This is a genomic window from Pedobacter sp. (assembly GCF_040513095.1).
Classification (GTDB): domain Bacteria; phylum Bacteroidota; class Bacteroidia; order Sphingobacteriales; family Sphingobacteriaceae; genus Pedobacter.
Map to the genome: position 1 here is coordinate 1 of NZ_JBEVDX010000142.1, position 40,489 is coordinate 40,489.

30 protein-coding genes are annotated in these 40,489 nt (G+C 42.8%); 11 read left to right on the plus strand and 19 right to left on the minus strand.

The window, feature by feature from the left end:
• A partial coding sequence (locus tag ABWY16_RS15825) for a DbpA RNA binding domain-containing protein (RefSeq protein WP_353905622.1) occupies positions 1-903 on the plus strand: 903 nt, incomplete at its 5' end.
• 56 nt (positions 904-959) lie between these two features.
• On the opposite strand, the gene ggt is transcribed toward ABWY16_RS15825, so the two are convergent.
• The 5 genes from ggt to ABWY16_RS15850 all read right to left on the minus strand — a co-directional run bounded on the left by ggt (position 960) and on the right by ABWY16_RS15850 (position 7,029).
• Entirely contained in the window at positions 960-2,654 is a 1,695-nt protein-coding gene (gene ggt / locus ABWY16_RS15830; protein ID WP_353905623.1) for a gamma-glutamyltransferase, read from the minus strand.
• A 121-nt stretch (positions 2,655-2,775) separates the two neighbouring features.
• Complete coding sequence (locus ABWY16_RS15835) at positions 2,776-3,090, minus strand: hypothetical protein (protein ID WP_353905624.1); 315 nt, start codon at positions 3,088-3,090, stop codon at positions 2,776-2,778.
• A gap of 44 nt (positions 3,091-3,134) precedes the next feature.
• Positions 3,135-4,133: an NAD(P)H-dependent glycerol-3-phosphate dehydrogenase gene (locus ABWY16_RS15840; RefSeq protein ID WP_353905625.1), complete on the minus strand. Its 999-nt coding sequence runs from the start codon at positions 4,131-4,133 to the stop codon at positions 3,135-3,137.
• A gap of 73 nt (positions 4,134-4,206) precedes the next feature.
• On the minus strand, positions 4,207-5,559 hold the full coding sequence (locus tag ABWY16_RS15845; RefSeq protein ID WP_353905626.1) for an efflux RND transporter periplasmic adaptor subunit: 1,353 nt from the start codon (positions 5,557-5,559) through the stop codon (positions 4,207-4,209).
• Positions 5,560-5,685: 126 nt separating this feature from the next.
• The gene (locus ABWY16_RS15850) at positions 5,686-7,029 is read right to left on the minus strand and encodes a TolC family protein (RefSeq protein ID WP_353905627.1); all 1,344 of its coding nucleotides are present in this window, start codon (positions 7,027-7,029) and stop codon (positions 5,686-5,688) included.
• A 115-nt stretch (positions 7,030-7,144) separates the two neighbouring features.
• Here ABWY16_RS15850 and ABWY16_RS15855 point away from each other — a divergent pair, with 115 nt between their 5' ends.
• Both ABWY16_RS15855 and ABWY16_RS15860 read left to right on the plus strand, forming a co-directional pair.
• Positions 7,145-7,762, plus strand: a complete 618-nt coding sequence (locus ABWY16_RS15855; RefSeq protein ID WP_353905628.1) for a polysaccharide deacetylase family protein — start codon at positions 7,145-7,147, stop codon at positions 7,760-7,762.
• Positions 7,763-8,047: 285 nt separating this feature from the next.
• Positions 8,048-10,315: an aconitate hydratase gene (locus ABWY16_RS15860; RefSeq protein WP_353905629.1), complete on the plus strand. Its 2,268-nt coding sequence runs from the start codon at positions 8,048-8,050 to the stop codon at positions 10,313-10,315.
• 50 nt (positions 10,316-10,365) lie between these two features.
• Here ABWY16_RS15860 and ABWY16_RS15865 read toward each other — a convergent pair whose 3' ends face one another.
• On the minus strand, positions 10,366-11,703 hold the full coding sequence (locus ABWY16_RS15865; protein WP_353905630.1) for a GH1 family beta-glucosidase: 1,338 nt from the start codon (positions 11,701-11,703) through the stop codon (positions 10,366-10,368).
• A 66-nt stretch (positions 11,704-11,769) separates the two neighbouring features.
• On the minus strand, positions 11,770-13,599 hold the full coding sequence (locus ABWY16_RS15870) for a MutS-related protein (protein WP_353905631.1): 1,830 nt from the start codon (positions 13,597-13,599) through the stop codon (positions 11,770-11,772).
• A gap of 146 nt (positions 13,600-13,745) precedes the next feature.
• On the opposite strand from ABWY16_RS15870, the gene rlmH reads away from it, so the two are divergent.
• On the plus strand, positions 13,746-14,219 hold the full coding sequence (rlmH, locus tag ABWY16_RS15875; protein ID WP_353905632.1) for a 23S rRNA (pseudouridine(1915)-N(3))-methyltransferase RlmH: 474 nt from the start codon (positions 13,746-13,748) through the stop codon (positions 14,217-14,219).
• A 247-nt stretch (positions 14,220-14,466) separates the two neighbouring features.
• On the opposite strand, the gene ABWY16_RS15880 is transcribed toward rlmH, so the two are convergent.
• On the minus strand, positions 14,467-15,006 hold the full coding sequence (locus tag ABWY16_RS15880; protein WP_353905633.1) for a DUF5606 family protein: 540 nt from the start codon (positions 15,004-15,006) through the stop codon (positions 14,467-14,469).
• Positions 15,007-15,010: 4 nt separating this feature from the next.
• On the minus strand, positions 15,011-15,472 hold the full coding sequence (locus tag ABWY16_RS15885) for a peptidylprolyl isomerase (protein ID WP_353905634.1): 462 nt from the start codon (positions 15,470-15,472) through the stop codon (positions 15,011-15,013).
• A 93-nt stretch (positions 15,473-15,565) separates the two neighbouring features.
• On the opposite strand from ABWY16_RS15885, the gene ABWY16_RS15890 reads away from it, so the two are divergent.
• Positions 15,566-16,822 (plus strand): asparagine synthetase B, encoded by a 1,257-nt coding sequence (locus tag ABWY16_RS15890; protein WP_353905635.1) that lies wholly within the window; start codon positions 15,566-15,568, stop codon positions 16,820-16,822.
• Positions 16,823-16,827: 5 nt separating this feature from the next.
• On the opposite strand, the gene ABWY16_RS15895 is transcribed toward ABWY16_RS15890, so the two are convergent.
• The 3 genes from ABWY16_RS15895 to lpxK are packed head-to-tail and all read right to left on the minus strand — an operon-like array spanning position 16,828 to position 20,685.
• The gene (locus tag ABWY16_RS15895; protein WP_353905636.1) at positions 16,828-18,840 is read right to left on the minus strand and encodes a putative porin; all 2,013 of its coding nucleotides are present in this window, start codon (positions 18,838-18,840) and stop codon (positions 16,828-16,830) included.
• Positions 18,840-19,655: a purine-nucleoside phosphorylase gene (locus tag ABWY16_RS15900; RefSeq protein WP_353905637.1), complete on the minus strand. Its 816-nt coding sequence runs from the start codon at positions 19,653-19,655 to the stop codon at positions 18,840-18,842. Before ABWY16_RS15900 ends, ABWY16_RS15895 begins: the two co-directional genes overlap by 1 nt.
• The gene (lpxK, locus tag ABWY16_RS15905) at positions 19,603-20,685 is read right to left on the minus strand and encodes a tetraacyldisaccharide 4'-kinase (RefSeq protein WP_353905638.1); all 1,083 of its coding nucleotides are present in this window, start codon (positions 20,683-20,685) and stop codon (positions 19,603-19,605) included. Before lpxK ends, ABWY16_RS15900 begins: the two co-directional genes overlap by 53 nt.
• A 143-nt stretch (positions 20,686-20,828) precedes the next feature.
• Between lpxK and pruA the strand changes: the two genes are divergently transcribed.
• On the plus strand, positions 20,829-22,457 hold the full coding sequence (gene pruA, locus ABWY16_RS15910; protein WP_353905639.1) for an L-glutamate gamma-semialdehyde dehydrogenase: 1,629 nt from the start codon (positions 20,829-20,831) through the stop codon (positions 22,455-22,457).
• A gap of 193 nt (positions 22,458-22,650) precedes the next feature.
• A complete protein-coding gene (locus ABWY16_RS15915) occupies positions 22,651-23,910 on the plus strand; it encodes an MFS transporter (RefSeq protein WP_353905640.1) in 1,260 nt (419 codons plus the stop codon).
• A 20-nt stretch (positions 23,911-23,930) separates the two neighbouring features.
• On the opposite strand, the gene ABWY16_RS15920 is transcribed toward ABWY16_RS15915, so the two are convergent.
• Together ABWY16_RS15920 and ABWY16_RS15925 are read right to left on the minus strand one after the other, a co-directional pair.
• The gene (locus ABWY16_RS15920; protein WP_353905641.1) at positions 23,931-25,532 is read right to left on the minus strand and encodes a SulP family inorganic anion transporter; all 1,602 of its coding nucleotides are present in this window, start codon (positions 25,530-25,532) and stop codon (positions 23,931-23,933) included.
• Between the two features lie 55 nt (positions 25,533-25,587).
• Positions 25,588-25,938, minus strand: coding sequence for a hypothetical protein (locus ABWY16_RS15925; protein ID WP_353905642.1), 351 nt, complete (start codon positions 25,936-25,938; stop codon positions 25,588-25,590).
• 186 nt (positions 25,939-26,124) lie between these two features.
• On the opposite strand from ABWY16_RS15925, the gene ABWY16_RS15930 reads away from it, so the two are divergent.
• The 4 genes from ABWY16_RS15930 to ABWY16_RS15945 all read left to right on the plus strand — a co-directional run bounded on the left by ABWY16_RS15930 (position 26,125) and on the right by ABWY16_RS15945 (position 31,106).
• Entirely contained in the window at positions 26,125-27,348 is a 1,224-nt protein-coding gene (locus ABWY16_RS15930) for a putative porin (RefSeq protein WP_353905643.1), read from the plus strand.
• A 27-nt stretch (positions 27,349-27,375) separates the two neighbouring features.
• Positions 27,376-28,920, plus strand: coding sequence for an acyl-CoA carboxylase subunit beta (locus ABWY16_RS15935; RefSeq protein WP_353905644.1), 1,545 nt, complete (start codon positions 27,376-27,378; stop codon positions 28,918-28,920).
• Positions 28,921-28,986: 66 nt separating this feature from the next.
• A complete protein-coding gene (locus ABWY16_RS15940) occupies positions 28,987-30,102 on the plus strand; it encodes a M42 family metallopeptidase (protein ID WP_353905645.1) in 1,116 nt (371 codons plus the stop codon).
• Between the two features lie 104 nt (positions 30,103-30,206).
• Positions 30,207-31,106 carry a nucleotidyltransferase family protein gene (locus ABWY16_RS15945; RefSeq protein WP_353905646.1) on the plus strand — a complete coding sequence of 300 codons (900 nt, stop codon included), beginning with the start codon at positions 30,207-30,209 and terminating at the stop codon, positions 31,104-31,106.
• Between the two features lie 109 nt (positions 31,107-31,215).
• Here ABWY16_RS15945 and ABWY16_RS15950 read toward each other — a convergent pair whose 3' ends face one another.
• The 5 genes from ABWY16_RS15950 to rplQ all read right to left on the minus strand — a co-directional run bounded on the left by ABWY16_RS15950 (position 31,216) and on the right by rplQ (position 40,327).
• Complete coding sequence (locus tag ABWY16_RS15950; RefSeq protein WP_353905647.1) at positions 31,216-32,712, minus strand: RagB/SusD family nutrient uptake outer membrane protein; 1,497 nt, start codon at positions 32,710-32,712, stop codon at positions 31,216-31,218.
• Between the two features lie 13 nt (positions 32,713-32,725).
• Positions 32,726-35,983, minus strand: coding sequence for a SusC/RagA family TonB-linked outer membrane protein (locus ABWY16_RS15955; RefSeq protein ID WP_353905648.1), 3,258 nt, complete (start codon positions 35,981-35,983; stop codon positions 32,726-32,728).
• 415 nt (positions 35,984-36,398) lie between these two features.
• Positions 36,399-38,312, minus strand: coding sequence for a molecular chaperone DnaK (gene dnaK / locus ABWY16_RS15960; protein WP_353905649.1), 1,914 nt, complete (start codon positions 38,310-38,312; stop codon positions 36,399-36,401).
• A 183-nt stretch (positions 38,313-38,495) separates the two neighbouring features.
• Positions 38,496-39,680: a class I SAM-dependent methyltransferase gene (locus tag ABWY16_RS15965; RefSeq protein WP_353905650.1), complete on the minus strand. Its 1,185-nt coding sequence runs from the start codon at positions 39,678-39,680 to the stop codon at positions 38,496-38,498.
• Between the two features lie 86 nt (positions 39,681-39,766).
• Positions 39,767-40,327, minus strand: a complete 561-nt coding sequence (rplQ, locus tag ABWY16_RS15970; RefSeq protein WP_353905651.1) for a 50S ribosomal protein L17 — start codon at positions 40,325-40,327, stop codon at positions 39,767-39,769.
• Positions 40,328-40,489 lie beyond the last annotated feature (162 nt).

Sequence of the window (40,489 nt, forward strand, 5' to 3'; positions counted from 1 at the left end):
CACCGTAGCGGACGTACAGGAAGAGCCGGTAAAACTGGTATCTCAATCTGTATCATCAATTCTAAAGAACTGGGCAAAATCCGTCAGATTGAAAGAATCATCGGTAAATCATTTACTAAGGCTGAATTGCCAACAGGATTTGATGTTTGCGAAAAACAATTGTTCTCTTTGGTTCACAAAGTTCACAATGTTGAAGTTAACGAAAGCCAGATCGATCAGTACATTCCAAGGATCATGGACGAATTTGCTGAATTGAGCAAAGAAGACGTGATCAAACGTTTCGCATCTTTAGAGTTTAATCGCTTTTTAGAATACTACAAAAATGCGCCTGACTTAAATGCAGCTGCATTGGATGAACGCGGCGAGCGCGGAGAACGTGGTGCAAGAGGTGCAAGAAACAGTGATTACACCCGTTTATTTATCAACTTAGGTTCTGTAGATGAATTTACAAGAGGTGACTTGTTATCTTTTGTGTGTAACAACGGTAAGATCAGTGGTAAAAACATTGGTAAAATCGACCTTAAAGGTGTTTATTCATTCTTTGAAGTTGAAAATGCAAGTGTAGATACTTTGTTTGCCAACTTTAACGATATCCAGTTTAACAACCGTGGTGTAAGAATCGAAAAATCTGGTGATGCACCTGAAGGTGGCGGTAGCAGAGGTGGCGAAAGAAGACCATACAGCGGTGGTGGTGAACGTAAAAGTTACGGTGGTGGCGAAAGAAAAAGCTATGGCGGCGGAAGCGGCGACAGAAGAAGTTCTGGCGGTGGTGGAAGACGTGAAGGTGCTAGCGCTGGTGGCGGTTTCAGGGACTTCTCTGGTAAACCACGTGAAGGCGGAAATGCCGGTGGAAGCGGAAGACGCGAAAGCAGCGGAAGCGGAGACAGAAGACGCAGATCTTAATACTCAGAATTCATAAAAAAAGTCCCGGATAATCATCCGGGACTTTTTTGTTTTATTTAATATCCCAATCCGGTATCATTCCCCCGTGGATCCGCGCCGGTTTCCAGTTCCCCGTCTGGTCTGACCAGAATGGCATCTACCCTGCCGATAGAACCCCGGTCCTTAAACGAATATCCTTTAGCTTCCAGGTAGCTTCTGGTAGTAGGGGCAATCGCCCCTTTTTCCACAGCGATTTCATCCGGCAACCACTGGTGGTGAAACCTTGGGGCAGTTACAGCAGCCTGCATCCCCTGTCCGAAAGCAAGCACATTCAATACGGTCTGAAATACCGAGGTGATGATCGTGGAGCCCCCGGGCGTTCCAATAACCATCAGTAACTTCCCGTCTTTTTCTATGATCGTTGGGGTCATTGAACTCAACATGCGCTTGCCTGCGTGGATAGAATTTGCTTCCCCCCCGATCAGACCGTACATATTCGGGGATCCGGGTTTCACAGAAAAGTCGTCCATCTCATTGTTAAGGATAAACCCTCCTCCTTCCACTACAACCAGTGAACCATAAGATCCATTTAAAGTAGTTGTAGCAGACACAGCATTACCTTCAGCATCAATAATGGAGTAATGTGTAGTTTGCTCACTTTCATATCCTGACAGTACGCCCGGTTTGATCTCAGTACTTGGCGTTGCCCTGGAAAAACTTAGTCCTTTAATGCGTGACTGTATATAGTTTGCATCAAGCAGCGCTGTTTGCGGTACTTTAAAGAAATCAGGGTCACCGAGATAACTTGCCCTGTCGGCATAAGCCCGGCGTTCTACCTCAACCATCAGCTGCACGGTAGAATCCTGCTGGAAACCCCATTTGGGCAAAGGATAATTGCCAACCTGTTTGAGCATAGTTAACAAAGCAATACCACCGCTTGAGGGTGGTGGCATAGAAATTATAGTATAGTCCTTGTAAGTACCTGACACCGGCTTTCTCCAGACAGACTTATATGCCTTCAGGTCTTCGGCAGTGATGATTCCCTGTGTATGTGACATCGAAGCAACTATTGCCGCTGCCACGGGTCCTTCATAGAATCCTGCACGGCCCTTATCCCTGATTAATTTTAACGTAGCTGCCAGTTGTGGCTGTTTTAACAAATCTCCTTCCTTCCATATTGCTTCCTTTACAAAGGCAACGGGATGGTTGTTATATTTTACAAAGTCGGCCTTATGCCTGTTCAGCTCAGCCGCCTGCTGTGCAGTAACAGCAAATCCTTTTTCGGCGAGATCAATAGCTGGCTGGATATCTTTTTTCCATTTCAGCTTTCCGTATTTATTGTGCGCCTTTACCATTCCGTCAACAGAGCCGGGCACGCCGGCGGCCAGTGCACCAAGTAAACTTTTACTTGTAACCGGACTGCCTTTCTCATCAAGGTACATATCACGTGATGCCTTTCCCGGAGCTGTCTCGCGGTAATCCAGGGCATCTGATTCTCCGGATTTACTTCTGTAGACCATAAAACCTCCGCCGCCGATATTCCCGGCATTGGGATAAACCACAGCCAGGGCAAACTGTACTGCAATGGCAGCATCTACGGCGTTACCGCCATCTTTCATTACAGCCACACCCACTTTGGACGCTGCAGGATGTGCACAGACTACAGCAGCGTGTTTATACTTCTGCACTTCCTGGCCAGCAGCACCCTGAAATGTACTCAGTTCAACGCAGATGATAAACACAAGAGAGGCTAAGGAGATAGTTCTGGTCATTGTCAGGATTGTTTAGGTCTTTAAAAATAACGCTTTAAAAACAGTTTCAGCAATCAGGGCAAAAAAAAATCCGAATCAAATGATCCGGATCTGGTAATAATAGGTAATAGTTAAACTTTAATTAATGCGCTGGTTTGTCTGAAATCTGAGAAGCTTTCAGATAAACTTTTCCGCCTTTTTTGTTAACGTAATATTTACGGTTTTTGCCATCAATATATACATCTGTTCCATCAGGTGCCATTTTACCTTTATATGTTTTGTCACCGACTTTTGAAGTCCCTTTAACAGCTACTTCAGCAGTTTTATGTCCAACAGTAGTTGCAGTTTTATCGATCGTCTGACCAACAGTTTTCTTTTTTTCCTGTGCTTGAGCAGATAAGGAAATGGTACCGGCAATTGCAAGGGTTAGTAAACCCGATAAAAATTTCTTGTTCATCGTTATAGATTTTAGCTATATAACAGAACAATATATTTATTGTTTTAATTTAACTGCTCCGTGAGCAGCTGCATTTCAGCAGCGGGAGCATAACTTTCATAGAGAATATGGTACACAGCCAGGCAGATGGGCATTTCTACCTTATATTTTTTATTTACATAATGCATACATTTGGCAGCATAGTATCCTTCTGCAATCATATTCATCTCCAGCTGGGCAGACTTGACAGTATATCCTTTGCCCACCATATTGCCAAAGGTACGGTTGCGGCTAAACTGAGAATAAGCAGTAACCAGTAAATCTCCCAAATAAGCAGACTCTTTGATATCTCTTGAAATCGGATGGACAGCGTCCACAAACCTTTCCATCTCCCGTACGGCATTAGAGATCAGCACTGCCTGGAAGTTATCACCATAACCGAGACCGTGGCAGATGCCACTTGCTACAGCGTATATATTCTTCAGTACTGCACCGTACTCTGTCCCAAAAATATCATCAGAAATTACCGTTTTAAGATACCTGGTATTCAACAGTTGTGAGAAATTTCTGGCTGCTGCCACATCTATCGAAGCTATGGTAAGGTAAGATAATTTTTCCAGCGCCACTTCCTCCGCATGGCAGGGACCACTGATGACAAGTATATCTTCAAGGGATACGCTGAAGTGTTCATGCATAAATTCGCCGATGATCTGGTTTTCGTCGGGCACTACGCCCTTGATTGCAGAAACGATTTTTTTTCCCTGCAACAGCTCCGGTTTTACATCTTTCAGTGTTTCCTTCAGAAAGGCGGCAGGAACATTTAAAATAATATAATCCGCGGCACTGATTACCTCAGTGATATCAGCGGAAATATTGTCTGCAGGAATATCAAGCTGTACTGCACTCAGGTATTTAGGATTATGCTTATATTTTTTCAGGTAGGCGATGGATTCGGCATCCCGCAGCCACCAGTAAATTTCTTTTTCAGTAAGGTTATCGGCGAGCATTTTTATGACAGCAGTTGCCCAGCTACCGCCACCAATCATTGCAACTTTTGGTCTCATTGTGTATAAATAAAAAATCCCGGCTCAATATTTAAGCCGGGACAAATTACTTATTTTATTTTTAAAGCGTCTTTTACTTTTTATCAGGGGAAGCAAAGAGCTGATCTTTAGTAGTTTTCTCTACTTTCATACCGTCTTTCAATTTGTTCTGAATGGCCGAATACGGACCGCTTACCACTTCAGTACCCTCCTTCAATCCTTTTTTGATCTGGATGTACTGGTCATTCTGAATACCTGTAGTTACCTCAACCTGTTTTACAGTACCGTTGGTATAAGTATAAACATATTGTTTAATCGTTTTATCATTCAGCTTTGCTTTTTGCTTATCCGCTGTAGCACCAGGATTTTTATCAGCAGCCTCATCTTTGCCGCCTTTGGTAAAGACTGACTGGATAGGAACTGAGAGACTGGTGACAGATGAACTCTCAATGTCAACTGTTGCAGACAGTCCTGGTCTGAAAGGTGAAGGAAGACCTTTAGCACCACCTTTTACACCAGAATATGAATCTGCTGCAATGCGGACTTTAACCACAAAATTAGTTACCTGATCAGTACTGGCAGTTGCTGTAGTGGTACCAACATCTTTCGATGAGCTTGCAATCTCCGTGACAACCCCTTTAAACTTTTTATCTTCGAAAGCATCCACCTCGATCACCGCACTGTCGCCTACATTCACGCGGTTGATGTCGTTCTCGTTCACATCCACGTTAACCTCCATTGATGTAAGATTGGAAATCCGCATGATCTCTGTACCGGCAAATTGTGCCGTACCCAGGATCCTGTCACCCAGTTCGACTGACAATTTTGAAATCACCCCGTCAACAGGGGCAAAAATGGTAGCTTTGGCCAGGTTGGCACTCGCCTCCTGAACATTTGCACCAGAGGTCTCCAGATTAAATTTCGCAGCAATCAGAGATTGCTTGGCACCTTCAAGTGTGGTTTTTGCCGTTACATATGCCGATTTCGCAGCATCAAATTCTGCAACAGAAATCACCTTCTTTTTGAAAAGCTCCACGTTACGTTTGTAGATCCCCTCTTCATTGGCAAAGCTGGCCTTCGACTGTTCCAGAACCTGGGCGGCAGAAGCTACACTTGCTTTTTGTGAACTGTAAGAAGCACTTGCCCTGTCGAATCCAGACCGCAGTACATCTGGTCGTACTTTGAACAACAACTGTCCCTTCTTTACGATATCGCCTTCTTTAACCAACAACTCAACCACCTCTCCAGAAACTTCGGAACTGAGTTTAACTTCCGTTTCCGGCTGCACTTTTCCGCTGGCAGTAACAGTTTCTATAATTCTCCGGCTTGCTGCTTTCTCTACAGTAACCTTCTCCATCTTTTCACCGCCAATCAAGCCTGTCATCTTTGCTACAACCAGCAGGACGATGAGCACGCCTACAGTGATGAGTATGTGTTTTAATTTCATCTGATTTTATTTTGTTTTTAGTTCTTTTATGGAGCCTTGGTTTTTCGAAAAAAATTATTGCACTGAGCGCTTAATAATTCATTTAAAAATTCGGGTTCATTATATTTATTTGTCTGGGTTTTTAATCTAAAAATTGATCTGCCGGCCTAAATAATAATCAATCACTTTGGATCTGAAAAGCAGGTCATATTTGGCTTGTATGAAGTCCGTCTCAGCCTTATTTCTGTTGGTCCTTGATGTATTATAATCCAGCGAATTGACTAAGCCTACATTGTAACGCTGTTCGATTACGTTGAAAGCATCTTTTTGTGCATTAAAGGTATTTAATGTAGAACTATAACGGCTGTCCGCTGCGCGAAGATCCGCTATTGCCTGTGCAATAACTTTGTACAAATTGTTTTTTGTCAGGTTTTCCTGCAGTTTAAAATCTTCATAGTTGATCTTTGCCCTTTTGACATTTGACCGCGCCTGAAGACCATTGAAAATCGGGATCTGTAAGCTCAGGCCTATTCCCTGGTTAAACCTTGCACCGATCTGGTCAAAGAAATGCTGGTTTTGGCTTTCTGCTGCCAGCAGGTAAGAATACGAAGATCCCAGGTTTCCACCAAATGAAAGCCTTGGTGTAAGCGCCCCCCTGGCAACAGCAATCCCTTTTTCGGCCGCCTGCCTGTTTAGAGCGGCCAGCTTTACATCAGGAAAAACTGACATTGATGAATTAAAAACATCGTTTACATTAAAAACCTTTTGGGCCATTGCAATATCCTGTACGGTTGGGGCAACTACGCTGTATTCGTTGGTCTCTGTTCTCATTTCCATCAATTGCGACAAGGTCAGGTAAGAGATCGTCAGCTGATTCTGTGCGTTGGTCACGTTCAGTTCGGCAGTAGCGGCCTGGGCTTTTGCCTGGGATACATCCGCTACCGTTTTATTTCCGGCATCCATCAATGCTTCTTCTCTTTCCTGTGTCTGCTGCGCTACCAATAACTGTTCCTTCGAGGCTTTTAGCAGCTCCACATTAAATACCACCTGAAAATAGGAGGTTACAACCTGGAGGATCAGATCATTCTTGACTTTATCGAGGTTACTGTTGCCCGCATCCAGCAGGATCTTGTTCTGACGGATCTGGTTGATCTTGGATAAACCACCAAAAACATCTACCGAAGCACTCAAAGTACCGCTTCCCTGGTAAAACTTCTGGTTTACTACCTGGAAAGTTGTACTGTTCAAACCACGTCCAAAGCTCAGGTTATTATCAGCATTGGCATTTAGTGAAGGATACAATGCTGCTTTCGACTGCTGCAGGTCAACCGCTGCGGAGGAAACATTCAGCACCGCACGTTTAATATTCAGGTTATTTTGCAGCATTCTTTCAATGGCCTGCTGTATGGTTAATGTTTCTTGTGCCTGCGCAGACAATGAGAACCCCAGACTAAGGAGCCCAATGGCAGCCAGGCATGTTAATTTCGACAACAGACTATTGTTAGTAAACATTTTCATAATTCTAATTTCACAATATTAAGATAAACAACTCATTCAGTTTTGTAATTTTCCCAGTACAAGCACCTATTATTTCTTACATTTGGTGATGTATCTGGTTAAATCCCCTCTTTTATTAAAATGGTTTTACCCATCCTTAGTCTGGAACAAAAGCCGCAACGAAAAAGTCATTTATTTAACCTTTGACGATGGACCCATACCTGTTGTTACAGACTTTGTTTTAAATACTTTAAAAAGTTTCAATTGCAAGGCAACTTTCTTTTGCATCGGTGACAATATCACTAAACATCCCGAAATATTTGAACGCCTGAAACAGGACGGACACGCCATTGGGAACCATACTTTTAATCATTTAAAAGGCTGGAAGACAGCGGACAAACAGTACATTGAAAATTTTCAGCAATGTCAGCAACTCACCGGTTCAGACCTTTTCAGACCTCCTTACGGAAGAATCAAAAAGTCACAGATCTCCTATCTTAAAACGATAAATCCTGAGCTAAGGATCATCATGTGGGATGTTTTAAGCGGAGATTTTGACCAGCAGCTCTCCCCTGAAAAATGTTACGAGAACGTCATCGGTAATGCGGGCAACGGCTCCATCATTGTTTTTCATGACAGTCTCAAAGCATTCGACAGGCTCCGCGTTGCTTTACCCGCTGCGCTGGCATATTTTGTTAAACAGGGCTATCAGTTCCATACTTTATAATTTCCGCAGCTGGCACGAAGTTCAGGCCAGAAATCCCAGATCTTCAAAAACACTGTTCTGCAACACTTTAAATCGAAAATCATCACTACAGCTGTCCGTTTATGAACGGATTCGTCCGGTAACGGACAGCCAAATCTGCGCAGACGTGTTAGAGCTCCCAAGCGGCTTTTATTTAGAACATATATAAATAATATAATGATATCAATATGATGCCCTTAGCCTGTTTTTTTTTGTAAATTCGCTAGAAATTTAATCTAATATATTACCTTTTAACACATATTATCAATGGCTTTTGATATTGAAATGATCAAAAAGGTGTATGCAAACTTTGGCCCCCGCGTTGAGGCGGCACGTAAACTAGTAGGCAGACCTTTAACACTCTCAGAAAAAATCTTATATACCCACCTTTGGGACGAAAACACGAATACCTCGTATGTTAGGGGAACGGACTATGTAGATTTTGCACCTGACCGTGTAGCAATGCAGGATGCAACAGCTCAAATGGCTTTGTTGCAGTTCATGCAGGCTGGAAGGCCTAAAGTTGCCGTACCTTCAACAGTACATTGTGATCACCTGATCACTGCAAAATTTGGTGCAGAAATAGACTTACCGGCGGCAAATACAGAAAGTAAAGAAGTATTTGATTTCCTTGCTTCGGTATCAAACAAATACGGTATTGGTTTCTGGAAACCAGGAGCTGGTATTATCCACCAGGTAGTTTTGGAAAACTATGCTTTTCCGGGCGGAATGATGATCGGTACCGACTCTCACACTGTAAACGCAGGTGGTTTAGGTATGGTTGCAATTGGTGTTGGTGGTGCTGATGCCTGCGATGTAATGGCAGGATTACCATGGGAGCTTAAATTCCCTAAATTAATCGGAGTAAAGCTAACCGGAAAATTAAACGGCTGGGCTTCTCCAAAAGATGTGATCTTAAAAGTAGCAGGTATCCTGACTGTAAAAGGCGGTACCGGAGCTATTGTTGAATATTTTGGCGAAGGTGCTACAAGCATGAGCTGTACCGGTAAAGGAACCATCTGTAACATGGGTGCTGAAATTGGTGCAACTACTTCTACATTTGGATATGACGAAAGCATGGAACGTTATTTACGTGCAACAGACAGAGCTGATGTAGCTGACGCTGCCAATGCTGTAAGAGAACACCTTACAGGAGATGCTGAAGTATATGCTGAGCCTGATAAATTCTTCGACCAGTTAATCGAAATTGACCTGTCAACCCTTGAGCCTTACCTGAATGGTCCATTTACCCCGGATCTGGCTACTCCAATCTCCAAAATGAAAGAAGTTGCAGCAGCAAACGGATGGCCAATGAAAATTGATGTGGGACTGATCGGTTCTTGTACAAACTCTTCTTACGAGGATATTTCAAGAGCAGTAAGTGTTGCAAAACAAGTTGCTTCAAAAGGACTTACAGCTAAAGCTGAATACTGTATCAATCCGGGATCGGAACGTGTACGTTACACCATTGCACGTGACGGCTTCTTAGATGTATTTAACCAGATCGGTGCAAAAGTATTTACCAATGCATGCGGACCTTGTATCGGAATGTGGGACAGGGTTGGTGCGGAGAAACAAGAGAAAAACACAATTGTTCACTCTTTCAACCGTAACTTCGCCAAACGTGCCGATGGTAATCCTAATACCTTTGCTTTTGTAGGTTCGCCTGAACTTGTAACTGCTCTGGCTATTGCGGGTGATTTAAGCTTCAATCCATTAACAGATACTTTAACGAATGCAAGCGGCGAGCAGGTAATGCTTGACGAGCCTACGGGAGATGAACTGCCAACAAGAGGATTTGATGTAGATGATGATGGTTATCAGGAGCCAGCTGCTGATGGTAGTGGCGTACAGGTACTGGTATCACCAGTTTCCAGCAGGCTGCAGTTGCTTGATCCTTTTACCCCATGGGAAGGCACAGATCTTAAAGGACTGAGGTTGCTGATCAAAGCTAAAGGCAAATGTACAACTGACCATATCTCTATGGCTGGTCCATGGTTAAAATTCCGTGGTCACCTGGATAACATCTCCAATAACATGCTGATCGGTGCTGTCAATTTCTTCAATGACAAAACTGATGATGTTAAAAACCTGCTGACTGAAGAGTACGGACCTGTTCCTGCTACTCAGCGCGCTTACAAAGCTGCTGGTATCGGAACTATAGTTGTCGGCGACGAAAACTATGGTGAAGGCTCATCACGTGAGCACGCAGCAATGGAGCCTCGTCACCTTGGCGTTCGTGCTGTACTGGTAAAATCATTTGCACGTATCCACGAAACAAACCTTAAAAAACAAGGTATGCTTGGATTGACATTTGCAAACAAAGAAGACTATGAGAAAATTCGTGAAGACGATGCAATTGATATCGTTGGCTTAACTACTTTCGCACCAAATGTACCATTAACACTTGTGTTAAACCATACTGATGGTACTAAGGAAGAATTCCCGGTTAACCATAGTTACAATGCACAACAAATCGAATGGTTTAAAGCAGGTGGTGCTTTAAACATCATCCGCAGACAAGTAGTAGCATAATTGCTGCTAACAGTATACTCAAAAGCTCCCGCATCAAACGGGAGCTTTTTTTATGCCTTTAAAAACTCCTGCCACCAGTAGCCGGATGCTTTAATCGTCCGCTTCTGCGTCTTGAAATCATTGTGCACCAGCCCAAATCTTGCATTGTATCCTTCGGCCCATTCAAAGTTGTCCATCAGTGTCCAGGCCATATATCCGGTGATATTCATCCCATCCTGCTTTGCTCTCAGCAATGCTGCCAGATAAAGTTTAAAGTATTCTATACGCTCCGCATCATCTACCTTTCCGTCAACCAGTTTATCATGATACGCTGCCCCACCTTCAGTGATCATCAGGCTTTTAATTTTAGGATAGGAAGCGAACTGTTTAATGATATTATAAAAACTGTCAGCATTCACCTCCCAGCCCATTGCGGTATGTGGTTTCTGTCGGCTTTTTGCTTTTACCTCCCAGGCCTGAAGCGTTGGGATGAAAGCATTGTACCTGATGGTTAGCGGAAAGTAGTTCTGTATGCCAATAAAATCAAAATCGAAGGTTAAACGTTCGGTATGTCTCCAGGTAGAATGTGAAATTGAAAACTTTTCCATCACTTCCCAATCCTCACCCGGATAGCCCATCCCGAGGGCAGGCTCTATAAATAACCTGTTCATCAGGCAGTCTACCCGCGAAGCGGCCAGTATATCACTTTCGCTCTGCGTGTGTGGAATGATCTCTGCGCAGGAGTATGTAGTGCCGATATTGGCGCCCGATACTTCAGCCCGTAAAATTCTTCCGCCGTCCGCCTGAGCGATAGCCGTATGGTGTACCGCAGAAAAAAAGTTGGTGAGCCCGGTTTTACCGGGTGCATGTATACCCAGCATATATCCCAGCGAGGTAAATCCAAAAGGCTCATTGAGCACCATCCAGTTTTTCACCTTATCGCCATAGGTTTTGGCACACAGGGATACAAAAGCATTAAATGCTGTATTGATACCAAAGGCGGTCCAGCCCCCCTCCTGTTCCAGCGCTTCAGGTAAATCCCAGTGGTAGAGTGTTACATAGGGAACAAGCCCCTGTTCCAGGCATTCATCGATCACATTGTGATAAAACCGGATGCCTTCTTCATTCACCAGCCCTTCACCATCAGGCAGAACCCGCGGCCAGGAGATGGAAAACCTGAATACCGAGAAGCCCAGCAGTTTCACCAATGCGATATCTTCATTATAGCGGTGATAGAAATCACAGGCCATCGCCAGCTGATGCCCTTTTTTGATTTTGCCTGAGCGTTTGGAAAAGGTATCCCATATAGACGGCCCTTTCCCATACATATCTGAGGCGCCCTCAATCTGTGCGGCAGCAGTAGCTACTCCCCAGGAAAAATCATTACCAAAATCGGATGCTTTGATCATATATTTATGCTATAGAAGCTAATATGAGAATTTAGTATTAACTCGCTGTTAAGGGTTAACGATAACTCAGATCAGTTCTTCAGGATTAAAACTCAGCCCTATTTCCTTTAATAACAACGCAGCGTTAAATGTTTTGCAGGCGCCATGTTTTAGCCGATAATCAAAGTTCATTTCACCCGCTGAAAGCTGTATGTCAAAATGATAATTTCTCAGTACATCAGGATATTTATCTGTCATTTCTGACAATTGAAGGTCATGTGTAGCAAATAATGTTGGTGTCTTTTCTTTGATCATCTGCTGTATGAAAACTTTCGATCCGAGGTATTTATCCTTACTGTTTGTTCCCCTAAGCATTTCATCGATCAGCACAAGAGGATGACCAAGCATCTTTACCCCCTCAAGAATCATCTTTAGGCGGTTCAGCTCCGCTTTGAAGGTAGACGTCTGGTCATTCAGCGAGTCCTTAATACGCATGTAAGTAAGAATTTCGAACACAGAGGTTTTCATTGATCCGGCACAGACAGGTGCGCCTGCAAATGCCAGTACCATATTGATGCCCACTGTACGCAGAAAAGTGCTTTTACCGGCCATATTTGAACCTGTAACAATATCTGCAGTAGCTACTTTTCCAAACTCGTAGTTGTTCACTACCCGCTTTTCATCCCTGATCAGCGGATGGCCTAGAGCCGAAGCTTCGAAATAAAAACTTTCTGAAAAAGTCGGATTTACCCATCCTGGCTCATTATGCGAGAGTGTTGCAAAGGAGATCAGTTCTTCAAGCTGGCTGATCGCCTGCAGGGCTGCCAGCAGCTGGTCTGCCCAGGCCATGTACCATTTCCCCATTCTGACAGACTGCCTGAGATTCCAGAGCAATAAACCATTGAGTACAGGTCCAAGAAACATATTCAGCCCGGCATCAAAAGCATTTACAATCCGGCCCAGTGCTTTTATTTGTTGGCTCAATTGTAATTTCCTATGATCGCCAGTAAAGAATCTTTGGATATAGTTGCTTTTCCATTGTACTTCCTCTGTCCATTTTACTGTGCCTGATATTGCACTGAGCAAAAGTGCAGCACCACTGAAGGCCCCGCTAAGCGCAGCGATTTTTTTTCCGTAGTAAGCCAGCAGGCACCAGTTGAATAATGTATATAAAGCCAGAAAAGACCAGCATACTCCTCCATAGAAATATCCGACAACCAAAAATGCGATGGAAATAAATGGAACGGCAGTTGCATAAGCCCTTAATGAAGGGCTTTGCGTGAACGTTATGTCTTCGGCCATCTCATTGCTCATTTTATACTTGATCACTTCCAGCTGCTCGGGTTTATGGCTTTGCAGGCCCGCCCTGAAATGAAATGTCTTCATGATATTTTCCTTGAGCTCTGCAATAGCCTGCTGCCGTTCTATCAGATCATCAGTATGTACCGGACTGCCCAGGCTGGCTGCAAGTAACTGCATACCCTGGATGGTATTGGATCGGTTGACCAGTGCATACAGTGAAGAAGGGCCATAAATATCCAGATCTGAGCTGTAGGGATGGGATTCATCTGCGAAGGCGCTGCCATCGCTATATTTATGCTTTCCCCTGCTGATCAGGTCCACTTCATTCTGAAAAACAAAAAGCAGTTTTTCTGTATAATGCAGCTTTTCCTGCACTTTTACCTGCCGCTTTAACAAAACCATAAAACCTAATATGGGAAGTACAGCTACAACGCCAGCAATCCAGTGGTACCCAAAGTTGATGATGATAATGACCAGGAGAACTTCTGCCAGGAACATGGCCAGTCGCGCATAAGATATTTTATTCAGCTTCTTTTTTAACATGCTGATCGCCGAAGCCTGAATTTCTACGTTATTTTGATAGTCCTTTAAAATACTATCTTTTGATTTTACCATATCTTTGGAAATGTTCTCTTAAAATTTTTGCAGGCACATGCCTGTAATGCACCGGAGCCTGTTAAGCAAATATATACAAATGACACTAACGCAGGTAAAACAGATCGTAAAGTAGCAGAGCATACTGACAATAACAAAAACTAACAATGAAAATTACGTTACTCGTAGTCGGGAAAACTGAAGACAAATACCTGATCGAAGGTATTGAGAAGTACCTCAACCGGCTAAAACATTATATAGGTTTCAACATTCTGGTTATCCCTGATGTAAAAAACACAAAGAACCTGACAGAAGCACAGCAGAAGTCAAAGGAGGCCGAACTGATCCTGAAACAGATTAATAACCTGGATACAGTCATCCTGATGGATGAGAAAGGAAAGAAATATACATCAGTGCAATTTTCAGACTATCTAAACAAACAGATGATCGGAAGTGTTCAGCAACTGACGTTTGTGATTGGCGGGCCCTATGGTTTCGATGAGAGTGTTTACAAAAGGGCAAACGGGAGCATATCCCTATCAGATATGACTTTCTCACACCAGATGGTGCGGTTATTTTTTGTAGAGCAGCTGTACCGTGCCTTCAGTATCTTAAAAGGGGAGCCTTATCATCACCAGTAACATTCCATATTTATGGAATATATTAATTTATGCATCATATTATCAGAAAGGAACACCTATGGAATCACCAGGTTTAAAGAAACGGGCATATAAGTTCAGGAGTAAGCGGCCGGGAGAAAAGTGGAGCTTTACCATTGCGATCGTAATCTCCATCATCGCTTTCTTACTTATTTGGTTTTATCTCTAAAACCATCAGACACAAAAAAGCCGGATGAATGTTCATCCGGCTTTCTGAAATATTGAAAAACTAAACGCCCTTTTTGCTGGTCATGCTTGCCTTTTTAGCTGGCTGAGCAGTTTTGCTCGGTGCTTTGGCATTCGAAGGTTTAGGCGTAGCCTTAACTTTCTTCTCTGCTTTTTCCTCCACTTTAGTACCATCGGCAGCAACTTCTGCTCCAGGTGTTTCTTCAGTGAACAAAGGAAGTTCCTTTAACAAATGGAACCAGGTAACAATCTTCTTCATGTCTGAAGTATAAACTTTTTCCTGGTCATGCGCAGGGGCAACGTCAAGAAACAATTTTTTCAATACTGCAGGGTCAGCTTTTGCATCAGGAACGTCACCTTCCACAGCAGCAAGATTTGCTAAAACATCTACAAGTTTCAGGTCCTCATCTTCACCATAAATGGTAATATCTTCCAATGAAGCCAGTTTAGTGTTAGAGATGCTGGTTACGATTTTTACTTTCTGAGCATCTAAGCTCTCCAGTACGTACCCTGCTTTATTTTGTCCTACAAGTTTAAATAAACCTGGTCTGCCGGATACGGCTACAATTCCTCTTAAATTCATATGATTAATCTGCTAACACTTCAATACTCAAAATTCTGTCTCCTTGTTTGATATCATCAACAATGTCAACGTTTTCAACCACTTTACCGAATACAGTATGGTTTCTGTCCAAATGTGCAGTATTGGTTCTGCTGTGGCAAATAAAGAATTGTGATCCACCGGTATTTCTTCCGGCGTGAGCCATAGATAATACACCACGGTCATGGTACTGGTTCTCGCCAGTCAGCTCGCAATCAATTTTATAACCCGGCCCGCCTGTACCGGCAAGATGTGCTTTAGCAGGATCTTTAGAGTTTGGACATCCGCCCTGGATCATGAAATTAGGGATCACACGGTGGAAAGAGATACCGTCGTAGAATCCTTCACCAGCCAATTTCTTGAAATTTGCAACAGTATTAGGTGCATCATTATCATAAAACTCGACAGTCATGTCGCCTTTTTCAGTTTTTATTATTGCTTTACTCATGTTCTTTTTTTTCTAACTGACAAATTTAGTAAATTGTAACGACTAGATGAACTAAATTCGTAATTGAATGCCTATTGTCATTTCCCAGCCCAAATGAAACGAAGCCTCCTCACCCTCATATTGTTAGTATTTACCCTGGCAGTCAAAGCTTCTTCTCTCCTGATCAATATGGATGAAGATCAAAAAAACCATCTCAAAGCCTACGGAATAGCCTACTGGAGTATCAAGCAAAATGCAGAAGTAAGCTGGCTGCTCAATTACAAAGGCGGCAGTTTCCTTATTAAGTACAGCAAGGCCGTTGAGGATGAATGTAAAGTCCGCGGAGTCTCCTATACTGTTCTGGCAGACGGAAAGGTAACCGCGATCCTGAATGAGATCAGTGATCCAGAAGTGAACATGGAAATCGTTAAGCTGGAAAAAGCCCCGAAAATTGCTGTTTACTCTCCAAAAAGCAAACTGCCCTGGGACGATGCCGTAACACTTGTGCTCACCTATGCAGAGATCCCTTACGATATTGTCTATGACGACGAGGTATTAAAAGATAAACTAAGCGGATACGACTGGCTCCATCTGCACCACGAAGACTTTACTGGTCAGTATGGCCGTTTCTGGAGCAACTTCAGAACAGCAACCTGGTACAGGGAGGATGTAAAAACACAGGAAGCTACGGCAAAAAGAAATGGTTTTGCCAAAGTCTCTGAGATGAAGCTGGCTGTGGCAAAGAGAATGAAAGAGTTCTGTGTTGGCGGCGGTTTCCTTTTTGCGATGTGTTCTGCTACTGACAGTTTTGATATAGCCCTGAGTGCAGAGGGGGTAGATATCTGTGCAAGCATGTATGATGGAGATGCTGAGGATCCCAATGCACAGTCAAAATTAAACTTTGACAAGACCTTTGCATTCAAGGATTTCAGACTGGACCAGAACCCCGGCAGCTACGAGTTCTCGGATATCGATGCCACCCAGACCAGGATCTTAACGCAACAAAACGACTACTTTACTTTATTTGAGTTTTCTGCCAAGTCCGATCTTGTGCCTACCATGCTTACTCAAAACCATACACGGGTAATCAAAGGCTTTATGGGTCAAACCACGGCTTTCAGAAAGCGCCTGCTAAAACCCAGCATCACCGTTCTCGGAGAAAACAAAGGAGCACTTGAAGTGCGTTACCTGCATGGAGAGATTGGCAAAGGGCAGTTTACCTTTTATGGTGGCCATGATCCCGAAGATTATCAGCATGCGGTGGGCGATCCGCCTACCGACTTAAACCTGCACCCCAACTCTGCCGGATACCGCCTAATCTTAAATAATGTCCTGTTTCCCGCGGCAAAGAAAAAACCACAAAAAACCTGATCTTCTTAATCGTAAAAATTCCAGTTCACACCAATTTTAAACATTTTATCAGGCATAGGGTATCTGTATACCGTGTAGTATCCCTGTGATCCTATCCCCTGGTTGGCATATTCATATTTTAAGAAGATATTCGCTTTTCTTAAGCTGGCCCTTATCCAGAAATCAACAACTGGCACAGTGGGTAACTTTACTTCCTTTCCGATATAAAACTGACTTACTGCAGGATTATAAGAGTAATTTGCATATTTGGTGTTATAGCGTACATCCACCCCAATATTTGTTTTTAGCACCTTGAAGACTGTCTGGTCTAGATAAAAACTGTTGAAGGTGTAGAATTCCGGGGTAGGCATCACCGATTGGTTGCTGGTTTTCTGATAGACGATATAGCTGTCCAGGTTAAACTTACCAAAAGTCAGTTTTTTACCTATTGTAATCTTGAGCAGGTTAACAGACCCGTTTTCCTGCATAGGCGTAATTGCGGTAGAATCCACCTCTGGTTCAAGCTGTTTAAAGTATAAGTAACCAGTGATACGTGTATACTCTGCTCCGGCATCCAGTCTTAGCTTGTCATTGATATATTTAAAAGAGAAATTTGCTGTTTTAGTGCGGTCAAAGTTGTTCAGCCAGTTGTAATGGTTTCCGTAATATCTGTCGTAAATCTCGGCGGGCGACTGGTTCTGCAGGTAAGCACCCAGAACAATCCTTCCCACGTTATTACTTACCAGCACATTACTTTTTGCCTCATACAGGAAATCACCAGCCTGTTTGCCCTGAAATATCTGCTGAACATCAAAGTTTAGATCTACGCGGTTACTGAACCTGTATCCTGCAGAACCCAGAAGGGTTACATTCTGAAATGCCTTCGTATGCTCGTAGAAATTAGTTTTATCCGAACGCCCTACCACCTGTTCGTAGTTATAGTAATCGTGCCTGATACCTGCATCAACCTTCAGCTCATTTTTGATAAGCGACGCTGATTTTCCCCTGAGGAAGAAACTATAGACAAACTCGTTTTGGATGTGCTGCAGAGAAGTACTGTCATTGGTAAACGTCAGGTCCTGCTGGCCCGGCGGAAGGATTGTATTTTCCAGTGAATTGTAGGAAGTTTTCTGAAAAGCATAAGTGTCTTTGTCGTACCTCAGGCTGTAAGTTACCTTGTTCGTTGGCAATACCTTTTTCGTGATCTCCTGATCCAGGGTATCTATACGGCCTACAAAATAGGATTGTTTGATTAAAAATGTATTCTTACGGTAGATCTGTCTGGCACCTGTTAATCTGATATCCTGTGCAGCCCTGTCAATCGTTGCGCTGCTTTTGAAAATTGTATCGTTGGTGATCCCTCCGTTTTCATACGCCTTCAGCGTATTGAAAATAGCATTGGCAAATAAAGTGTACCGTTTACTTGGTGATGTATACCAGGTAAACAACGTACCATTCAGCACATCCCCGCGCTGGCGCGTGTAGGCTCCGTTTGCGCCGATCCTGTTATAACTTGCACCAATGTTCCAGTTCTTTTTGATATTCTGGGAGTGCAGTACCCTGAAAATCTGTTCTGCATCTCCACTGTACTGCCCTGCATAATATAAATTGGTAAAAGGTGTACGTGCCTGATAGTATACAATATCATCATGCCCTTTAGCGTACCAGTCGAGCGAGTGGAAGCCCGGGTCAAAACCAATTCTTTTGGAAGGTTCATAAAATAATGCCTGTGCCGCCAGACCAATGTTTCCCGTGTTCACCGTTGGTCTTCTGGGCTGTACGATGGGACTAAAATTCTGCATCCCGCGCAAACTGGTATCGAGCGCGAGTGTCTGGATACTGTCTTTGGTCAGTTTAAGGGTTGTATAGCGGACAAACCTGGAAGTAAAAACTACGGAGTCCTTACTGTTCTCCAGTTTATTTCTCAAAGAGTCCAATTCCTTATTTTCATTCACTGTTGTCTTCAGATCCTGGGCAATAACCTGCTGTATCCCGAATGAGAGGCAGATGAAGAAAAATAAAACAATTGTTTTATACATTATAGCTGAGCAATTAACTGGCTTAAAATTTTTGTCATTTTAGGTTCGGCAAGTCTGGCTGTAGCCAGTATTTCTTCTAAACTCACGGGCTGCAGCACTTCCGGGAATCCTTCATCAGTCAGTACCGATATGGCAAAAACAGGAATCGCCATATGGTTTGCTACAATTACTTCCGGTACGGTACTCATGCCAACAGCGTCCCCACCGATGATCCGTAAATATTTATACTCCGCCTTTGTTTCCAGATTAGGACCAGTCACAGCCACATACACTCCCTGGTGGCAAGTTATTCCTTCTTTGGCAGCGATGTTAAGGGCTTTTTGAATGAGCCCCTTGTGGTAAGGCTGACTCATATCCGGAAACCTCGGTCCCATATCAGGATCATTGCTGCCGCGGAGCGGACTTTCTGGCTGCAGGTTGATATGATCATTGATTACCATCAGATCACCCTTTTTATAGTCGGAATTCAAAGAGCCCGACGCATTGGAGACAAACAAATATTGTATGCCCAGAGCTTTCATCACCCTGATAGGGAAAGTGATCTGCTGCATGGAATAACCTTCATAGTAATGAAGACGGCCCTGCATTGCTACTACCTTCCTGCCTTTGAGTGTACCAAAAATCAGCTTTCCGGAATGAAACTCAAGTGTTGAGATCGGGAAATTAGGAATATTGGAATACATGAGGCTAAATTCAACCTCAATTTCAGTCACTAAACCGCCCAGCCCAGTTCCCAGTACAATCCCTATTTCCGGCTGGAAACTATTGTTCTTTTTCTTTATATAATCGACGGTTTCGCGCAGTATCTGAAACATAGTTTAATATCTTTTGGTTAAAAGCCCGAGCATGATTTTTGTCAATACATACTTTCACAGGCAGGTAAAATACGGGCAAATCTAACAGTAATTCTTTGAATGTAACATCAAATAAACGTTGGGCATCCTTTTCTGTTGTGACGATGATCTTTTCTTTTGCAGGATGCTGTGAAAATGCCTCAACCAATTTACTCAAATTCTGATAGCTATAGGAATGGTGGTCCGGATAATCATGGTGCACAATGTCAGCTGTATAGCAGTATAGTTTATCCAGTAAAGGTTTTGGATTGGCAATCCCCGTTAGTAAAAACACCGTTTTATCTTTAAGATTATCCAGGCTGACCGTTTCTTTTCTGATCAGCCCGGTCAGCTCCCCGTAACTCAGCGCAGAGAAGAAAAGTTTCCCTGCTGCTTCAGCACTAAACTTCTCTTCACATCCTGCTTTTTGTTGAGCGCCTAAGTGTTCAGGAGCCTTCGTCACCAGCAGAAGATCTGCCCGGCGGTATCCCCAGAAGGGCTCACGCATATTGCCAGCAGGCAAAACAAACTGTGGCTGCAGCAGCTTCCGGAATTCGAACAGCAAAATACTAAAGCCCGGGTTTACCCGCCTGTGCTGAAAAGCATCATCCAGAATAATCAGGTCATGCTGGCCCTTCAGCTTTTCTATACCATATACACGATCCTCACAGACTGCCACGGTTACTTCAGGAAATTTATGATAAAACTGAAGCGGCTCATCCCCTACAGTTTTCGCTGTTGCCTGATCATCTGCATATAAAAAACCCTTAGTTTCACGGCCATAACCACGGCTTAGAATCGCTATTTTATAAGTTCCCAGTAAATTTACCAGGTACTCTGTTACAGGGCTTTTCCCTGATCCCCCCAGCACAAGATTACCCACGCAGATGACAGGTATATCAAACCTTCTGGATTTCAAAAACCCCCTGTCATAGAGCATGTTTCTCAGTATAATGACTATACCGTATAACAGAGAAAAGGGCAGCAATAGTAATCGAAGGTATTTTATCATGCTTTAGCTTCAAAAATAAGAAATAATTATGCAACAGGCCTATCCTGCTAAATTTATCCATTAATAAGCAAATATTGTCATATCCACAGCCCTTATCACTGGTAATAAAATAAAAAACTACCTTTGCAAAAAAAAATTATACCATGCTCAAAGGATTTTTTAATGTACCAATACCGGTAAATGAACCCATCTTTGGTTATGCTCCCGGAAGTAAAGAACGTGAGCTGCTCGCAGCTGCTTTAACAGAAGCACGTTCAAAAGAAGGCAATATCCCAATGTATATCGGGGGAAAGCCTGTTCACACGGATACAAAAGGAAAAGTTACCCCACCGCACGATCACCAGCATATTCTAGCACATTACAGTATAGGTAACAAAACACACGTACAGCAGGCAATTGATGCCGCGCTTGCAGCAAAAGCAAAATGGGAAAACCTGGCCTGGGAACAACGAGCCTCGATCTTCCTTAAAATCGCAGACCTTATTTCAGGCCCATACCGTTACAAGCTGAATGCAGCAACTATGCTCGGACAATCAAAAAATGCTTACCAGGCAGAGATTGATGCCGTTTGTGAACTGGCAGATTTTTTACGTTTCAACGTAGATTATATGGCCCAGATCTATCAGCAGCAACCTCCCGTTTCACCAAAAGGTGTATGGAACAGGGTAGAACAGCGCCCGCTGGAAGGCTTTGTATTTGCTTTAACCCCGTTCAATTTCACTGCTATAGCGGCAAACCTGCCAGCTTCGGCGGCCCTGATGGGCAATGTTGTTGTATGGAAACCTGCGGATACGCAAATCTATGCTGCTAACCTGCTAATGGAGATCTTCATTGAAGCCGGACTACCTGAAGGAGTGATCAACCTGATCTACGCAGACGGACCTGAGGCCGGAGATGTAATCTTCAACAGCCCTGATTTTGCCGGCATCCACTTTACAGGTTCTACTGCTGTATTCCAGAACATTTGGAGAACAATCGGTACCAATATCCACAAATACAAAACCTACCCGCGTATCGTTGGCGAAACCGGTGGTAAGGATTTTATCCTTGTTCATGGTTCGGCAGACGCAGAAGTATCAAGCACAGCAATTATTCGTGGTGCTTTTGAGTACCAGGGACAAAAATGCTCTGCTGCATCGAGGGTTTACATTGCCAAAAGCCTGTGGCCGGAGATCAAAAAACTGATGCTTCGTGATCTTGCAACCTTCAAAATGGGTGGCACAGAAGATTTCGGTAATTTCATCAATGCAGTGATCGATGAGCGTTCATTTGATAAACTTTCAAAATACATCGATCAGGCAAAAGCCGATGCAGGTGTAGAGATCATTGCCGGCGGAAACTATGATAAATCAAAAGGTTATTTCATAGAACCTACAGTTCTGGTAGTGGAAGATGCAAAGTATACTACCATGTGTGAGGAGCTCTTCGGACCGGTCCTGACCGTATTTGTTTATGACGACAATAAATTCGAAGAGATTTTAGAAGTAATTGATACTACCTCTATCTACGCATTGACCGGCGCAGTAATTGCACAGGACCGCTATGCGATAGAACAGGCTACCATCGCCCTGCGCAACGCCGCTGGAAACTTCTATATCAATGATAAATGTACAGGTGCCGTAGTAGGTCAGCAGCCATTTGGTGGTGCCCGCGGTTCAGGTACCAATGATAAAGCTGGTTCAATGATCAATTTACTGCGCTGGGTATCTCCGCGCACCATTAAAGAATCATTTGATCCGCCAAAAGACTACCGTTATCCGTTTTTAGGATAAACATATCTGATTACAATCAGGGATGCCCAAAAGGCATCCCTTTTTTGATGAAACGGTTGTCACCTCCTGGTTCATCCCCATTTCTGGGGATTTCAGATCAAGGCATTTTACCGCAACTTTGCAGGATAATTTAACCACAAAGGCTGCTCAGTCATTTATGGATTGAACAGTCTTCCTATATCCTGAAACCGCGATGGAACTCAAATCAAATCTTAGCCAGCGGGGCCGTCTGGCTGGCATCAAAGCTCATATTCCTGTCGCTGCTATTATCGTAGCTTCGCTGGGTTACTTTGTAGACATTTACGATTTGCTGCTCTTTAGCATTGTGCGTGTACCCAGTCTAAAATCATTAGGGCTAAATCCTCAGCAGGTAACCTCATCTGGCATCTTTTTACTGAACATACAAATGACAGGCCTGATGGCCGGTGGTCTTTTCTGGGGTATTGTGGGCGACAAAAAAGGGCGCTTGACGGTACTCTTCGGATCTATCTGCCTGTATTCAATAGCCAACATTGCAAACGGGTTTGTACATACTGTGGAAAGTTATGCCTTTTGGCGTTTTATTGCAGGCTTTGGCCTCGCTGGCGAACTCGGTGCGGGGATTACCCTGGTGGCAGAACTGATGCCCAAAGAAAAACGCGGATACGCAACCAGTCTGGTGGCGGGAATAGGTACCATTGGCGCAGTCGCGGCCTTTTATACTGCTAATATTTTCGATTGGAGAACCTCTTTCTTTGTTGGCGGTGGTTTGGGCCTTACCTTATTGATATTGAGAATTGGAGTCTCTGAGTCAATCATTTTTAACCTCGCAAAAAAAGAAAACGTGGCGAGGGGTAACTTTTTGATGCTGTTTAAGCATAAAAAAATACTGTTTAAGTACCTGAGGTGTATTGTAATCGGACTGCCCATCTGGTATATTGCCGGAATATTAATTACCCTTTCGCCTGAATTTGGAAAAGCGCTTGGCGTAAAGGGGACAGTCAATGCCGGGGTGGCTGTCGCCTGTTGTTATGGATCTTCAGTAATCAGTGATGTATTCAGCGCCTTATTCAGTCAGTATTTAAAAAGCAGGATCAAAGTGGTGTACATCTACCTCTTCATAGGTATTGCCGCAATAAGTACATTTTTTATTTTGCACAATCTGACCCTGCCTGCATTTTACGGCGTTTGTCTTTTTCTCGGTTTTACTGCCGGCTACTGGACCATGTTCATCACCATTGCAGCGGAACAGTTTGGTACCAATATCCGCGCAACAGTAACAACTACCGCCACTAATTTTGTACGCGGCGCATTGGTTCCGATATCATTGCTACTGCAATATCTCAGAGGTGTATTCGATGGTTCTATCATCACTGCAGCTGTTATTGTGGGCGTGCTGGTGATGGCAATCGCTTTCTGGGCACTGAGCCGGATGGAGGAAACCTTTTCCAAAGACCTGGATTATACCGAATAATAATTGTTCCCCACATATTTTTATTTTCTATTGATATCCTGAATAATCTTGTCTGTTAACTTAGGGACGTTATAATGTTTTTTAATGTTTTCCAGGCTAACCAGGATACCTTTTGTATAGGCATGGTGCTGGAAGTTAAAGATAGTCTCGAGTACGTCCGGATCGATATACCTGGAGTTATTGCCGTCAATAATCACATTGGTCTCCTTTGGGATATTATTGAGGACCACCTGTATTGCCGCTTTATTCAGAAAAGAAACTTCTTCAGCCAGTTTGATCCTGAGATTCTTTTTGTCTCCCTCCTCCTGTATCCTGTAAAAGAAAGGGTTACGCATATTTATCCTCAGCAGGTAAAAGATGGATAATGCCATTCCTACTGCCACACCCTTCAAAAGATCCGTAAATAATATGGCTGCCAGTGTAACTACAAATGGTACAAACTGGTCCCAGCCTTTGGTATACATTTCTTTGAACAGGCTAATCCTGGTCAGCTTATAACCTGTAACCAGCAGTACGGCAGCGAGGCAGGACAGGGGAATCATATTGATTAACCCCGGGATAGCTATAAGGGCTATCAGCAACCAGCAGCCATGGAAAATAGCCGACATCTTTGTGCGGGCACCGGAATTTACATTCGCAGAACTCCGCACAATAACAGAAGTCATGGGTAAACCTCCCAGCATGCCGCTGCAGATGTTTCCAATGCCCTGTGCCAGCAGTTCCCGGTTCGTAGGAGAAACCCTTTTTATCGGATCGATCTTATCAATCGCTTCAAGGCTGAGCAGCGTCTCCAGACTGGCTACAATGGCAATGGTCAGCGCCACGGTCCATACATCCTTCCTGTTAATAGCAGTAAAATCAGGATGGATAAACAAGGCTGTAAATCCCTCCCAGCCATTCACAACCGGAATCTTAACCATCTGGTCTGCGTTTAAGGCAAAAGCTGTCTGTTTAAAGGCCAGTCCCAGCGCTACTCCTGCCACCACTACGATCAGCGGTGCAGGTATACCCTTTGGCATTTTGCCCCTGGCACCATAGATCAGGATAGCGATCGAAATTGCACTGATAATAAGCGCTGCAGGGTTAAACTGTGTAATTGCGTTTGCTATTGCCACATATGCCCCTTCACTTTCATTCCTGAAAACGCTTTCATCAAGAAAATCTTTGTCTATACCCAGCGCATGAGGAAGCTGTTTGAGGATCAGGATCAGCCCGATCGCGGCCAGCATACCTTCAATGACACTTGAGGGAAAATAGTTTCCGATCGTCCCCGCCTTAATCAGGCCCAGGATAATCTGCAGACCTCCTGCCAGGACCACGGCAAGCAGGAAGACAGGGAAATCTCCGAGTTGTGTAATACCTCCCAGCACGATCACCGTCAGACCCGCTGCCGGGCCGCTTACACTCAACTGTGATCCACTTAAGGTCGCAACAATGATCCCTCCGATCACACCAGTAAGTACCCCGGAAAAAAGCGGGGCCCCGGAGGCCAAAGCAATGCCCAGGCACAATGGAAGGGCGACAAAAAAAACGACCAGACTTGAAGGGAAATCGCGTTTTAAATTCTTTTTAAGGATATACTTTTTGATATCCAGTCCATAGACTGAAATGCTATTCTCCATAACTTGTTGAATTATTCCTAAACCAATAATAATACCTAGATCCCGATGGATCAGATCATAGTGTCTGAATGACAGCGTAATTGGGAGGTGGAGTGGGTACAGAAGAATAATAATGATTAACGTACCGTTTGGAATGGTCGATGAAGCAGTTTTTAATTCCTATTTCCTGTATTGAAGGGATGTACACATCACCATAATGGAAATCTGTGGTCCTGCAGTCAGTACACTTTAGCATATCTTTTACATCCCCCTGAGAGTCATGTTCCTCCTCAAGGTCCAGGACTATGGATTTATAACTGTAGTTATCGTGGCAAAGAAATACAGGCACAGCAGAAACAACCATTTTAAGCGCGAAAATGGTCATAAAAAAGATGAAGATGCTCAGACGATAAGAATACAACTGCATTTTTCCGGTTTTTCGGCTATTTCTACTATAAATGTAACATCAATAATTCTTTAATAGTGAAAAATAATTAAAAAAAATTACAACCCTCTCTTTTATGACTTAATAACAGGCTCAGGAAAAACAAATTTGCAAGTTTACGTAACAATAATCTGACAGGAAGTGTACTTTCGCAATCTAAACAAAGCAATGAAAAAAGCATATTTTCTTCTATTATTATTCATTCCTGCAATTTCTTTTAGTCAAAGTAATAATGCTCCTTCCTCCTATGACCCGCATGACATCAAAATAACCGGTTATCTGCAGACACAATTTCAGAAAGCACAGTCTGATGGTATATCATCTTTTTCCGGAGGTGATTTTGCAGAAAACTCTGACAACAGATTTATCATCCGCAGGGGCAGGCTGAAAATCGACCGCGTGGATAAATATTCCAGTATCGTATTCCAGCTGGATGCTACCCAAAACGGGATTAACCTGATGGATGCATTTATTCAGTTGCAGCAACCGGATCATAATGAGCTGCGGTTGACGGCAGGTCTTTTTAACAGGCCATTCGGCTATTCCATTGTCTATTCCTCAGGATACAGGGATTTTCCTGAGCGGGCCAGGGTATTTCAAACCATCATGCCCCGTGAGCGTGACATTGGCGCTATGGGATCCTACCAGCCCTTTAAGTTCCTCAGCGCAGATCTGGCCGTCGTCAACGGAAGCGGATTATACGCCCGGGATTATGATTCAAAAAAAGACATCATCGGCAACATTACTTTTAAATTTGACAGCCTGGCCAACCGAAAATTGCAGATCGGCTTCGGAGCATCCTTTTATAAAGGGTCTGTGCGCAATGATACAGAAAGCTATTACACCAATAATGGGAATGGTTTTACAAAGAATACCAGTCCTCTTAATGAAGGGGCAAACTTAAAAAGGAACTATTTTGGCGGTAATATACAGTTTCAATACAACCATTCTTTCGGAACTTCAACCTTAAAGGCCGAATATGTAACAGGTACGCAGCCAGGAGTAGCAGCTACTACATCTGTCACTGGCCCGGTTGCCAGCCAGAGTTTTACCACTCAGCCCGCCACAGACCTTTACCTCAGAAATTTCACAGGTTATTATATCTGGTTCACACAGCAGATCGCCAAAACCAAATTTAATGTCCTTGCCGCGTATGATGTTTACGATCCCAACAATAAGGTCCGAGAAAGTGAGATTGGCACAGGAAATAATACCACCGCAGGAGATATCAAATTCAGCACCTTTGGCTATGGTTTTACCTATCTGGTTAATGCAAGGGTGAAGTTAACGGCCTACAATGAGAGAGTAATCAATGCTGCTGCACAACTGGATAAATACCGTACGGATATCAGGGATGATGTATTTACCCTGCGTTTACAATATCGCTGGTAATTGATACATTTATACAAATGTATTTCCATGGATAATAAAATCGCATTATTACAGGACAAAATAAAACAGGCCCAGATGGGCGGCGGTGCCGTAAGGATAGAAAGCCAGCACCGGAAGGATAAATTAACCGCCCGCGAAAGAATACATTTCCTGCTGGATGAAGGCACTTTCGAAGAGATCGGGATGTTTGTTACCCACAGAAGTACCGATTTTGGTATGGAAACCGAGAAGTACCCCGGTGATGGGGTAGTAACAGGCTATGGAAACATCAATGGCAGACTGGTGTACGTTTTCTCGCAGGATTTTACTGTTTTCGGCGGATCACTTTCCGAAACCCATGCCGAAAAGATCTGTAAGATCATGGAGCTGGCCCTTCAGAACGGAGCACCCCTAATAGGATTAAACGACAGCGGTGGTGCGCGTATTCAGGAAGGCGTTGTTTCATTAGGCGGCTACGCAGATATTTTTTACCGCAACGTTCAGGCATCCGGTGTTATCCCCCAGCTGTCGGCTATCATGGGGCCGTGTGCCGGTGGTGCCGTATACTCCCCGGCAATTACAGATTTCATTCTGATGGTAGAGCATACCTCCTATATGTTCGTCACCGGGCCAAGTGTAGTTAAAACCGTAACCCACGAAGAAGTAAGCTCCGAGGAACTGGGCGGTGCATTTACACACGCCACAAAATCAGGTGTCACGCATTTTGCCTGTCCAAACGAACTGGAAGCTATTAACCATTTGAAACGGTTGCTGAGTTATATGCCACAGAATTGCGAGGAAAGACCTGCACAGTTGACTTATGATCTGAACCAGGATGAAAGCAGGGCGCTGCTCAGTCAGATCATTCCCGAAAATGCAAACCAGCCTTATGACGTGCGGGGCATCATCGAACAACTGGCAGATGAGGACAGCTTCCTGGAAGTACATAAGGATTATGCAGAAAATATTGTGGTGGGTTTCGGCCGGCTTGCAGGACGCAGTATTGGCATAGTTGCAAACCAGCCAGCTTATCTGGCAGGAGTACTGGATAATAATGCTTCTGTAAAAGCAGCACGCTTTGTGCGGTTTTGTGACTGCTTCAACATCCCACTGCTCGTGCTCGAAGATGTTCCGGGATTTCTGCCTGGAACAGATCAGGAATGGCATGCCATCATTACCAACGGTGCAAAGTTATTATATGCATTTAGCGAAGCCACGGTTCCCAGAATAACCGTAATCATCAGAAAAGCTTATGGTGGCGCCTATGACGTAATGAACTCAAAACATATTGGTGCAGATATGAATTATGCCTGGCCTACGGCAGAAATTGCAGTAATGGGTGCCAAAGGTGCAGCAGAGATCATTTTTAAAAAAGAAATTAGCAGTGCAGCTGATCCCGAAGCAAAACTGCAGGAGAAAGAACAAATGTATGCCGGTATCTTTGCTAACCCCTACCGGGCAGCAGAACGCGGCTTTGTAGATGAAGTAATCGAACCATCAGCAACCCGAAGCAAACTGATAAAAGCATTTAAAATGCTCGAGAATAAGGTGGTCAATAACCCACGCAAAAAGCACGGCAACATTCCATTGTAAATAAAGCAAACATGTTGTGATGCTTAGAGCCATCTTTATATATTTGTTTATCATAAATATATAAAGATGGCTAAAAAGAAAGACGACCAGCAGAAACACGTATCTGTCGTAAATAAGAAATCACTACAATTTTTTGAAGAATATATCAACAACCCATCACCAACAGGATTTGAATACCCCGGCCAGAAACTTTGGCTGGATTACCTCAAACCTTATATTGATGAAAGCTTTATTGATAACTATGGCACAGCAGTTGGCGTAATCAATCCTGAAGCGGCATATAAAGTAGTTATCGAGGCACATGCCGACGAGATCTCCTGGTTTGTAAACTATATCACCAGCGATGGTCTGATTTACGTAATCAGAAACGGTGGTTCGGATCACCAGATTGCTCCCTCCAAAAGAGTAAATATCCATACAGATAAAGGAATGGTAAAGGCGGTTTTCGGATGGCCGGCTATTCATACCCGTGGCGCAGGTGAAAAAGAAGAAGCGCCCGCATTAAAGAACATCTTCCTGGACTGCGGCTGTACAACCAAAGATGAAGTGGAAGCATTGGGCGTACATGTTGGCTGTGTAATAACTTATGAGGACGAATTTATGGTGCTTAATGACCGCTATTACGTTGGCCGTGCACTGGATAACCGTGCCGGGGGCTTCATGATTGCCGAAGTGGCACGGTTGTTAAAAGAGAACAAACAGGAATTACCATTCGGATTATACATTGTCAATTCCGTACAGGAAGAGATCGGTTTAAGGGGTGCAGAAATGATTGCATATAGGATTAAACCTGATGTAGCCATCATTACCGACGTAACACATGACACCTCTACCCCAATGATCAATAAGATTACCCAGGGCGATATGGCCTGCGGCCGTGGCCCGGTAGTATCTTATGCTCCCGCTGTTCAGACAAACCTGAATAAGCTGCTCATCGAGACTGCGCAAAAAAATAACATTCCGTTCCAGCGCCAGGCTTCATCACGTTCTACAGGAACAGATACTGATGCTTTTGCTTATTCAAATGGCGGTGTTCCTTCGGCATTGATCTCTCTGCCCCTGCGTTACATGCATACTACAGTAGAAATGATCCATAAGGAAGATGTAGATAACGTCATCAGTCTGATCTACCATTCCCTGCTGAACATTAAAAAGGACCATGATTTTAAATACAACAAATAACATCCTATCTTCGTAGGATAAAAAAGCGTGCTTGTCAATTCAGGCACGCTTTTTTATGGTGTTTACATGAACATGGCCTGAGCCTTAGATTAACCAAATAAAAAATGAAACCTACTTTATTAATTCTCGCAGCTGGTATGGCAAGTCGCTATGGCAGCATGAAACAAATAGATGGCTTCGGACCTAACGAAGAAACGATTATCGACTACTCCATTTACGATGCCATCAAAGCTGGTTTCGGGAAAGTTGTATTCATCATTAAAGAAGAGTTTGTAGAAAATTTTAAAGCTATATTCGATTCAAAACTGAAGGGCAAAATTGAAACAGACTATGTATTTCAGAATTTTGATCTTCAGCAATATGGTCTTGATCTGGAGATAGAGAGGGCAAAACCCTGGGGAACAGGTCATGCGATCCTGGCAGCCAGACATGCCATAAAAGAACCTTTCTGTGTGATCAATGCTGACGATTTTTACGGACTGGATTCCTTTCAGAAAATGGTGAGTTTCCTTACTGAAGAAGTTACAGGTAGTAACTATTCAATGATCGGTTATGAGATAGCCAAAACCCTGTCCGATTTCGGTTCGGTATCCCGTGGAGTATGTAAAGTAAGTCATGATGGTTACCTGGAAGAAATCATTGAAAGAACAAAGGTACTTCGTGACGGAGAAGCTGTTGTTTATGAAGAGGACGACAAGCAATATCCTTTGGCTTTAGATACACGCGTATCTATGAATTTCTGGGGTTTTACGCCCGAAGTATTTAAACTTGCCGAAGAGTTATTTAAAGATTTTGCCATTACGCATCAGGAAGACCCTAAATCAGAATTTTTCATCCCGATCATCGTGGAGACCCTGTTAAACTCAGAGAAAGCTGATTTCAAAGTAGTGCCTACAGATAGTAAATGGTTTGGTGTAACTTATAAAGAAGATAAACCTGTTGTTAAGGCCAGTATAGATGCGCTTATCAGCGAGGGTGTTTATCCTGCGAATCTTTGGGGATAAACTAAGGTTTTATTTATTGGAGAACACATTGGTGGTATGAAAATATCCTGTCCAGAAACATAAAAAAGGAGCCCGAATTATTCAGGCTCCTTTTTTATGCTGATTGCACTTAAATAGGGTTTTGTACGATCAGATTATTAGAAGTTATTTCTGTCTGCGGGATGACCCATTGGAAACGGTTATCTCCAGCCGGAATGTCAAATACCGTGGCTACTGATGCCTGGTGATTTGCACCATTACGGTTCAACGGCAGGTTCAGACGTTTGAGATCTGTAAACCTGAACCCTTCGCCCCATAGTTCTGCGCGTCGTTGTATCATGATTTCATTGATCAGAGCGGCACCTGTATTAACAGATTTCACATAGCTTGGATTACGGTTGACCGCCAGGGTAAACAGTGCAGTTTGCGCAGCGGCATCATTTCCCTGACGCGCCAACGCCTCAGCTTCAATCAGATACATTTCGCCTAAACGCATGAACGCTAAGTCACCATAACTGTTACTTGAACTATTGGCAAGAAATTTCCTGTTCATATATGGAAATCTCACACCACTTGGTGGAATGGTAAATAAAGGATCACTTCCGGTTGGATCCCATAATCTCTTTCTGATATCTGTTGCTGCAATTTGGTTATACAAGGCAGAGTTAATACATTTTGGGTTACTACGGATGTTAGTAGAGTTAAAATTAACCGACATGTAAGCAAAGAATGAATAAAAGAATGTTCCCTGATCGGCAATCTGGCTGATGCCCCACATCCACTCCGGATTGGTTAGTAAGTTAAAACCAGCAGTATAATTTGCATTTGTCATCAGAGCAATACTTGAAGAAAGTGCGGTAGTTCTGGCTTGAGCTGCAAGTGTAGCGGCGCTTGGATAATCCTGCATTGCCAAGGCCACCCTGGCTTTCATACCTTGTGCAACGGACAGGTTGATATGTGACTTATTTAATCTCGCAGGTGCATTGGTTAAGTTAGTGATCGCTGCATCCAGATCTTTATTAATCTGGGTATACACAGCACTTACAGTGGCACGCGGTAGTTTTTCTACTTTGGTAGTGATATTAATTGGCACACCAAGTTGGGCGTTTGTTCCGCCGGCAACATAGCGTTCAGCATAAACCTGAACCAATTTGAAGTGAGCATAAGCCCGCATGGCAAGTGCCTCGCCCCTGATTACATTTTTCTCAGCGTCTGTGCCTGTTGCGCCGTCAATACCTTCAATGATGGCATTGGCATTGGCAATTAAACCGTAATAATAACGGTAAACAAATAAAGTCTGAGCACCCGTAACACTTCTTGACTCCGTATATTTATATACATTGATGAACCAACCGTTACCAGTTGTAGGATTAACAAGATCTTCACCCATCATATCCATATCAATCATTACGGAGCTTTCTCCTCCCTGGCCCTGATCTGCATAAGCCGTATACATCAACCTGTAAGCACCATTCATAGCTGCAGCAGCATTAGCAGTGGTTGTAAATACACTTGCTGATGACACCTGATCAGTTGGCGCAGTATCTAAAAAATCTTTTTTGCATGATGGCAGAATTACAGATGCAGCCATTAGTGCACAAAAACTATATATATATTTTCTTTTCATATTGATCTCTATTTTATAAAGTGAATTTCAGACCTAAACTTACAATCCTTTGTGGCACATAGGCGTTAGTTACAGTACCATTAAAGTTCTGTGTAGGATCCATTCCTTTTCTGCCACTGATTAAAAAGAGGTTCTCACCACTTACATAAACACTTGCACTTTTAACTGTTATTTTTGAAAGGAATTCTCTTGGCAGGTTATAGCTTACTGTAGCATTTCTGAAATACAAGTAAGAAGCACTGGTTAACCATCTGCTTGAGGCAGCATACAGGTTCGTTGCATTGCCTTGATCAATCCTCGGGACATCAGTAACATCACCTGCTTTCATCCAGCTTTTCAGCATATCTTCATGAAGCGCACCACCGTATGATCCGATAGACATTAAACTTGCGTAATTAGAGTCATATAATTTTCCCCCTAACTGGTAGTTCAGCATGAAGGAGAAACTAAAATTCTTGTAATTAAATGAGTTACTAAATGCTCCATAAACATCTGGAAGGGCGGTATCACCTGTATAATCTAACTTAGCATTAGCAACAGTCGTAGTATAAACTACACCATCAATTGTACGAAGACTTGTCCCGGTAGCACCATCAACAGGTACATACAATGCTGAACCATCAGCTGGATCCACACCTTTGTAAATACGCATGTAGAAGTCATACAATGAATGTCCTACAGCCAGTTTTTTCGTACCTGAAATAACTTCAGGCTGATCAGCGGACATTTTAGTTATTTTATTCTTATTTGCAGTAATATTAAAATCAATTGTCCAGCTAAAGTCCCGGCCTCTTACAGGTGATCCTGAGAGGTTAACTTCCAGTCCCTTGTTGTACATTGAACCAACATTCTGATACTGTGTGATAAATCCGCTGGATACTGGTTGCGGCACTCCAAACAATAAGTTTGAAGACTTCCTGTTATACAATTCTACACTACCGCTCAATCTGTTTTGGAATAAACCAAATTCAAGGGCAAGATCTACCGTTTTGTTCACTTCCCATTTCAGGTTAGTATTTGCAGTAGTAGTGCTCAATGAAAATCCCGGCTCCAATGCGTTGTTATTTACATCATACAAAGGCAATGTTGGATAATAAGCGGGATCCACCAGGTCTGGTAAAAGAAGAACCTGATAATTACCAACACTACCATAACTGCTTCTCAGTTTCAACTGATTCACCCAGGTAATATCCTTCATAAAATCTTCTTTGTCAATTCTCCATCCTGCACCTACTGAACCGAAATAACCTACACGGTTGTCCGGAGAAAATCTCGATGATGCATCACGACGGAAAGAGGCAGAAAATAAATATTTCTGATCAAAGTCATAATTCAACTGAGAAAAATATCCTTCGGAACGATCTCTTTCTTTGTAAGATGCTAAACTAGCGATTGTGGTAAAGTTGGTGAGCTCAGTATTACCGGTAAGGAGCTGAGTGTTTCTTGACCCGTTCAGGCCATCATTTAATCTTGAATAGTTTTCGTGACCTGCTAAGACACTTACATTATTTTTACCAAAAGACTTAGAATAATTCAACAGCTCGTTTAAGTTATAATAAGTAGTGAGGATCATACTTCTGGTCGAGCGTCCACCCGGAGCACCATCGCCAATAATTTGATTCTGGTAAGAGGAAGAATAATAGTTGTTATAATCTGCACTTCCGTTCACAGTAAATTTGAAATCCTTCAGGAAAGTAATTTCTCCATAGGCACGGGTACTGAAAACATTGCGCTTAAATGAGTTATCATTTAATAATATTTCCTGTAAAACATGACGCCCCGGACTTGCTCCACTAGCTCTTGATGGTACTCCAAGCGTTGTTAAACCACCGTTATCGTATACTTTATTACCTAAATTATCATACAGATTTTCTCCTGTTACAGGGTTATGCGCATATACATTGTAAACAGGTCCGATATTACGGCTGAAAAAGAAAGGGTTTACATAAGATGTGCTTCCTGTTGCTGTAGAGTTTGTCTCTGCGACACTTCCTGACATATTCACACCTGTTTTGAACCAATCAGTAGCCTGATGGTTCACACTTACACGCCCGGTAATACGGTCGAAATCAGATTTTTTTGCAAATCCTTTCTCATTCACATAGCCCACAGAAGCGAAGTAATCTGTTTTAGCTGTTCCCCCACTGTAATTTATGTTATATTCCTTACGATCACTTGTTCTCAATGTTTCCTTTAGCCAATCTGTATCATCATATCTTAATGAAGCATTTGGATTAATATTACCATTAACGTCAACAATCTGATTGCTTGGTACATTAAAAGGATTGTTACTTTGTGTATATATACCGTTCTGAATCAGAGAGCCTAATGTTTGAGAAATATCAAGATAAGTCCTGCCGCCAAGTACCTGCTGATTGGCGGCATTCCTTGTACCTAAACCCGATGCAATAATACTCGCATCAGCAATTGATAATGGGTTGCTCGCTGCATACACCAGACTGTTACGGTATCCCTGCCACTCCAATGGATAATATTGTTCAGCACCTACGCGTGAATATTCAGGTATACCACGGGAGATAATACCCTCAGTAGCTTTGATACTAAGCTGACCTGTACCATTTCTGCCTTTCTTGGTAGTTACCATTATCACACCGTTTGCAGCCTTAGCACCATACAGGGCTGTAGATGCTGCATCTTTTAATACAGTGATATTCTCAATATCTTCAGAGTTGATATTATTGAATGTTCCCTGATATTGCACCCCGTCTAAAATAATCAGCGGATCGTTTGAAGCACTGATTGACCCAATACCGCGGACACGTATCTGAGGGGCACCCCCTGGCTGACCAGTAGCAGGGTTTACCTGGATACCAGGAGCGATTCCTGCCAATGCGCTAAGTGGATTTGACACCGACCTTTTAGCCAGATCATTTGCACTTAGGGAAGCTGCAGAACCTGTAAATGTTTCCTTTTTAGCGGTACCATAGGGAACAACAATAGTTACCTCATTAAGGTCGTTGTTATCAGGATCCAAGCCAATATTGATAACTGATCTTGCAGGAACTTCCGCACTTTTATATCCTATATAGGAAACTACAAGTACGCTGCCCGAAGGAACGCTGATGGAAAATCTGCCATCCGCACCTGTTTGAGTTCTGGTCCTTGTGCCTTTGACAGAGACCGTCGCGCCGGCAATTGGAAGGCCGTCGTCTTTACCGGAAATTTTCCCGGTAATAGTTTGATTTTGCGCATAGGCATGGGATGCCACAAACAGCAAAATCCAGAGGAATTTGTGTAGAGTTTTAGTCATAAATAATAGTTATTAGTGCCGAAAAATACCAATTATTCCGGTAGTAAAGTAAATTTACTATTACACTAGTATTAAAAACATATTAATTTTGACAATGAATAAGGATTTAGCAATACCAAATTGACAGTAAAATGCTATTTAAAATATTATAATTTTATAATATAGCGTAATTTACTACTATTATACTAAATCTTACAACTCTTATAATAACAGCGAACAATTAAGGAAGGCGTTATGCGATTCACATGATCCTTCCATATCAGACACACGACCGTACAGTCAAAAATCCACCTGATATAAAGGAGAAAGGTCAATAGATAGTGGAGATTCAATGAGACCCGCCAGATTATTAAGCATAAAAAAAGAGGGTGATCATAAGACCACCCTCTTTTTGTTTCAGTATCAGCGATGAAACTTATTTAGTTTCGTCTTTTACTTCTTCAAAATCTACATCAGTAACGTTATCGCCACCTTGCGCTGCAGATTCTCCAGCTGGCTGACCTGCAGCTCCTTCAGGAGCGCCGTCTTGACCTGCTTTGTACATCTCTTCAGATGCAGCATTCCATGCAGCCTGAAGTTCTTCCTGAGCAGCATCAATATCAGCAAAGTTTCTTGCTGCGTGTGCAGCTTGTAATTTTGCAAGACCAGCTTCAATCGGTGCTTTTTTATCAGCAGAGATTTTCTCACCAAACTCTTTCAATTGTTTCTCAGTAGAGAAGATCAAAGCATCAGCACTGTTAATTTTATCTGCTTCTTCTTTAGCAATTTTATCTGCATCAGCATTTGCTTCAGCTTCTTCTTTCATCCTTTTGATCTCTTCGTCAGTTAAACCAGATGAAGCCTCAATACGGATTTTTTGCTCTTTACCAGTAGCTTTATCTTTAGCACTTACATGCAGGATACCGTTTGCATCAATATCGAATGCAACTTCTACTTGTGGAACACCACGTGGCGCTGGTGGAATACCATCCAGGATGAAACGGCCAATTGTACGGTTCTGAGCAGCCATTGGACGCTCACCTTGTAAAATGTGGATCTCAACTGAAGGCTGGTTATCAGCTGCTGTAGAGAAAGTTTCAGCTTTTTTAGATGGAATTGTAGTGTTGGATTCGATAAGTTTAGTCATTACACCACCCATAGTCTCAATACCTAATGAAAGAGGAGTAACATCTAATAACAATACGTCTTTTACCTCACCAGTCAATACACCACCCTGAATTGCAGCACCAATAGCTACAACCTCATCAGGATTTACACCCTTTGAAGGTTCTTTACCGAAGAATGCTTTAACAGCGTCCTGGATAGCAGGGATACGTGTAGAACCACCTACTAGGATGATCTCATCAATATCTGATGTTTTTAAACCAGCATTTTTCAATGCAGATTTACAAGGCTCAATAGTACGTTTGATCAGATCAGCAGCCAGTTGCTCAAATTTAGCACGGCTTAAAGTTCTAACCAAGTGTTTCGGGCCGCTAGCATCAGCTGTAATATATGGTAAGTTGATTTCTGTAGAAGTTGTGCTAGACAATTCAATTTTAGCTTTCTCAGCAGCTTCTTTCAAACGTTGTAATGCCATAGGATCTTGTGCAAGGTCCATACCATTTTCGTTTTTAAATTCAGCAGCTAACCAGTCAATGATAATGTGGTCAAAGTCATCACCACCCAAGTGAGTATCACCGTCAGTAGATTTTACTTCAAATACACCGTCACCTAACTCAAGTACTGAAACGTCATGTGTACCACCACCGCAGTCAAACACAACAATTTTCATGTCTTTGTGTGCCTTATCAAGACCGTAAGCCAATGCAGCTGCAGTAGGCTCGTTGATTATACGTTTAACATTTAAACCAGCGATTTCACCGGCTTCTTTAGTAGCCTGACGTTGTGCGTCATTGAAATAGGCAGGAACAGTAATAACTGCTTCAGTAACCTCATGACCCAAAAAGTCTTCCGCAGTTTTTTTCATTTTTTGCAAGATCATTGCAGAAATTTCCTGTGGAGTGTATTTACGGTCGTCGATTTCAACCCTTGGCGTGTTGTTATCTCCTTTAACCACGTTGTAAGGAACGCGGCCAGCTTCTTTAGCAACCTCAGCAAAGCTGCTGCCCATAAAGCGCTTAATCGAATAAATTGTTTTTGTTGGGTTAGTGATCGCCTGGCGTTTTGCAGAATCACCTACTTTACGCTCACCATTCTCTGCAAATGCAACAATGGATGGCGTTGTACGTTTACCCTCACTGTTGGCTATAACTACAGGTTCGTTACCTTCCATTACGGCTACGCAAGAGTTTGTTGTTCCTAAGTCTATACCAATAATTTTTGACATGCTATTTATCTTTGTTTATGTGATGAATTCTATTTTTCTAATTCTGTTTAACAAGCAATGTGCCAATTGACATTTGGCAGGTAAACAGCGCAGTATTTTAAAAATTATGTTAAAATGTAATAAAAACCATTTACAATTCTGACAGGTTGTCAGAATTACGCTTTCGCTTTGGCAATAAACCTGTTAAAGACTAAGCAGTCTTTCCAGGTGGTGATAACCAATGCCAAAATAACTCTTCGTTTGTCGTATTTTTTCCGAAATTTCGTGTTGATCAGCAACCGCCCCTTTTACTTTTGATCCTGTGATTAAAACATTTTTCGGAGTATTGGCCTCTGATATAAATTCAAAGACTTTTGTCTTGTACCCAAAGTATTCCAGTATAAGTGCGCGGATGCCATCTGTTACCATTACCGCCTGCCGTTCCAGGAAAATCCCGTACCTGGTGATAAAATCGAGTTCATTGCCGGCCTTCCCTTTTTCAATTTCCCTGCGGACCTGTTTGTGGCAGCATGGAGCAACAACAATCAGTTCTGCACCTGCATTAATACCTTTAGCGATCGCATCATCAGTCGCCGTGTCGCAAGCATGCAGCGCAATCAGCAGATCGATATCCTGATCCTGATAATCCTCAATTGTACCCTGAACAAAACTCAATCCTGTGAAGCCAGACTCTACAGCTATGTTGTTACAAAGGTCTACCAAATCCTGACGGTACTCCACGCCAGTTACAGCTACTTCCTGCTTAAGCACATTGACCAGGTAATCATAAAGTGCAAAGGTGAGATAACCCTTTCCCGAACCCATGTCTACTACCTTTTTTAACCTGCCCTCAGGAAGGTCCCTGATCAGCGGGCCCAGTAACGCAACGTACTGGTTAATCTGTTTATACTTGTCCTGTGCATTTTTAAAAACGACCCCATCTTTATCTGTAATACGCAGGGCGCTAAGGTAAGGCTTCTCAACAGACGCGATTAACCGCGCCTTCTCTTTATCATGGCTAACCGATAACTGGCCTGCAAGACTCGGCTTGTTGATATTTAATGTATAACCTTTCTGTTGGTGATTTAAAAAAACAATATCATTGGCAGAGGTAAAGCAGGTACAATTTCTGAAACCATTCTCCAGATAGGCGAACATCAGGGAGATTGCATCCTCATAGGAATAGTTCTTGGCAATATCCTTTGTTTTATACCTGTACGTAAAAGCCATGCGCTGTGCTCTTTTGATTAGAACTTTACGCACATAGATGTTCTTCAGTTCATGTTCAGTACCGCTGTAATTTCCCAGCGTGACCTTAATGAAGGTATCTGCGGAAATGCTTTCCGTTACCAGGCTTTTGAACTCTTCTAATTTTCCGGGATCTGACATGATATCATGATTAAGCTTACAATTTATGCATAAAAAAATGCCTTTCCGTATTACAGAAAGGCATCTTTATATTGGAGGATTTAAAATTATTCTCCTTTATCTTCTTTCGCTTCTTCAGCAGCCGGAGCTTCTGGAGTTGCTTCTTCTGTCGCTGGAGTTTCTTCAGCAACTGGTGCTTCTTCAGCAGCAGCCTCAGTAGTTGCAGCAGGAGCATCAGATTTTTTAGCTTTAGTTCTGCCACGACGGGTAGTTTTCTTCTCAGCAGCTTCAGTATCTACACCATAAACTTCGTTGTAATCTACAAGTTCAATTAAAGCCATCTCAGCGTTATCACCTAAACGGTTGTTTAATTTGATGATCCTTGTATAACCACCCGGACGGTTAGCAACTTTAGCAGCTACGTCACGGAACAATTCAGTAACTGAATCTTTATCCTGTAAGTAACTAAATACGATACGACGTGAGTGTGTAGTATCTGATTTAGATTTAGTGATCAGGGGCTCAACATACATACGTAAAGATTTTGCTTTAGCTAGTGTTGTAGAGATCCTTTTGTGTTTGATCAGTGATGAAGCCATGTTAGCCAACATCGCTTTACGATGGGAGTCAGTTCTTCCTAAGTGGTTGTTTTTTTTACCGTGTCTCATTTTTTTTTTATTCAGTGCATACCGTCTCTTCTGAATTAAAGAGGGAATTATGCACTATTAACAATTTGTTATTTGTTATGCTTACTCTTCTTCCAGTTTGTATTTACCTAAGTTCATGCCGAAAGACAATTGTTTAGATTTTACAAGCTCCTGGATTTCAGT

Excerpts from the sequence above, each read along its gene's own strand:
- ggt (WP_353905623.1), bottom strand. The coding sequence starts at position 2,654 with ATGACCAGAACTATCTCCTTAGCCTCTCTTGTGTTTATCATCTGCGTT.
- ABWY16_RS15835 (WP_353905624.1), bottom strand. The coding sequence starts at position 3,090 with ATGAACAAGAAATTTTTATCGGGTTTACTAACCCTTGCAATTGCCGGT.
- ABWY16_RS15840 (WP_353905625.1), bottom strand. The coding sequence starts at position 4,133 with ATGAGACCAAAAGTTGCAATGATTGGTGGCGGTAGCTGGGCAACTGCT.
- ABWY16_RS15845 (WP_353905626.1), bottom strand. The coding sequence starts at position 5,559 with ATGAAATTAAAACACATACTCATCACTGTAGGCGTGCTCATCGTCCTG.
- ABWY16_RS15855 (WP_353905628.1), top strand. The coding sequence starts at position 7,145 with ATGTATCTGGTTAAATCCCCTCTTTTATTAAAATGGTTTTACCCATCC.
- ABWY16_RS15860 (WP_353905629.1), top strand. The coding sequence starts at position 8,048 with ATGGCTTTTGATATTGAAATGATCAAAAAGGTGTATGCAAACTTTGGC.
- ABWY16_RS15865 (WP_353905630.1), bottom strand. The coding sequence starts at position 11,703 with ATGATCAAAGCATCCGATTTTGGTAATGATTTTTCCTGGGGAGTAGCT.
- ABWY16_RS15870 (WP_353905631.1), bottom strand. The coding sequence starts at position 13,599 with ATGGTAAAATCAAAAGATAGTATTTTAAAGGACTATCAAAATAACGTA.
- rlmH (WP_353905632.1), top strand. The coding sequence starts at position 13,746 with ATGAAAATTACGTTACTCGTAGTCGGGAAAACTGAAGACAAATACCTG.
- ABWY16_RS15880 (WP_353905633.1), bottom strand. The coding sequence starts at position 15,006 with ATGAATTTAAGAGGAATTGTAGCCGTATCCGGCAGACCAGGTTTATTT.
- ABWY16_RS15885 (WP_353905634.1), bottom strand. The coding sequence starts at position 15,472 with ATGAGTAAAGCAATAATAAAAACTGAAAAAGGCGACATGACTGTCGAG.
- ABWY16_RS15890 (WP_353905635.1), top strand. The coding sequence starts at position 15,566 with ATGAAACGAAGCCTCCTCACCCTCATATTGTTAGTATTTACCCTGGCA.
- ABWY16_RS15895 (WP_353905636.1), bottom strand. The coding sequence starts at position 18,840 with ATGTATAAAACAATTGTTTTATTTTTCTTCATCTGCCTCTCATTCGGG.
- ABWY16_RS15900 (WP_353905637.1), bottom strand. The coding sequence starts at position 19,655 with ATGTTTCAGATACTGCGCGAAACCGTCGATTATATAAAGAAAAAGAAC.
- lpxK (WP_353905638.1), bottom strand. The coding sequence starts at position 20,685 with ATGATAAAATACCTTCGATTACTATTGCTGCCCTTTTCTCTGTTATAC.
- pruA (WP_353905639.1), top strand. The coding sequence starts at position 20,829 with ATGCTCAAAGGATTTTTTAATGTACCAATACCGGTAAATGAACCCATC.
- ABWY16_RS15915 (WP_353905640.1), top strand. The coding sequence starts at position 22,651 with ATGGAACTCAAATCAAATCTTAGCCAGCGGGGCCGTCTGGCTGGCATC.
- ABWY16_RS15920 (WP_353905641.1), bottom strand. The coding sequence starts at position 25,532 with ATGGAGAATAGCATTTCAGTCTATGGACTGGATATCAAAAAGTATATC.
- ABWY16_RS15925 (WP_353905642.1), bottom strand. The coding sequence starts at position 25,938 with ATGCAGTTGTATTCTTATCGTCTGAGCATCTTCATCTTTTTTATGACC.
- ABWY16_RS15930 (WP_353905643.1), top strand. The coding sequence starts at position 26,125 with ATGAAAAAAGCATATTTTCTTCTATTATTATTCATTCCTGCAATTTCT.
- ABWY16_RS15935 (WP_353905644.1), top strand. The coding sequence starts at position 27,376 with ATGGATAATAAAATCGCATTATTACAGGACAAAATAAAACAGGCCCAG.
- ABWY16_RS15940 (WP_353905645.1), top strand. The coding sequence starts at position 28,987 with ATGGCTAAAAAGAAAGACGACCAGCAGAAACACGTATCTGTCGTAAAT.
- ABWY16_RS15945 (WP_353905646.1), top strand. The coding sequence starts at position 30,207 with ATGAAACCTACTTTATTAATTCTCGCAGCTGGTATGGCAAGTCGCTAT.
- ABWY16_RS15950 (WP_353905647.1), bottom strand. The coding sequence starts at position 32,712 with ATGAAAAGAAAATATATATATAGTTTTTGTGCACTAATGGCTGCATCT.
- ABWY16_RS15955 (WP_353905648.1), bottom strand. The coding sequence starts at position 35,983 with ATGACTAAAACTCTACACAAATTCCTCTGGATTTTGCTGTTTGTGGCA.
- dnaK (WP_353905649.1), bottom strand. The coding sequence starts at position 38,312 with ATGTCAAAAATTATTGGTATAGACTTAGGAACAACAAACTCTTGCGTA.
- ABWY16_RS15965 (WP_353905650.1), bottom strand. The coding sequence starts at position 39,680 with ATGTCAGATCCCGGAAAATTAGAAGAGTTCAAAAGCCTGGTAACGGAA.
- rplQ (WP_353905651.1), bottom strand. The coding sequence starts at position 40,327 with ATGAGACACGGTAAAAAAAACAACCACTTAGGAAGAACTGACTCCCAT.